Raw genomic sequence first — 57259 nt, 5'->3', positions numbered from 1 at the left:
TCGGCCGAAGGCATCGGCGCCTCGCTTCTGACCCAGCAGCACCCGTTCTACATCGAGCTTGCCGACGCGATGAAAGCCGAAGCCAAGGAAAAGAACGTCGCGCTCGAAGTTGCGATCGCCAACCAGGATCTCAACAAGCAGCTCGCCGACGTCGAAGACTTCATCGTCAAGGGTGTCGACGTCATCGTCATCTCGCCGGTCGATAGCCAGGGCGTGCGGGCCGCGATTGAAAAGGCCGAGAAGGCCGGCATCAAGGTGATCACCGTCGACGTTCCGGCAAACGGAGCGACCGTCACCTCGCATATCGGCACCGACAACTTCACCGGCGGCGTCAAGGCCGGAGAACTGATGGCAAAGGTCCTCGACAACAAGGGCAAGGTCGCCGTCATCGATTACCCGACGGTCCAGTCGGTGGTGAACCGCGTCAACGGCTTCAAGGAAGCGATCGCCAAGCATCCCGACATGGAAATCGTCGCCATCCAGACCGGCATCACCCGCGCCGAGGCGCTGGCCGCAGCACAGAACATGCTGCAGGCGAACCCCGACATCACCGGCATCTTCGGCTTTGGCGATGACGCAGCACTCGCCGCTGCCGTCGCCGTCAAGGCGGCGGGCCTGGAAACCCAGGTCAAGGTCATCGGTTTCGACGGCATGAAGGAAGCCCGCGACGCGGTTGATACCAACCCCGTCATGGTCGGCGTGATCCAGCAGTTCCCGGACCAGATGGGCAAGCAGGCGGTCGATACCGCCGTCAAGGTTGCCGCCGGCGAACAGGTTCCGGCCGAACAGCCGATCGTGCCTGGCGTCTACACCGCGAAGTAAGTCCTCCCAAGGACAGCCGCCGCCCCAAGGGCGGCGGCACCGATACGACGAACGTTTCCGGCTTGCTGCGCAAAAACATGCAGCAATTCAGAGTGTTACAGCGTGCATGTCTGCGCCGTGACGCCGGAAACGCTTCTCGGCGCGATCCAAGGAGGCCGCCATGCATGGTTCGACCACGGACACCGTTCTCAAGATCAGCAACGTCACGAAATCCTTCGGGCAGGTTGCGGCGCTGAAAAGCATGCGGCTCGATGTCCGCCGCGGCCGCGTGCACACGCTGCTCGGCGAAAACGGCGCGGGCAAATCGACACTGATGAAAATCCTTGCCGGCGTGCACAGCGCGACCTCGGGCGAGATTTTTCTCGACGACCAGCCCTATCGCCCCGCCAACCCGCAGCAGGCCTCGGCCCTCGGCCTTGCGATCGTCTTTCAGGAACTGAGCCTCTGCAACAACCTGACGGTGGCGGAAAACATTTTGGCGACGCGCGAGCCGCGCCGGTTTGGCTTCATCAACGACAAGGCGCTTGTTGCAAGAGCCAAGGCCATCGTCGCCGAGCTCGGCCTGCCTGTGGATGTGACAGAGAAGGTCGGCAATCTTTCGATTGCCCAGCGGCAACTGGTCGAGATCGCCAAGGGCCTCAGCCACGACGCAAAGGTCGTCATTCTCGACGAGCCGACCTCGTCGCTCAGCGACAGCGAAGCCGAGATCCTTTTCGAGATCATCGGCCGGCTGAAAAGCCGTGGCGTCGCCGTCATCTACATTTCCCACCGCATGGAAGAAATCATGCGGCTCAGCGACGACATCACGGTCATCCGCGATGGCGAGTATGTCTCCACCCATGATCGCAACGACGTCACCATCGAGGCGCTGATCGCGCTGATGGTCGGACGGCGAATGGAGGAGATCTATCCGCCACCGACCCATGATCGCTCGACGCAGAGTGCGCCGGTGCTGGCAGTCGAGGGCCTGAAGCGCGAGGGCGAATTCGCCGACATTTCCTTCGAAGTTGGCCCAGGCGAAATCCTCGGCTTTTTCGGCCTCGTCGGCTCCGGCCGGTCGGAAGTCATGAATGCGCTGTTCGGCATGAAGAATGCCGACGGCGCCGTGCGGCTCGATGGCAAGGACGTCCGCTTCCGTTCACCGGCCGAAGCGATCGCCCGCGGCATCGGTTTCGTCACCGAGAACCGCAAGGAAGAGGGCCTGGTGCTGGCACACAGCGTCGGGTGGAACATCTCCATGGCCGCCCTTCCCGATTTCACCGGCCCTTTCGGCTTTACCCGCGGTGGTGCCGAGCGCAAGGCGGCGGCCGCCGAAGTCGGCCGGCTTGCGATCAAGACCCACTCACTCGACACGCCGGCCGGCGCCTTGAGCGGCGGCAACCAGCAGAAGATCGTGCTCGCCAAATGGCTCCTGACCCGGCCGAAGGTGCTCATCCTCGACGAGCCGACCCGCGGCGTCGATGTCGGCGCGAAATTCGAAATCTACAAGATCATCCGCCAGTTGGCGGCCGAAGGGACGGCGATCCTGCTGATCTCCTCCGAGCTGCCGGAAGTGCTTGGAATGAGCGACCGCGTCGTCGTCATGCATGAGGGCGTGCTCGGCGCGACCCTCGCCGGCACCGACCTCAATCCCGAAACGATCATGGCGCACGCAACAGGTTTCCAATCATGACCCAGCAAACTGCAGCCCAGGCCGCCTTCGTCAGGGCGTTGAAGCAATATGGCGGCATCCTTCTCTCGCTGGTGATGCTCTGCGTCATCTTCTCCTTCCTCAATCCGCGGTTCATGTCGGTCGTCAACTTCATGAACATCCTGCAGCAGGTGGCCGTGATCGCGATCGCCGCCTTCGGCATGACCTGGGTGATCCTGCTCGGCGAGATCGACCTGTCGGTCGGCTCGATCATTGCGGTTGCCGGCATGGTCGGGGCGCAATGTTTCGCCTTCGGCCTCGGCTTCGGCACGGCGCTCGCCGTGACGATTGTGGCCGGCGCGCTGATGGGCATGCTCAACGGCGTGTTGACGGCAAAGCTGCTGCTACCGAGTTTCATCGTCACCGTCGCCACCATGGGCATCTATCGCGGCCTCGTCAGCCTGCCGACCAACGGCGCGCCGGCGATGATCGACAATTCGACATGGACTGCCATCGGCACGGAAAGCGTCCTCGGCCTGCCGATCATCATCTGGGTCGTTGCCGTTCTCTTCGTCATCAACCAGATCGTGCTCAGCAAGACCAGCTTCGGGCGCCGTGCCTATCTCACCGGCGGCAACCGCGAGGCGGCCATCTATTCGGGCATCAAGGTCGATCGCCTGAAGATCATCATCTTCATGATCTCGGGCGTGATGGCGGCGATCAGCGGCGTTCTTCTCTCCTCTCGGCTCTTCTCCGCCCAGACCAATGCCGGCATGAGCTACGAGCTCGACGCGATCGCCGCTGCCGTTCTCGGCGGAACGTCGCTTGCCGGCGGTGTCGGCACCATGGTCGGCACGCTGATCGGCGCGCTCATCATCGGCGTGATGAACAACGGCATGAACATGCTGTCCGTCCCCTATTTCTACCAGCTCATCGTCAAGGGCCTGGTGATCCTGATCGCGGTTTGGCTCGACGTTCGTGCCAAGCAGGCAAAGCGCTGACCCGATACGAGTGACACACATGCACAAGATACTGACGATCGGCGAAATCCTCGTCGAGATCATCGCCACCGAAAAGGGCGACGGCTTCCGCCAGGCAACACCGCTGGTCGGCCCCTTCCCCTCCGGCGCGCCTGCCATCTTCATCGACCAGGTCGGCAAGCTCGGCCAGGCGAGCGCGATCATCTCGCGTGTCGGCGGCGACGATTTCGGTCACGTCAACCTGGCGCGGCTCGAGGCCGACGGCGTCGATATCTCCGGCATCGCCGTCGATCCGCTTGCCACCACCGGCAGCGCCTTCGTTCGCTATCGCGAAGACGGAAGCCGGGCCTTCGTCTTCAACATCCGCGACAGCGCCTGCGGCACCATCCGCCTCGATGACACGACGACCGCGCTCGTTCAAAACTGCAGCCATCTGCATGTGATGGGGTCGTCGCTCTACGCGCCGAGCGTGGTCGCAAGCATTCTGGCGGCGATCGACATCGTCAAGGCCGCTGGCGGCACGGTGTCCTTCGACCCCAATCTGCGGGCAGAAATCCTCGAAAGCCCTGGAATGCGCGAGGCGTTGCGGACGGTGCTTGCGAAGACCGACGTCTTCCTGCCGAGCGGCGCCGAGCTCTTCCTCTTCACCGAAGCCAAAACCGAGGCGGACGCCATCGCCGAACTCCTTGGTTCAGGGATCAAGGTCGTCGTCGTCAAGCGCGGCGCCGAGGGCGCCAGCTACTTCGACGCGGACGGAACGCTCACCCTGCCCGGCTTCGCCGTCGAAGAGGTCGATCCGACCGGCGCGGGCGACTGCTTCGGCGCCACCTTCGTCACCTCCTGGCTGAACGGCGCCGCCCCCGGCGAAGCGCTCGAATTCGCCAACGCGTCCGGCGCGCGCGCCGTGATGATCTCCGGACCGATGGAAGGTGCATCGACGAGAGCGGAACTCGAAGCCTTCATCAGCGCGCGAAAGGACTGAAATCCATGAAGCCGAACTATCTGATCGACATTGCCCAATGGCGCGACCGTCCGGGCCTTCGCGGCATTCCTTCCATCTGCTCTGCCCATCCACTCGTGATTGAAGCAGCTATGCTGCGGGGGCTGAAGGAAGGCACGCATCTCCTGATCGAGGCAACCTGCAACCAGGTCAACCAGGAGGGCGGCTACACAGGCATGACGCCCGCCGACTTCACCGGCTTCGTCGGCGAGATCGCCGCAAAGACCGGGTTCCCGATCGAAAACATCATCCTCGGCGGCGACCATCTCGGTCCCAACCCGTGGAAGAACCTGCCGGCGGTTGAGGCGATGGCGAAGGCCGAAGCGATGATCCGCGCCTATGCTCAGGCCGGCTTCACCAAGCTGCATCTCGACACCAGCATGGGCTGCGCCGGCGAGCCGGTCGCCCTTCCCGATGCGACGACCGCGACGCGTGCGGCACGGCTTGCCGCTGCCGCCGAAGATGCGATCCGAGGACGCGACGGAACCGCTCCGGTCTACATCATCGGCACCGAAGTTCCGGTCCCCGGCGGCGCGCTCGAGGAACTGGATACGCTTGAAGTCACTGCACCGGAGGCAGCCGTCGAGACCGTCGACATTCATCGTAGGGCCTTCAGCGAAGCCGGCGCAGGTGAAGCCTTTTCACGCGTAGTGGGCGCCGTCGTTCAGCCGGGCGTCGAATTCGGCAACGAAAACGTCATTCCCTACGACCGCCAGAAGGCCGCCGCGTTGAGCCAGAGCCTGACGAAGCTCGATGGCCTCGTCTTCGAGGCGCATTCCACCGACTACCAGACCCAGGACGCACTTCGCGATCTGGTGTCCGATGGCTTCGCCATCCTCAAGGTCGGCCCCGGCCTCACCTTCGCGCTGCGCGAAGCGCTTTATGGCCTCGACCAGATCGCCGCGTTCCTGTTTCCCGATGCTCGCTCGAAGAGCCTTGCTGAAATCACCGAGGAGGTCATGCGCGAGGAGCCGGCCAACTGGGGCAAGTATTATCACGGCTCGCCCGAAGCGCTGCGGCTTCAGCGCCATTTCTCCTACAGCGACCGCATCCGCTACTACTGGCCGCATCCGAAAGTCGCGACGGCGGTCGAAGAGCTGCTCCGGCTGCTCGACGGCGTCACCATCCCCGAAACGCTGATCAGCCAGTATCTCTCGGGAAGTTACGAGCGGGTGCGAGACGGCCAGGTGGCGCCGCAAGCAAAGGCACTGGCGATTGCCGCCGTCGATACGGTTCTGGAGGATTACTTCGCTGCCTGCAAAGGATAGAGGCGGCCGTTCATTCCGTGAATATTTCGCAGTCGACACTGCCTATCCCTCGGAAATAAATCTATAAACGAAACCCAAAAGAAGAATGGGGGCGCTTCGACCGTGGACAGACAAATCAAGACGATGGAGGATTTTTCGGAGTTCGTCGGTTTGTCGCGCCCCACAGTCTCCAAATACTTCAACGATCCATCTTCGGTTCGCAAGAAGACCCGCGACGCCATCGAGGCCGCGATCAAGCAATCGGGCTTCCGGCCGAACATCTTCGCCGTCAATCTCAACCGGCGGCGAACCAATATTCTTGGCGTCATCGTTCCCAACTCCACCGACCCATTCTACATGGCGCTGACACGGCGGATCGAGCATATCGCCAACCAGGCGGGCTTTCTCGCTTTCGTGCTGTCTTCGGATGGCAAGCCGGAGATGGAAGAGCGCGCCATCGAGACCTTCAAGTCGATGAACGTCGCCGGCGCGATCATCGCCCCGCTCGGCGTCCAGTCTCATCACCAGAAGCTCACCTCGCTCGGCGAGAGCATCCCGCTTGTCTATGTCGACTCACCGCTCGACGGCAGTTCCTCGTTCGTCGGCACCGACAACCGGCAGAGCTTCAAGCTGATGGTCGACTATCTCTGCCGGTCCGGGGAACCGCCCTGCTACTTCGGCATGCCGCCGGTCAACAACAACGCGCTCGCCCGCCAACACGCCTATCAGGAGGCGATGCAGCAGTTGAAGATGGATGCCGCCATCGTCCCGACCGCGCCGAATGCCTCGTGGGATTTCGAAAAATTCGGCTATGACGAAACGCTACGCATTCTCGGCGAAGGCGGTTTTCCGACAAAGACGGTGCTGTGCGCCAACGACCGCGTCGCCTTCGGCGTGATCGCGGCCGCCTTCCAGTCGGGCATCAAGGTCGGCCGGGAAGCCGACAGCGACCTGCGCGTCGCCGGCCACGACGACCACCCGCTGTCGCGCTATACCTGTCCACCGCTGACGACGGTGGCGCAGAACTACAACGAGATCGGCCGGCTGGCGATCGAGCTTCTGCTCTACAAGCTCGGCGAAACGGAAAATGCCGACCAGGCCTTCCCCGCGGACGAGCGCATCTTGCTCAGTGCCGAGATCATGCTGCGCGGCTCGGCCTAGAGCCCCGTTCGATTAAACCGACTCGTCTATCGGAGTCCGTTTGTTTCGATTTGTGTTTCACTTCAGATGGAGGTGAATCATGGGTAAGTTTCATTCTTTGGATATTCGCGGGCGTGTTGTGTCGATGGTGGACAGCGGCCAGTCGCGGCGGGTAGCGGCAAGCTCTCGGCCTATCTGCCTTCAATAGAGCCGAATGCCGGAACCATTAAACGCACGACGCTCTAGCGCAAGCCAGCCTCTCGACATCGGCGACTGATCCAAAGCATCGAACTGTTTGGACTTGGAAATACAATTTGGGACGCAGCCCCCGCAGCTCAGGCAGTTATCGGGTCCGACTGTCGCCGTGTCCTCTATCACTCGCGTGACAGCTCCCCCTGAAGGGTGCCTCAAGGGGGATTGGCCATTGACCTGGGTGTCCCCAAAAACGACCGATCCCGGTTTGAGGAATTATGCAGCAGCACCGAGCGGCCGTTGCCTCGCTGAGCAGCTCCCATCCTCGGTGTCGAGCGTTAAGGCTCACGGATGCAAGCCGCTTGCACGTCCGGTGGCAAGCCGGTTAAATCGACCCGCGCCAGCAATCGCTCAGGCCCCTTCAGGCTCTCCTTGTCGCGCATGCTGAACAGGAAATGCGGATGTCGTCTTTTGAATCAACCCTCCTGAACGAACTGTCGATCACGTCCAATCTCGCCATCGCGGCCTTCCTTGGAATGGTGATCGGGCTGGAGCGTCAGTGGCGACAGCGGTACACGGGCCTCACCACTCATGCGCTGGTTTCGCTGGGTGCTGCGGCCTTCACCTCGCTTGGCATGCTGATTGACGGCGGCACGGATGTGCGCATGGGCGGGCAGGTGGTGACCGGGATCGGCTTTCTCGGGGCCGGCCTTATCATGCGTGATGGGCTGAGCGTTCGGGGCTTGAGCGGAGCGGCGACGGTCTGGTCTACCGGTGCCGTCGGCGTGCTGGCCGGCTATGGCTATTTGCTTGCGGCGTCGGAGGCCTGCGCGTTTGTTCTCCTGATCAACCTCACCATGCCCCGCATCGGCGCGCTGATCGAGCGGCACGCGCCAGAGAAGGAAGCCGTCGAGCGTTATTACATGATCGAGCTGAAATGCCTGGCTAAGGAAGAGGCCGTCGTGCGCTCAGCCCTGCTGCAGGCGATGGAGGCGCGAAAGCTGCGTCTCCGGGCACTTGAAAGTCACTCTGCGAGCGAGGGCGGCATTATCGCAGTCGAAGCCGTCGTCTACACCGCGAGGGAGCAGAACCAACTGGTCGAGCAGGTCGTCGGCGATCTCAGCCTGTCGCCGCTCGTCCTGTCCGGCAAGTGGACATCGACGACCGCGCCCGAATAGCATCTGCGGGCCGTTTACTCGCCGGAGTAAAGCTTGCCGAGGACCGGCGTGACGACCAAACCGGCTGTTGTCTAATTGGTTCTCGATGGCAGCGACAACGATCCACGTGATTGGCTGCTCACCGTGCTGATCATCGTCTGGCGCTTCGGCAACAACCTCTTTCACGGCGAGAAATGGACACACCATCTCCAGGATCAGCACGCTAATTTTACCCATGCCAACGGGGTCTTGATGCGTCTCCTCGAACGCTACGGGCAATTGGCCGCGTAGTATCAGCAAATCTCAGGACTGCAGCTTTCAACACCAGCTATGCGGCATCTATCTCTCTGAGTTGCCCGTCCGCTCGGCCGCAGAGCTGACTATCAATCCCTCGCCTTGATGGGATACGAACACAGAACCCGTTTGCAAAACGACGCCGCGAAAACAGCGAGCAACAACGGGCTCGGCGATGCGCTGTCGATATCCCGATCAGGACGTGCAATGACGCCGGTCTGTCCCAGATTTCGTGTGCTGTCTGGAGACACGACTCTCACGCAGCCTATCCGTCTTCAGGGGTCTCATCTGGCAGGTGAGACCCCCCTGAGGCCCAGCGGGCATCCCTTAGTCGATGCGCAGGAGATATCGACTTCCTAATATTCCTGTGCGCAACTCGATTTCTTCAAGCAAAGTCGATAGCCAATACGTTAGGACACACTCTTACCGAGTATTATGTTTGGGGTTGTTTACAAATGCGCAGTTATCGGAATGCTGCGCCCAAAAGTGGCGACGAATGACTAGATACGTCGACCACTGATTTAGCACGATATTATGCGAGCGAAATTGCCTTTGACGTACCGTCAGATATACTCTGACGATCTAGTGGTCGATCAACGTGAGACCCAAATCGATGTGAGCCGTGATCCCGATAGATGGATAAGCGACCGGTCCCGGCCTTACTGCATCACTGGCACGTCCGTGGACGTTGAGATCCCCTTTACCGGCAACAGGCTTGGATTTGATATCCAGCCGACGACGCGCAATTTCAACAATCCACGAGCGGCCATTGGAGATGGCATTGTTTCATTCTCCATCAAGGGAGTTGATCTTAGTCCTGAACGGGTGAGGCAAGAAATCGACCGAGTCGTGAGATCACAGACGCCGACTATGAGGCGCTTGCCAACCTGCGCTACATCCTGCGCCCCTTCTCAGATTTTTCGACGTCGGCGGCCCAATACGAAGGGCTGCTCAGTCAGCAACACCAGGCGCTTCTGGCAATCAAAGGCTATCGCGGCGACGCTGCCATGACAGTAGGGCTTCTGGCGGAGCGCTTGTTCATCGCACCGCACACCGCACCCGAACTTGTCGAGCGGCTGGTGGCAGCAGCTATGTCACACGCCAACCCGACCCTTCCGACAGGCGCCGCCAGACGCTCGCGCTCACCAGCCAAGCTGTGAATGGTGCTCAAGCGATTGAGCACCATTCACCTGACCGAGATCCGTGACATGGCGCCGCGCCTTATAGAGCTTCTCATCAACCTCCAGAAACGAAGATCCCTCCCTCGGACCTTGAGCAAGGCAACTCCCGGCGTCGCCGCGCGGACACACATGGCAGGAATGCCGAGCGCACGCAGGTCGGCCCCTGAAAAGAGAGCCCTGCCCTATGTGTCGTGAGCAGCATGCAACTGGCTGGCGCCAACCGTCGGTCGCATTGCGGAACCCAACGTCCGAAAGCGCGCTTCATCGACGTTCGTACGCCGCCAACGGTCTGCGGCCACGGCGGCCCTGCTTGGCTTCGCGGCAAGCGCCCTTCGCCGGCAGTGTCTGCAATCATCATATTTGCAAGATCGCGCTTCACGACCTCAACCATGCCCTGCGCTATTGCGAAAACACCATTGTCATTGCCAACGGCACCATGGTTGCAAGCGTCATCGCGGCCCCGATGCTGCGGGACATCTACCAGCTCAACGCCCGCATCGAGACTTGCTCGCAGGGCCGCGCTTTGGTCATCGTCGACGGTCCGATCTGACGGGATCGCACGTCTGCCCTACGATATGGATGCACATCATTCGAGCGGAATGACACACGTTCGCGGGAAGGAGCCCCTGCAAGCACCAGCGTCCAAGCTGCGGAAAACCGCTTCACACACTTCCTGGAGATTCTTCAGGACGCTGCCATCAGCCTTTCGGCATAGGCCATCATCAGCGGACCAACACCTTTGGCGTCATCGGCAACGACAGGCTCAGTGAGATAGTAACCCGGGGAACCGTCGCGATAGTTGCCCTCGAAACCGCCAAGACCGGCAACGTGGACGATGGTTGTGAAACGAGTGATGCCTTCGGCATCCGCAACGATCCGGGTATTCTGAAGGGCATCGAGCGCTTGTCTGCCCGCCGCGGCCAGGGCTTCAGTCCGATCCGGCTGGAGCAGACCATGGCGGGCAGCGCGCATGAGTGCATAGGCGAACATGGCCGAGGCTGAGCTCTCCTCGTAATTGCCCTCGAGGTCCGGCGCGTCGAGCACCTGCGGCCAGAGACCGGTGGAAGTCACCTGTCGGCTCTTGATCTCCGTTAGAAGACGGCCGGTGCGCTGGCGCAGGGAAGCGGTGGCCTCGTCGGCCGGCAGCATGACCAATGAATCGACCAGTGCCATCGCCAGCCAGCCGACCGCGCGCGCCCAGACGGCGGGAGACTGACCGGTCGCCGGGTCCGCCCAGCGCTGTTGACGGCTGTCGTCATAGCCATGGACGTAGAGGCCGCCCGAGGTGGCCGTTAATGCCAGAGCTGTCGAGAACTGCTGCAGCGCGTCGGCGATCAGGCCGGCGCGGCCCGTCGATTTGCCGTACTCGATCTGGAACGGCAGCCCCATGTAGAGCCCGTCCAGCCAGACCTGATGCGGATAACGCTTCTTGTGCCAGTAGTTGCCGGCAGCGATGCGGGGATGGCTTTGCAATTGCCCGGCCAGACGGTCCGCGGCCAAACGATAGCGCGGATCGTCAGCCTCTTTGGCGAGCGCGAACAGCGAGCGTCCGGCAAGAATGTGGTCGATGTTGTATTCATGAGGATCGTAGCCCGAAAGTGCACCGTCGGCTGCGATCTGCGGATCTGCAAGGCGGTGCAGATGCGCTTTCCAGCGCGCATCGCCTGTCGCCTCGAAGAGGTGAATGAGGCCGCGATAGACGCATCCATCCTCGTAACACCAGCTACCCCCCTTGTAGCGGGTGTAGCGCTTGGCGAATTCATCGAAATAGTCTGTCGGGTTCACGGGCGGATCTCATTCAAAGGAAAGGGAGATTGAGGCGGCACTGAGCAAGGCGGGGTCGTCGCAGTCGATCTCGGCTTGCTCGGCGACGATCGCCTCATGACGCATGGGCCTGATGCGATCGGCCATGATCGGCGGCGTCGCGATTGCATCGGGGTCATGCGAGACGATCTGCAGTCGGCAGATGCTGATGTTGCGGATCGGGGCTTCGGGTAGACCGAGAAACACGCCTGCCGCGTGAGCGAGGCCACGGATTTCGATGTCCTCGATGGTGACGCCATCGATGACCGGTGTCGCGGAACTGACGGCTGCCGGCTCACGGCTCTGCACCCAGGGATCGTGGCCGTCGGCATCGCAATGGTAGTGGGCGTTGGCCGAGAGCGCGGTTTCGACGCCATCCAGACGCACACGGCACATGGCGATATTGGTGATCGACCCGCCGCGACCGCGACGGGTCTTCAGCCGCAGGCCGCGATCCGTGCCGATCATCTCGCAATCCTCGACGTAGACGTCATGCACGCCACCGGACATCTCCGAGCCGATCACCAGCCCGCCATGGCCGCGTTCCATCAGGCAATGGCTGACGCGAACGTTGCGTGTTTCCATCAGGTGATCATCCTCGCCGTTCGGACCACGCTTGCCGGCCTTGACCGCGATGCAATCGTCGCCGACCGAGAAACGCACACCTGTAATCGTGACATCGCGGCAGCTTTCAGGGTTGAAACCATCGGTGTTCGGGCTGTCTGGTGGCGCGATTATCGTCAGTCCGGCAGCCGTCAGACGCTCGCAACCCTGCGGATGGATGGTCCAGGACGGCGCGTTGCGGATGGTGAATCCGAGCAGGGTTACGTCACGGCAGGAAATCAGATGCAGGCCGCGTGGGCGCCGTGCGCTGTCTCGCGTTCCTTTCGGCCAGCTCCACCAGTCGCCCCTGTCACCTGAGCCATCGAGGGCACCACGGCCCTCGATCACCAGATTTTCCGCCGAGGCGGCATGCACGGGCGCGGCAAAACAGGCAGCAGGCAACCCTTCCCAGCTACCGAGCATGCGGCCGCAATGATCGCGCGATGCCAGGATGGGCCAACCGGTACGCCCGGATGGCGCTCGCAAGGTCGCTCCTTCAGCGAGATGCAGGGTCATCTGCCCCTTGAGCGTGATCGGGAACGCCGTCCATAGGCCTCGCCCGAGATAAAGCGTACCGCCGCTCGGGACTGTTGCGATCGCATCCGCAAGTGCTTTGACATTGGCGAGGGCGCCATCGAGATCGTCGGGCGCGATATCGGGCACGAGACCAAAATCGGCGGCATCGACGAGACCTGCGCAGGGCGCGGTTTGGAAAACCACCGGCAGAAACCCTTCCGCCTCGAAGACGTAGCGGCGCGCAGGGTGAAGTCCATGCAGCAGGGTGACGGCGGTATCGGCCACTCCCTGCTGCAAGTCCCGGTCGTCATCCGGCGACGACAACCGCCAGGCCGCTTTTTCGCAAAGCCAATAAAGCGCACCGGGCCCCGGCAGGCATAGCGCCGCCGTTCGCGCCGAGCGCGCGATGATGGAAGGTTGGATCATATCTTGCCTCGTGTTCCGTGCCCGTCAGACGGGCGCAAGTCCCGCCGCGGTCGCCCGCGGCGGGGCAGTGTTGGCGGTCAGTCGAACTCGGCGAGAACGTCGTTCACAGTGTCGATGATCTGCTGGGCACCCTCTTCTGCAGTGATCTGGCCGTAAGCATATTCTTCGAGCGTATCGATGAAGGCGGCCCGGATTTCCGGATGCTCGTTGAAGGGCGAGACCGACGGCCCGGTCGAGGCCATGACGATGGCGTTGGCAGCACGAACCTCAGCCTCACCCTTGTCGCCAAGCCGGGCTGCGGCGGCCTTCGACGCGGGAAGCCCGCGCGATGTGCCAAGAGCGTCGATGCCTTCCGGCTCGTTCAGCAGGCAGTTGACGATCTCAGCGGCGGCCTCCGGGTTCTTCGAGTTCCTGGAGATGGAGAACACCATGGACGGTTTGCGATAGACGCCTTCGGTCACGGCGTCCGCCAGCTTCAGCATCGGCACGGGTTTCAGCACCTGGCCGTCTTTCAGCGGATCGGCGTATTTGGAATAGGTGGAATCCCATTCATAGGAACCAGCGACCTTGCCTTCAGCCCAGGCAGGCTTCTCGAACAGGTTGACGTTGCCGTCGGCTGCCTCTTCCTTTTGAGAACGGATTGCGCCGGTCTCCACCAGCTTGCCGAGGAAGGAAATGCCTTCGGCGAGCTCCTCGGGCGTCCAGGCGACGCGATTGTTCGTCTGATCGACAAGATCCTTCCCGGTCTTCTGCACGACGGCAAGGGTCACCAGCAACTGCGCGGTCTCCTTGACGGCATTGAAGGTGTAATGGTCCTTGCCGAGCTTCTCCTTGATGGTCGCGGTCGCGGCGAAGAACTCGTCCCAATTCTTGGGGATACTGACACCGGCCTTCTCGAACGTGGTTGCGTTGAAGAAGAACACACGTCCCGTCGTCGAGACCGAAAGCCCCTGCAGAACGCCGTTCATAGAGCCGGCGGCGAGATCTCCCTCCGTCCAGTTCGCCAGATCGATCGCCTTCAACTGGCGCAGATCAGCGAAACCTTCGCCGTTCTTGGAAAACAAAGGCAACCAGGGCCAGTTGACCTGGATAATGTCGGCCTCGGTCCTGCCAGCCATCTGTGTCGTCAGTTTTTCGAGATAGCCGTCGAAGCCGGTAAATTCGCCCTTGACCGTATGGCCGTATTTCTGGCCGCAGGCGGCGGTCGCCTTTTGGGTGGCCACGTGACGGCTGTCGCCGCCCCACCAGGCCATGCGCAGTTCGGCCGCTCCAGCAGCCGGTGCACAGAGCGAAAGCGCGCCGTAGGCGACGCCGGTCAATGCAGCCAAGGTTCTCGCAGTCTTCATAGTTCTCCTCCTTCTTGATACAGGGCTCAACGCCGCCTCCTCACAGCGAGACGTTGCGGCCGTCGGTCTTGTCGAAAATGTGCAATCGGTCCAGGTCGGGACGCAGGCGGATCTTCTCCGAGCGCCCCAGCGTCTCGAAATCGGCTGCGCCAACGACACTCACAACCCTGTGACCTTCCAGGTCGGCATGGAGATAGACTTCGTGGCCCATGAACTCCGCGTTGGCGAGTTTCGCCGTGAACGCAGCGGGACCGTCGGCGACGAGCGAAAGGTGTTGCGGGCGCATGCCGACCACGGCCTCTACCGGGCGGGCCGAAAGCCGGCCCTCCAGCTGCGCTCCGAGCGGCAGGCTCTGGCTGCCGATCGAGAAGGACGAACCGTCAAGCTTCGCATCGATGAGGTTCATCTCCGGACTGCCGATGAAACCGGCGACGAACAGGTTCGCCGGACGTTCATAGAGTTCCTTCGGCGTCGCAACCTGCATGATGTGTCCTGCTTGCATGACGCAGATGCGGTCGCCCATCGTCATGGCTTCGGTCTGGTCATGCGTCACGTAGATGACCGTCGACGACAGGCCATCAGCCTTCAGCTTGCGATGCAGGTCGGTGATGCGCACCCGCATCGAAGCGCGCAATTTTGCGTCGAGGTTGGACAGCGGCTCGTCGAACAGAAACACGCCCGGCTTCTTGATCAGTGCGCGCCCGAGTGCCACGCGCTGGGCCTGACCGCCCGAGAGCTGCTTGGGCAGCCGGTCGAGCAATGGCTCGATCTCGAGAATCCTGGCGACCTGTTCAATGGCGGCGTCGATCTCCGCCTTCGGTTTTCCGGCGATCTTCAGCCCGAAGGCGAGGTTGCCCCTCACCTTCATGTGCGGATAGAGCGCGTAGTTCTGGAACACCATGGCGATCGAGCGCTTGCCGGGCGGCAGATCGTTGACGCGTCGATCGCCAATGACGACCTCCCCGCCGGAAATCTCCTCCAGACCCGCCACCATGCGCAGTGTGGTCGACTTGGCGCAGCCGGACGGGCCGACAAAAACCATGAACTCGCCGTCGTCGATATCGAGGTTGATGCCATGGACCGCCTTGAAGGCGTTGCCATAGACCTTTTCGAGATTTTTCAGTTGAACCTTAGCCATGTTCAGCCCTTGATCCCCCCGGAGGAGATCCCTTCGATGAAGTAGCGTTGTGCAGCGAAGAAGACGATCAACGCGGGGGCGATCGTCAGCACCGACATCGCGAGGATGCGGTTCCATTCGAAAGCCTCCGTCGTGTCGATGGAAAGCTTGAGAGCGAGACTGACCGGATACTTGTCCACCGAGGACAAGTAGATCAGCGGCCCGAGGAAGTCGTTCATGGTCCACATGAACTGGAAAAGGCACACCGAGATCAGTGCCGGAGCGAGCATCGGCACAACGATGTAGACCAGCGTCTGGAGACTGTTGGCCCCATCGACCCGTGCTGCCTCCTCCATGTCTGTCGGCAACGAGCGCAGGAACTGCACCAGCATGAAGACGAAGAAGGCGTCGCCGGCGAGTGCCGAGGGCACCCAGAGCGGCAGGAAGCTGTCGAGCCAGCCGAGGTCGCGGAACAGGATATACTGCGGAATGCGGGTGACGACATTGGGCAACAGCAGGATCGCGATCACCGAACCGAACAGGATCTTCTTCAGGGGGAAATCGAACCGCGCGAAAGCATAGGCCGCCAGCGTGCAGGAGATGGCGGTGCCGATCACCTTCGGCAGAATGATCAGGAACGAATTCCAGAAGAAGCGGCCGAACGTGTAGGGCGTCGATGTCTGCCAGCCCTTGATGTAGCCATCGGCAGTCGGGTTCTTCGGCAGAAAGCCCGCTCCTGCGAAGATTTCCGAGTTCGTCTTGAAGCTCGCACCGACCAGCCAGATCAGCGGATAGAGCATCACGAAGCCGACCGCGAAGAGCAGGATGTAGCGGATCGCCGTCGAGATCAGGTTGAGCCTTGCGCGGCGTGCGGCCTGGCGGTCGTTGAAGGTAAGATTGGTCATATCAGATCAGCTCCGCTTGTCGCCGGCGTAGAAAACCCACTTCTTGGAAGACCAGAAGGCAACGAGGGTGAGCACGGTTATGATGATGAAGAGCACCCAGGCGATGGACGAGGCATAGCCCATGTTGAATTTCTTGAAGGCCTCGTCATAGATGTAGAGCGGCAGGAGATAGGTCGACTTCAGGGGGCCGCCCTGCGTGATGATGTAAGGACCGTTGAACTCCTGGAACGCCTGAACCATCTGCATGATCAGATTGAAGAAGATGACCGGCGTCAGCAGCGGCAGGGTGATGAAGAAGAAGGTCCGCACCTTGCCGGCGCCGTCGATGGCCGCCGCCTCGTAGAGCGACTTGTCGATCGACTGCAAGGCCGCGAGGAAGATCACCATGGCCGAACCGAACTGCCAGCAGCGCAGAAGCGTGATGGTGAAAAGCGCGTTGGTCGGATCACCAAACCAGTCGACCGGGGAAAGCCCGAGCGTCGCCAATGCCATGTTGGCAAGGCCTTCCGTGGCGAAGATGTAGCGCCAGAGAACGGCAATCGCGATCGAGCCGCCGAGGATCGAAGGCACGTAGAACGCGGTCCGGAACAGCCCGATGAACATCAGCTTGTAGTTCAGGATCGCCGCGATGAAGAGCGCGAAGGCGAGCTTCAGGGGCACCGTCAGGAAGACGTAAAGCAGCGTGACGTTCAGCGACTTGATGAAGGTTCGGTCGCGTGTGAACAGCCGCTCGTAGTTGGCAAGCCCTGTCCATCGCGGTTCGCTCATCAGGTCATAGTTGGTGAAGCTCAGATAAAGCGAGCCGATGAACGGGATCGCCGTAAAGACCAGAAGTCCGACGATGTAGGGAGTGAGATAGCCCAGCCCCAAAAGACGCTGCATCTTCATGGCCTCCCTCCCGGGCAGCACCTGAGCGCAGTGAATGTAGATGCAATTTTGTACAAATCAGGCTCCCAATTCGGTGCAGGAAACGCGAGAGGCTACGCCTCAACCTATCCCGTGAACCGATCTCCTCCCCAGAAGAAGCGGTTTATGCGGTGACATTCTCGTATTTTCAGATCAGAATGAATTCACAAAGAGAAGGAAAAAGATGGACGAAATCGAAGGTGGCATTCTTTCAGCGATCCCGCCCGCGGCGTTGACGCTCAACCTGACGCGCGCTGCGATCCGCATGGAGCATTCGCAAACCTGGAGGATCGACAAATCCAACCCGGTCGACGATCTCGTCATCTGCCTCGAGGGCCGCGGCCACTATCTGATCGACGGCGAGCCATGCGTCATGGAACCGGGCGATGCGATGCTGATCAGCGGCGGCCAACGCTTCGTCGGCTGGAACGAGGGGCGTGAAACATACATCGGCGTGGCGCAGCATTTCACCCTCGACATCTACGGTCGTCATAACCTGATCGCGCAGATGAACCTGAGACCGAAACTGCAACTGAGCCGTTGGTCGTTTCTCGAGCCGATCGCGCGCCATTATCGCCAGAGCGCGCCGCCCTCGTCCGTCTCGCTCGGCCAGCATCACCTTTTCATGGTTCTGCTCATCGCCTTCATCGAGGATGCCTTTCTCGGCTGGCGCGACCATGCCACCTACCAGCCGGAGGGAGCAGACGCGATCGATCTCGCGGTGATGAAGGCAGCATCGATGATCTCGGCCCATCCGCTCGATCCAGAGATTGCCGCAAAGGCCGTCGACACCTCACCCTACAACGCCGATTATTTCCTGCGCGAGTTCCAGAAGCGGGTGGGCCGCACGCCGCGCAAGTACCAGGAGCTCAAGCGCATGGAGCGCGCCATGCATTTTCTCGAAGGTGGGCTTTCCGTTGCGGCGGCGGCTGCGGAAGTCGGCTATGCCGACCCCTATTACTTCTCGCGCATGTTCAAGCGCACGCTTGGCCTCAGCCCCCGCGGCCATATGAACAAGGTTCACCAGAGCCGACACGGTGGTCTGCTGCAACTGGACGAGCCGGAACAGGAAACCCGCCTTGCCACGACCCGCGCAATGGAGAAGCACCGGCCGTAGACTGTTCTACGACCGGATCGACTTTACATTCTGAAGACAACAAGCGTGGCTGCGAGAATAGCAAACTGTGCCAGGGGTGTGTGGTGGGCATTCTCCGGACGCCGAAAGCGATGAACGCGGCCCTCGTCAGGTTCCCGGCATCTTGAATTCGACGAGCGCACTGCGATTGACCTCGATCCCGAGGCCTGGCCCGTCTGGAATGGCAACCACCCCGTTAACGGCTTCGAGCGGCGTCTTCAACACTGCCTGACGGAACGGGTTTTCCGTGCGGTCGAATTCCATGATCGGCTCAACCGGATTGACGCGGACCGGATCAGGCACCATCGCCGCCATGAATTGCAGCGCGGCCGCGATCTGCACGCCCGTTCCCCAGACATGCGGTACGATGCGAATGCCATAAAGCGTCGCTAGGCTCGCGATCTTCTGGGCTTCGGAAAAGCCGCCGCAGCCGCACAGGTCGGGCTGGAGAATATCGACCGCGCGGCTCTCGAGCGCGGACCACATGCCGAAGCGCGTATGCCAGGTCTCGCCGCCGGCAATCGGGATCGGCTGGGATGTGCGGACATCCCGATAGGCCGAGAGTTGCTCGGGCACGACCGGTTCCTCGAACCAGTCGATGCCATATTCCGCTGCCGCCTTGCCCAGCCGAACGGCTTCGGTGACCGTGTAGCCATGGTTGGCGTCGATCATCAGCCGCATGTCGGCGCCGATCGCCTCGCGCACTGCGCGGATGACCTCCAGATCCTCGTCAACGCCGAAACCGATCTTGATCTTGCAGGCATGGAACCCCTGCGAGCGTCGCTCCGCCATTTCACTGGCATTATCGGATACCCGGTCGACGCCGTCGCGCTTGAAGCTGCCCGTCGCATAGGCGCACACGCTTTCGCGCCAGCGCCCGCCGAGCAGCATGGAGATCGAGGCGCCGTAGTGCTTGCCCTTGATATCCCATAACGCGATATCGACGCCCGACAGCGCAGTGATCGTCAGACCGCGCTGTCCCTGATCGCGCAGTGCATTGTAGAGCACCGCCCAGATCTTCTCGGTCTGGCGCGGATCCTGACCGATCAGCCAGTTGGAATAGGCTGCGACCACCGCCGCATTGGGCCGGGCCGGGCCGAGACATTCGCCCCAGCCCGTCGTTCCGTCATCGCATTCGATCTCCACCAGTACATGGGCGCGCCGGTCAAAGCGCATCGAGGCGCTTTCGAACGGCGTGCCGAGCCGATGTTCCAGGAGATGGGTGCGAACGGCGGTGATCTTCATCGAGTTCCTCCTGCTATCGCCGTGTCAGGCCTGGCGCTTGTGCGAACCGATGAGGTTGTCGAGCATCGTGAGCTCCTCATCCGTCAGATCCACGAGCGGCGCGCGCACCGGGCCGGCGTCGAAGCCCTGCAGCCGTACACCCGCCTTGATTGCCGAGACGGCGTAGCCCTTGACCCGATTGCGGATCGCCATGAACGGATAGAAGAAATCCGTCAGGATGCGGGCGCAGGTGGAGCGATCGCCGGCGCGAAGTGCAACGTAGAACTCGTTGGCAAGACCCGGCACGAAGTTGAACACCGCTGACGAATAGGTGGTGACCCCGGCACCGAGATAGGCCTCGGCGAAGATCTCGGCCGTCGGCATGCCGCCCAGATACATCAGGCGATCGCCCATCTTGGCGGTGACCTGACGCAGAAGGCCAATGTCTCCCGTGCCGTCCTTGAAGCCGATCAGGTTCGGGCATTCGTCGCAGAGCCGGGCAAGCGTATCGGCCTGCAGCACCGAATTGTCACGGTTGTAGACCATGACGCCGATACCGACCGACTGGCAGACCTTCTTGATGTGCGCATAGAGACCTTCCTGAGGCGCATCGATCAGGTAGTGCGGCAAAAGCAGGATACCGTCAGCGCCGACCTTTTCGACCGAACGGGCGATATCCACGGCGATATCGGTTCCGTAGCCGCAACCCGACACGATAGCGGTGTCGCCTGCCGCTTCCTTGGCCGCTGCGACCACCCCAGGAATCTCGTCCGGCTTCAGCGAGAAGAATTCCCCGGTACCGCCGGCTGCGAAAAGCACCGGAGCGTCATAGCCGGCAAGCCATTCGACATGCGCCTTGTAGCTTTCCGGCGCGAAACGCCCTTGCGCGTCGAAATGCGTGACCGGGAAGGAGAGAAGGCCGGAGCCGAGGGCAGCTTTGATGTGTTCAGGGTTCATTTGTGTTTTCCTCTGTGCGTGTTTCAGATGTAAACCTAGCTATACATACGACATCTGTCAACAAGTTATCATACAAGTTATATGACAACCTCTTCGCCTGGAGGATCACCGCGCCAACCAGCCACCGTCCACGTTGAGAATGGCGCCGTGCACGTAGTCTGCCGCCGCCGAAGACAGAAAGACTGCCGCACCCGCGATGTCTTCCGGTCGGCCCCAACGATCGGCCGGAATGCGATCGAGGATCGCCCTGTTGCGGTCCGCGTCGGCGCGAAGCGCCTCGGTATTGTTGGTTTCGATGTAGCCGGGCGCAACGGCATTGACATTGATGCCCTTGGCAGCCCATTCGTTTGCAAGCAGCTTGGTGAGTCCGGCAACGCCGTGTTTTGAAGCGGTATAGGAAGGCACGCGAATCCCGCCCTGGAACGAAAGCAGCGACGCGATGTTGACCACCTTTCCGCGTCGCCCTTTGGCCAGCAATTCCTTTGCGAAGGCCTGCGTGGTGAAGAAGAGCGCCTTCAGGTTTACATCGATCACCGCATCCCAGTCGTCTTCGGTAAAATCGACCGCGTCAGCGCGACGAATGATGCCGGCGTTGTTGACCAGGATGTCGATGCCCTGATCCTGAAATATGTCTCGCGCGGCCATGGGATCGGCAAAATCGAGGGAAAGGCCACTCGCCTTGCCGCCGGCAGCGGCGATCAGACCCAGTGTCTCTTCGGGCGCACGACGGGCAGCGCAGATGACCTCCGCCCCTGCAGCGGCAAGCCCAACCGCAATCGCTTGGCCAAGGCCGGTGTTGGAGCCAGTGACCAGAGCTTTACGTCCTTGAAGCGAAAAGGAATTTATCATTTTAGATCCTTCGGCTGAATGAAGTCCATGTCGGTGTAGTCGACATTGTCCCCGGCCATGGCCCAGATAAAGGTGTAGGAGCCGATACCGGCGCCGGAATGGATGGACCAGGGCGGAGAGAGAGCACCCTCCTCATTCGCAATGAACAGGTGACGGGTCTCCTGGGGCTCGCCCATCAAATGCAGAACCCGGGACTTTTCATCCATGCCGAAGTAGAGATAGGCTTCCATGCGACGGTCATGGATATGCGAGGGGATGGTGTTCCAGACGGAGCCGTCCTCCAGGGTCGTGTAGCCAAGAACCAACTGGCAGCTCTCCATCACGAGCGGGTGGATGAACTGATTGATGGTGCGCTTGTTCGAGGTTTCCGACGCGCCCATTTTCACTTCCTTGCTTTCGGAAGCAGTGACGAGACGCGCCGGCAAGCTACGGTGCGCGGGGCAGGACGTGATGTAGAAGCGACCTTCGCCCGCAAAGGTCACTGCCCCCGTGCCGGCACCGAGATAGAGCACATCGCCGCGGTTCAACGTGTAGACCTGCCCGCCCGCGGTCACCGTTCCGGCATCGCCGATATTGACGATGCCCATTTCACGGCGATCGAGGAAGGACGGGGTCTTCGTCTCCTCCACCTTGTCGAGCGTCAGCGGCTTGCCGCCAGGCACGGCGCCCCCGATCACGAAACGGTCATAGTGGGTGTAGATCAGCCGGATCTCTCCGGCTTTGAACATCTCCTGCGCCAAGAAATGCTTGCGAAGCCCCGACGTATCGAGCGTTTTGGCGTATTCCGGATTGACGGCCTGCCTTGTTTCCACGGTCAGCATTAATTTCCTCCATCACGTTGTAGACTACATATCATATATGTTACCGTTATTGTATGATATGTTTATCGAGGTCAAGATGCCAGCCGGAGGGATGCGAAAATGACAGTGGTCCGGGGCCGGCGTTTCGCCAGGGTCAACCGCTCTTCGCCACGGCCAGCTCGAAGCACGCAGCAGCGTCGTTCCTGCCGAAGGCGTCGTCTGACATCGGCGTATGCCGGCACTGGGCAGTGCCGCGATTTGTAAAAGGAAAACGGAATTGAGACGCCTTCTGATCACCGGCGCCGCAGGCCAGCTCGGCCAGGTCATGCGCAAACGCCTTGCGCCACTCGCAAAGACCGTTCGCCTCGCAGATCTCGCACCTCTCGATCGTCCTGAGGAGAATGAGGAGTGCATGACCTGCGATCTTTCCGATGCCGCCGCAGTGCATGAGATGGTCTCGGGTTGCGACGGCATCGTCCATCTCGGCGGCATTTCTGTCGAACGGCCGTTCGATCAGATCATTGGCGGCAATATTGTCGGTCTCTACAATCTCTATGAGGCCGCCCGCGCACACGGCCGACCGCGGATCGTCTTTGCCAGCTCCAACCACACCGTCGGCTACTATTCACAGACCGAGCGCCTCGGGCCGGACGCACCCTTTCGCGCCGATGGGCTCTATGGGGTTTCGAAATGTTTCGGCGAGGCGCTGGCCCGCATGTATTTCGACAAGTTCGGGCAAGAGACTGCACTTGTGCGTATCGGCTCCTGCACGCCGGAACCCACCGACTACCGCATGCTGTCGACCTGGTTTTCCCACGACGATTTCACCTCGATGATCGAGGCCATCTTCCGCGTGCCGGTACTCGGTTGCCCGGTCATCTGGGGCAGTTCGGCCAACGATGCCGGCTGGTGGGACAATTCGCATGTCGGCTGGCTGGGCTGGAAGCCAAAGGACAATGCCGAGATCCATCGGGCGAACATTGCCACACACACGCAGAAGCCCGACCCGAGCGACCCGATGGCCCGCTTCCAGGGCGGCGGCTTCGTCAACAATCCGATCTTCAAGGAGTAGAGAAATGACATATGTGCCGCATGGCAAGCATCTGGTTGCGGGCGAATGGCTTGCAACGCAGCCTACGTTCCGCAGCGAGCCTTCCCACAGCGACGCCTTCGAATTCTCCGTCGGAACGGTCGAGTTGGTGAACAGGGCGGCGGACGCCGCCGAAGAGGCTTTCTCGTCCTATGGTTACTCCTCCCGAGAGACGCGCGCCGCGTTCCTCGACACGATCGCCGACGAGATCGAAGCCCGGGGTGCCGAAATTACCGAAATCGGCACCTCCGAGACCGGCCTGCCTGCCGCACGGCTGAACGGCGAACGCGGTCGCACGACAGGGCAATTGCGCTTGTTTGCGTCCCACATCCGCAAAGGCGAGTATCTCGACCTGCGCCGTGACGAGGCTTTGCCGAACCGCGCCCCCCTGCCCCGCCCCGATATCCGCCTCATGCAGCGGCCGATCGGCCCCGTCGCCGTCTTCGGCGCGTCCAATTTTCCGCTCGCCTTCTCGACCATGGGCGGCGACACTGCCTCGGCGCTCGCCGCCGGCTGCCCAGTCGTCGTCAAGGGGCACTCGGCCCATCCCGGCACAAGCGAGATCGTGGCAGAGGCCGCCGATGCCGCCATCCGGAAAAGCGGGCTGCACCCGGGCGTATTCTCGCTGATCCAGGGGGGCCGCCGAGATGTCGGCACTTCGCTCGTCACGCACCCGCTCATCAAAGCGGTCGGCTTTACCGGTTCTCTGGCGGGCGGCCGTGCGCTCTTCGATCTTTGCGTCTCCCGCCCCGAACCCATTCCCTTCTTCGGCGAACTCGGTTCGGTGAACCCGATGTTCATCCTGCCGGAAGCCGCGAAGGCCCGAGGCGCCGAGATCGCACGGGGTTGGGCAGGTTCGCTGACGATGGGTGCCGGCCAGTTCTGCACCAATCCAGGCATCGCAGTGATCCTTGCCGACCACGCCGACGCATTCGCAGAAGCGGCCCGCGCCGCACTTGGCGAAGTCGGTCCGCAGGTCATGCTGACTGAAGGCATGGCCAAGGCCTATCGCGAGGGAAGCGTGCGCATCGCCGCAGGTGCCGGCGTGCGCGCGCTGCTTGCCACCGCCTGCGATCTTCGCAACGCCACGCCCTACCTTTTCAGGGTTTGCGCCACGGAGTGGCTCGCAAACCAGGTGCTTGCCGAAGAAGTGTTCGGTCCGCTCGGTCTTATCGTGACCGTCGAGACGATCGAAGAGATGCTGGCGGTCGCAAAAAGCTTTGTCGGTCAACTCACTGCCACGCTGCATCTCGATGAAGCCGATACGTCACTGGGGCGCAGTCTGCTTCCAATCCTTGAACGCAAGGCGGGTCGCGTGCTGGCCAATGGCTACCCGACCGGGGTCGAAGTCTGCGACGCCATGGTGCACGGCGGCCCTTACCCCGCATCCACCAACTTCGGTGCCACATCCGTCGGAACCCTCTCTATCCGAAGGTTCCTGAGGCCGGTCTCCTACCAGAACATTCCGGAGGCACTGCAGTTCGAGGATCTCAAATCGAGCTAGCAACGGATTGCGCCATTGCCCGGCAATGGCGTATCCACAACCAACTGCGGATTACCGCCTCTCGCATCGAATGGCCAAGTGTATGACGAAAGCGACAGCCCAAGATACTGCTCCCCCGCAAGCCACGACGCTGGTGGTCAAGGTTGCAGATGCGCTTCGCGGGCGCATTTCCAAGGGGCATCACAGACCGGGCGACCGGCTTCCCTCCGAAGCCCAACTGACGCAGGAATTCGGCGTGAGCCGCACGGTCGTGCGCGAGGCGATCGCAGCACTTCGTTCCGATGGCCTGGTAGAACCGCGCCAGGGCGCTGGCGTCTTCGTTCTCGATCCAACCCTTTCCGAACGTCGTCCGTTCCAGAATGTCGACCTCGCGCGCGTTTCGTCGCTGATCGAGATGCTCGAACTTCGCACGGCCGTGGAAGGCGATGCCGCAGGGCTTGCCGCGCTGCGGCGTTCCCCGGGACAGGAAGAAAAGATCGTAGAGGCCCTCGACGCCTTCCGCACGAGTTCGGCCGAGGGCCGACCGAGCGCCGAGGCCGATTTCGCCTTTCACCTCGCAATCGCCCAGGCGACCAACAATCCCCGCTTCGGCGAATTCCTGCAGATGCTCGGCCCGACGCTTATCCCCCGACGGGCAGTGACCGAGAGCGGTGAGGAGACGGCTCTGCCTCCGGCCGACATCGAGCGGCTCGTGGAGGAGCACGAAGCGATCCTCATCGCCATTCAGAATGGCGATGAGACGGCGGCTCGCGCCGCCATGCGCGCTCACCTGAAAAACAGCCAGATGCGCTACCGCTCCATGCTGCGAACGCCTCGCTGAGCATCGCCGAAAACAGCCTGCACTTGCATTCGGACAGATAACCGATAACATGCCAGACAGGTTCAATGCAGGTGAAGCAGACATGGAAGCCGAGAACAATTACGCCAGAGGCACGTCTCTGGCTGCAAAGATCAGCACCGACCTGCGTCGCGAGCTGACCGATGGCGTCTTCAAGCCCGGTGACCGACTTCCGAGCGAAAGCGCGCTGACCCGCGAGTACTCCGTCAGCCGCACCGTGGTGCGTGAGGCGATCGCCATCCTTCGCGCCGACGGCCTGGTGGAGGCACGCAAGGGTGCGGGCATCTTCGCGCTCCAGACCTCAGAGGGAAAGAAACAGCCGTTCAAGGATCTGACCACCGAACGGATTTCTTCGGTGATCGAGCTTCTGGAACTCAGGACGGTCTTCGAGGTGGAATCGGCGGGACTTGCGGCGTCACGCCGTTCCGCCGCGCAGATTGAAGCGATCCTCGAGGCCCATCATCACGTTGGCGAATGCCTGGCGACAGGAAGCCCTACCAGAGACGCGGATTTCGAGCTGCATCTCGCCATCGCCGAGGCCACGCAAAATCGCCGCTTCCCGGAATTTCTCCAGCTGATCCGATCCGGCATCATCCCGCGCGGCGAACTGCAGGGCTCCGCCCCCGGCTCGCGCCCGAAAGACTACAACCTCCATCTTCAGGAAGAACACGGCCTGATCGTCGATGCCATCATCGAAGGCAACGCCGAGACAGCGCGCGAGCGCATGCGCGCCCATCTTCGCGGCAGTCTCGATCGCTACAAGGTCCTGCTGCGCTCACGCACCTTGTCGCCGGAAGATATAAATCTGTCTTAGCTTGTCATACAGATATAAGTACATGTATGTTGATGGTGTCATACACCATCAACGAGGTCTCCATGTCCCTTCCCGTCTTTCCCGCCACCCCGACCGACACCGGCATCACCCGGCAGGTGTTGTCTCATTCACCAGAAATCATGGTCGTGTCCTTCCGCTTCGAAAGCGGCGCCGAAGGCCGGCTGCATAGCCATGCGCACGTGCAATCGACCTATGTCGCACGCGGCCGCTTCCGCTTTTTTCGCGATGGCGTTGCCTATGAGCTCAATCCCGGCGACAGCCTCGTCATCCCGGGAAACACCGAGCACGGCTGCCAATGCCTGGAGGCGGGAGAGCTTATCGACTGCTTCACGCCCCGTCGCGACGACTTCCTCTGATCGATTGGCTTGACAGCATCGACAACCTGTGACAGGTTTCATTAAGTTGTCATACAGGATAGGAGCCTGTACCGCCGCACCGTCTGGCGAATGACAAACGGAGGAATCATGTCACACCGTCGCATACGCTTCTATGGCGCGGCCGGGCAGATCGGGACCATTGCGGTCACGCTGCTCGGCCTGCTTCTCCTGACCTTCTTCATCGGCCGGTTGATGCCGGCCGACCCCGTGCGCGCCATCGTCGGCGAAGATGCGACCCGCGAGACCTACGAGCAGGTGTACCGTTCGCTCGGCCTTGATCGTCCGCTCTGGGAACAGTTCTTCTATTATCTCGGCGATGTCTTCACCGGTAATTTCGGCACGTCCATCCGCACCGGCCAACCCGTCATCCAGGATATCCTGCATGTCATGCCGGCGACGATCGAGCTCGCGACCTTCGCCATTCTCATCGGCGCCGGCCTCGGCGTACCGCTTGGCGTCTTCGCCGCCGTCAACAAGGACCGCTGGCCGGACCATCTCGTGCGCGTTTTCAGCCTCTTCGGCCACTCGATGCCGATTTTCTGGACGGGCATGATCGCCCTCATCGTCTTCTACGCCCATTTCGGGCTGGTCGGCGGCAGCGGGCGAATGGACCAGTTCTATATCGGCCTCGTCGACGAGCGCACCGGCTTCCTCCTCATCGACAGCCTGATTGCCGGCGAAATGGATGTGTTCTGGTCGGCCGTGAACCACATCATCCTGCCTGCGACCTTGCTCGGCTACTCCTCCTCTGCCTACATCACCCGCATGACCCGCAGCTTCATGCTCGACCAGCTCGGCCAAGAGTATGTGACGACGGCCAGAGTGAAGGGGCTTTCGCGCAACCAGACGATCTGGCAGCACGCCTTCATCAACATCCGGGTCCAGCTCGTCACGATCATCGCGCTTGCCTACGGCTCATTGCTCGAAGGCGCGGTGCTGATCGAAACCGTCTTCGCCTGGCCGGGTTTTGGCCAATATCTCACCAACAACCTCATCACTGGCGACATGAACGCCGTCATGACCTGCGTGCTGATCGTGGGCGTCATCTTCATCGGGCTCAATCTTCTCTCCGATGTTCTCTACCGCATCTTCGACCCGAGGACACGCTGATGTCGACCCGCACCGAAACCGCTCGCCGCCTGCCGGCACCGCTGCTTGCACTGAAGAACATCGTGCTGTTCCTGTTGAAGAGCCCGACATCAGCCTTCGGCCTTGCCGTGCTGACGCTGCTCATCCTCGTCGCCGCCTTCGCGCCGCTGATCGCCACGCACGACCCCTACGCGCAGGATCTTGCCCTGACGCTGCAGGCGCCGGGGAACGGGCATCTCTTCGGCACCGACGAGCTTGGCCGCGATATCTTCAGCCGCCTCGTCTGGGGAGCCCGCATCACGCTGACGATCATCTTCCTCGTGTCGATTGTCGTCGGCCCAATCGGCCTCATCATCGGCACCACCGCCGGCTATCTCGGCGGCAAGGTTGATACGGTGATGATGCGTATCACCGATATATTCCTGTCGTTTCCGAGCCTCATCCTCTCGCTCGCCTTCGTCGCAGCATTGGGCCCAAGCCTCAACAACGCCATCATCGCCATTGCGCTCACCTCCTGGCCGCCGATCGCCCGGCTGGCCCGCGCCGAAGCCATGACCTTCCGCAAGGCGGACTATATCTCCGCCGCCAGATTGCAGGGCGCGTCCCCGGCGCGCATCATCGTCAAGTCGATCATGCCCATGTGCCTGCCGTCGGTCCTCATCCGCCTGACGCTCAACATGGCGACCGTCATCCTCACGGCCGCCGGCCTCGGCTTCCTGGGCCTCGGCGCTCAGCCGCCGCTGCCCGAATGGGGCGCCATGATCGCGACCGGCCGCCGCTACATGCTGGACAGCTGGTGGCTCGTCACCTTCCCGGGCATCTCGATCCTGACCGTCAGCCTTGCATTCAACCTGCTCGGCGACGGATTGCGCGATGCGCTCGATCCCAAGCAGATGAACCGGAGGTGAGCCCGATGGACAAGTCAATTCTCGAAGTCGACAATCTGCGCATCCGCTATGGCGGCGCTTCGGCAGAAGCCGTCCGTGGCGTCTCTTTCACGCTGGGCCGCGAACGGCTGGGGATCGTCGGCGAATCCGGTTCCGGAAAATCGACCGTCGGGCGTGCGCTGCTGCGCCTTCTGCCCGGCGCCACGATCACCGCGGACAAATTGCGGTTTGGAGACCTCGATCTCCTGACGCTCTCCGAAAGGGAGATGCTGAAGGTCCGCGGCCGGCGCATGTCGATGATCCTTCAGGATCCAAAATTCTCGCTCAACCCGATCCGCCGGGTCGGCGACCAGGTGGCGGAGACCTATCTGCGCCACTTCAAGTGCTCGAAGGCAGAGGCTCGCGACAAGGCGCTCACCATGCTGGAGGCGGTCAAGATCCGTGACCCGAAGCGGGTCTTCGAGCAGTATCCGCATGAAATATCCGGTGGCATGGGCCAGCGGGTGATGATCGCCATGATGCTTTTGGCCGACCCGGACCTCGTCATCGCCGACGAACCCACCTCGGCGCTCGACGTTACCGTCCGGCTTCAAGTGCTGAACATCCTCGACGGCCTCGTGCGCGACCGCGGCATTGGCCTCATCATGATCAGTCACGACCTGAACCTCGTGCGCAATTTCTGCGACCGCGTTCTCATCATGTATGCCGGTCGCGTCGTCGAAACGCTCGCCGCCCAAGACCTCGACAGGGCCGAACACCCCTACACGCGCGGCCTGCTGGCGGCCCAACCGCGGATCGGTGGAGGGCGTGCGCCCCTCGCCGTGCTCGACCGCCAACCCGAATGGCTGGAGGAGAAAGCCTGATGTCCGTATCCGTCGAAACGCGCGAAGTATCGATCACCTTCGGCGCCGGCCCTGCCGCGGTCAGGGTCCTGCCGAGTGTCAGCTTCTCGGTCAGCCCAGGCGAATGTTTCGGGCTCGTCGGTGAAAGCGGCTCGGGCAAATCCACGGTGCTGCGCTGCATCTCGATGCTGACCGACATCTGGACGGGTGACATTCTCCTCAACGGCAAGTCGGTACGCGAGATGCCGCTTATCGAGCGCTGCCGCACGCTGCAGATGGTGTTCCAGGATCCGTACGGCTCGCTGCATCCGCGCCAGTCGGTGCGCACCGTACTCAACGAGCCACTGGTGATCCACAAGCTCGGCGACCGCGAGGAACGCATGCGCAAGGCGATCACCGATGTCGGCCTGCCCATATCCTTCCTCGATCGCTTTCCCCACCAGCTCTCCGGCGGCCAGCGGCAGCGGGTGGCGATTGCCCGTGCGCTCATTCTGGAGCCTTCGCTTCTGCTTCTGGACGAACCGACGTCGGCGCTCGATGTCTCGGTGCAGGCTGAGATCCTGAACCTGCTCCAGCGCCTGCGCGAAGAGCGAGGCTTCACCTACATCATGGTCACGCACGATCTGGCCGTGGTCGACCATATGTGCGACCGCTTTGCCGTGATGCTGCACGGAGAAATCACCGAAGTGCTGCCGCGCGAAGCGATCCCCGCAAACGGCGCCACGCATCCTTACGCTCGAGAACTCATCGGAGCCTCGCTTGAATACGAAAGGGCGCATTGATCGCCCTCACCAGGTTAGGTCCGGTAATCCCAACAAGGCGCCCCTGATTCACGGAGGCGCCTTTTGACGTCAGGGCGATCCAACGGACCTGTCGCCGATGTGTGAAATGACCAGAAAATAGCGGCAACGTCCGCGACAACTTTGTCGCCAACTGCAAGGCAGGGATCGCGGCGGGTTTTCCGGATCACCCAGCCCTACCCGAACGATAAACAAAGTTTATCGCGGGCGTCTGCGTCGAAACGCCATGCGACGAGATCTTGCGAAAACGGCTGCCTTCCACGCGGCGCCGTTCGACACCGATCCCTTTGACTGGAATTCTCGACTGCACCGAGGCTGTGCAATGGTATCTGACGCGCCGTCCTGGCCAACATCCGCTCGGCATTGCGGAACGCGCTCCAAGGGCCCCACCTTGTGCGTCTGTCCTTCAGAGGTCGACTTGTAGTAAGTGCGTAGAGTAACGCCAGACGTGAATTGGGCGCGTCGTTCGTTTCCCTTGGGAACTGCGATGTGAAGCCAGAGACCAGCTTGCAACAGCACTCTTCGCAGATCTCCGCTCTCGCTCACGTAGGCAGCGATCCATGTTTTCGCGTGTGCCGACGAGGTACCGGTTCGGATGGCTGTCGCAGCTTTTGTCTGGCGAACGTGAAAAAGGCGCGTGTTGCCACGCGCCTTGTCCGAACTCGCTACGAAGACCTGAAGGATCAGCGCTCCTTGGCGACACCCTCGAAGCGGGAGAGCCAGGGGCTGACGATCATGCCCTTCACATCGCTTCGAAACGCAGCCGTATCGACCACTTCCGAGAACGGCTGGATCGACATGACGATCTCGTCCATGTAGGCCTGCACGCCTTCATAGAGTTTGGCCTGCTTGGCCGGATCGCGCTCAACCAGTGCTTCCTCGATCAGCTTGTTCAATTTTTCGTCGTAGAAGCTGGTGCGCCAGCTCTGGTAGTTGGTGAGCTTCGCATCGTCCGAATTGTCAGGATTGTAGGCGATGGAGCGCAGGTTGTTGTCCGGATGCGGCTGCTGACCGCCGCCGCCGCGACCAAGCAGCAGTTCGAAGTTTCGTTCGCGCATCGCACCGTAGATCTGATCACCCGAACCGCTGATGAGTTCCGCCTGGATCCCCGCCTGGGCGAGCGTGTTCTGGATGGCGGTCGCCGCCTTCATGAAGGGGTCTTCGGAAAGGACCCGCAGCGTGGTCTTGAAACCGTCGGGGTAGCCCGCTTCGGCCAGCAGCGCCTTGGCCTTTTCCACGTCCAGCTTGTAGCCCTCATCCGGCAGCGCGCCGATAACGCCTGTTGACAGCGGCCGCTGATGCAGCTTGCCGTAGTAGGGCATGACGGCCTTGTCGAGGCCTTCGTAGTCGATGAGGTATCGCAGCGCCTCGCGTACCTTCTTGTTGGCAAAGCGCTCGTCTTTCATCGAGACGCTGAGATAATAAAAGCCCGAACCCGGCGTTGATGCGATGGTAATCGCCTTGTCGGCCTCAAGCGACTTGAGATCCGGCGCCTGGAGGGAATAGGCAACGTCTATGTCGCCTTTCTCCAGCAGCAGACGCTGCGACTGGGATTCCGGCAGATGGCGCATCAGAACGCGCTTCATCGCCGCCTTTTCACCCCAATAGTCGTCGTTCCTCGTCAGGATGATGTATTCGTTCGATTTCCACTGGGTGAGCGTGAAAGGACCTGAACCGGCCGAATTCAGCGTCAGCCAGGCGGCACCAAGGTCGCCGTCCTTCTCGTTCTCGAGCGCCGTCTTGCTGTCGAGTATGGAGCCGGGGCCATTCTGTGCCAGGATCATCAGCAAAAGGTTCGGGTCATCGGGCTTCGCCAGATTGATCACGAAGGTATGGTCGTCTTCGGCGACAAAGGCCTTGTCGGCATTCTCAAGCGTGAAGCCACGCGTCTTGAGGAAGGACGACTGCGCCAGGTTCCGGGCGAGCAGACGCTTCAGGCTCCAGGCCACGTCGCCGGCCGTAACGGGATTGCCGGAAGCAAATTTCGCATCGGCACGCAGGTGAAAGCGGATCGATTTGCGATCCTCGGCGATCTCCCAGCGCTCGGCAAGACGCGGCTGGACGCTACGGTCCTGCGGCGAAAGGATGACCAGCGTGTCGTAGATGTTATTGAGCACCTGCACGGTCTCGCGGCCGGTGATGGCAGCGGGATCGAGCGTCAGAATGTTGCTCATGGTCGTGGCGACGACCAGTTGGTCGGCCGGTGTCTCGGCCAGCACGCCGATCGGTGCGGCCGTGGCGAGAAGCACGCCGAGCGCGGCTTTTATGAAAAAGTGTCTCATGTTTCCTCCTTTTGCGGCCATCCTTGCGGATTTCGGCCTACCAGTTTGACAACCCGCCCGCCTGCTCCTCCGCAGGCGTTGAAACGGATCAGGCTAGAATTGCGCCGACGGGAACCGCGAGTGCACGGCCGATGGCGGCGGTCGCGGCCGCTTCCAAATGCACGCCATCGATCTCGGATCCACGCGCGACTGCACCTGCATCGAAGAACGCGTGGCCGAGTTCGCCGGCGAGCTTGCGGTAGAGCGGTGAGAGCCGCTCGGATTCCGCCACGCTCCGGCCGGCTGCCGGGTGCCCGCCTGGACCGGCGGAACAAGGCGGCGGTGCGACGATCAAAAACTTCGGCTTCGGCCCGCTCGGTTTGTAAGGAAAGGTGTCCACGATCTGCGCCAGGCGGCGCATGCCGGAAACGGCCCCTTCTGCGCGCCCGCCATGCACAGGCTTGATGTCGTTCGTGCCGAGCATGACGATCACCAGATCGAGCGGCATATGGCTGGCAAGCGCCACCTCCAACGCCTTGGCGCCATTGCGGCAAGCGGGTCCGGCATGGTCGTCGTAACAGGTGGTGCGCCCGCCGAGCCCTTCCGATATGACCTTTGCTGCGCCGCCAAGTTCCCGACCGAGAACGTCCGGCCAGCGGCTCTCGGGCGGATGGCGCAGACCCGTCGCTGGATCCGCACCCCAGGTCAGACTGTCGCCGAAGGCGAGAACGGTCTTCATTGCCCAATCACCTCGCTCGTCACCGTACGCGGTTGTTCTCGATGAAGTCGAAATCGATGTCCTCGCCGAGCCCTGGCCTATTCGGCACGTGGACATACCCGTCGCGATCCATCGGATCGGAAAGCGACTTCAGATAGTCGTGGCCGTCGTCATATTCGAGGAACGGGTGCAACAGGCCGCGTTCGTACCAGCGGCAGTTCTTGGTGGCGGCCACCACATGCAGGTTCATGGCGGTGTTGCCATGCACCTCGCATTCCATGCCGAAGGCCTCGGCCAGATGCATGGTCTTCAGCGCGGGGGTAATGCCTCCGACGTCGTTGACGCCGGTGCGCAGTATGTCGCAGGCGCCCGCCTTGATCCACTCGGCGCGGTGCCAATGCTTGCCTGCAGCGCTTTCCGGACCGACCACGGGAATGTCGAGATTGTCCGCGAGCCACTTGTAGGAAGAAAGCGATTGTTCATCCATCGGCTCCTCGATCCAGTCGAAGCCGAGCTTCTCAAGGCCACGCCCGAGTTCGAGTGCATCGGTGCGGGAATACCAGTGGAAGGCGTCGATCATCAAACGGATATCCGGACCCACGGCCTCGCGGACGGCCGCACAGGCCTTGAGATCCATTTTCACGTCAGGCGCCCAGCTGACCGGCGGCATCCAGGTGTGCAGTTTGATGCCCTTGTAGCCGCGCTTGACCAGCGTCTCGGCGAACCGACCGTAATCCTCCGGCGTTGCCAGGCCATTCTCCAGCTCGTCACCGCACATGATCGAGCCATAGGCCAGCACCTTGTCGCGATAGCCGCCGATCAACTTGTATACGGGTTGATCGAGGGTTCTGCCTGCCAGGTCCCACAGTGCGCAGTCGACAACCGCAAGCGTACGGTCGGTGAGTTGCGCAGCGGAGCCGCGCTGCCAATGGGCAAGGTCCTGCCATAGACGCTCGCGATCGCGATGGTCCTGACCGACGAGGACCTTCTTCACGAATTTCTCGATCAGATGCGGGCGAACGATTTCGGGCGCTGTGAAGGAGTGCCCTTCCTGCCCATCCTCCGTGCGCACGGTGAGCATTGCCTGCTCAACCTGGTGCGGCGGGCCTGGATGCGCGTGACCAGCACTGTCGGAATGGCGGCGTGTGGTCGTGCGGAAGACCCGCACCTCGACGTCGGTGATGATCATTGTTCCTCCGGTATGCTGATATGGCCGGCTTCCCGCGCCACCCTGTATAACACATACTTAGACAGATCATCATCTACTTGTCAAATCTGTATAACAAGTTTCTTCAAATGACTGACAAGCTCCGCTCTCGGGACATGCCTTGCGAATACCGCGCCTGCGACATTTCCCGCTCTCCGTTCGGCCAAGGGATCACAGCTGGTCTCCAGATACTGCGACCATCTTCCCTTGCATCGCCAGAGCGACATCTATGCTCGAGAAGGCATCGACCTCGATCGTTTGACGCTTGCCGGATGGCTCGGGGTGATGGTGGTGCTGCTGAAGATCCTGAGTGAAGGGATCGGTGCCCGCTCGCGGCCTTCTGCCGTATAGCGGAATGACATGATCGCCGGGCGCGACGCTCGTTACTCCCTCGCCCCCTCGATGACGACACCCGCACCTTCGTGACCGAGGACACGGGAAAAATGCCCTCCGGATCCGCACCTGACAACGTGAAGGCATCGGTGTGACAGACCCCGTATGCGAGATCCGCACCAGGACTTCGCCTTTCTGAGGCGGAGCGACATCAAGCTCCACAATTTCCAGTGGTTCGCCAGGCGCAAATGCGACAGCGGCACGTGATTTCATAATGATCCTCGTTTCCTGTTTTGGTCTCACTATCGAGATTGGTGTTCCGGGATAGCCAGTGCCGACATTCCGCGATCGAAAAGCAGAGCATGACGGAGGAGTGATGTCAGAGGATCGAGAGCGCACGTTCGCTGTTGATTTGCCGGACGCGAATACGACAGACTCCGGTATCTAAACCTGGGACATCGTCCAGGACCTTGTTTGTGGGGATGCCCCCCTAGCCCAGCTTTTCGGCTTTTCTCCGGAGGAACCCATTTGCGGACTGCCCCTCAAATCGCATCTCGATCGCGTTCATCCGGCAGACCAGCCACGTTTGGCCAAGGAGATCACCGAGACAATCGTTGGCGGACTGGCGTACAGTCTGCCTATCGCGTCAGCACGCGTGGTAGTCGCTATATCTCGGTCGTTGCCTTCGGACGATGTTTCCGCAATCGCAAAGGCACGCCGGTGCTCTGCTCAGGTATAGTTGTCCTGGAAAGCGCGACTTCCACCAATGACAACCGACCACACTGAGTTGTTCGCTTCAGCCCTTCGAGCGCGGTTCAAAGTCGCCTCTCAGGAGCGCGTCGCGAACACGGCCACCGGCCTATCGCGCGAAGCGTTGGTTGCACCGTGTTCTCAAAACCGAACTGCCTTTCACCTGCTTCATCGAGCACGTAACGGCGTCGCCTCGCGACGACATTGACGCCAAGCGGCGAGCTTCATCAAAGCTGCTCCGCCTGGTAGAGAGATCTGAAGCTGCGCTCTGCTTTTTTTACTGGGTGGACGACATACAGACCCACCGTGCCATAGGCGTTAACCCCTTTTGTTTTCAGGGAAACATGCGATAGTTGAGATGCGGCAAGGCTAGGTCAGGAGGGGCCATTATGAACCTTGAAAGGATCGGTAGATCCCGCTTGAAATTGAGGCTTCCTGCGTTACGAGCGATGATTGACGCGCAGCAGACCCCCGCTTTTTGCGCCTTGTGTGAAGAGTATGCGATTGTCGGCATGGCCCGTGGCCAATTGGGCGCTACAGTCGAATACAAGCCCGCCGAACTCTCCGATCTGGAGATCGTCAGCGTCGAAATCGAGCGAGATGTCGACCGTCTGCTCCATACACCGAACGTAAAGCAACTACGGAGCTAGAACGTTAGGCGCAGACGCATGCATGTTCTGTCGATAGGCCGCCATGTTGCTGATTTCACGGTGTCAGGAGCTATCTTCCCGGTTGGCAGCCCTAGGAGCAAGGCGATGGATTTCGAAAAGATTGGGCGAGCGCGCATGATGATGCGGCTGCCACGACACCGCAAACAGATTTCAGATGCCAACTTTCTTGCCATCAACGATTTGCTGGAAGCCTATGGCCTTGCCGCAATGAAGCGCGATGAGTTGCGTGAGCAACTGATGCCAGAACCCGCATCGGTGGATGAGTATGACGAACTCTGCCAGAAGTTGGAGGACGACCTTATCCGGATGCTGGCGAGCGTCAGCCCGCGATTGGTGCGCTAGGCATTCTGCGACTAAGGGCAACAGGAAAATGTATCGAGGGCATCGCTAGGCGAGCCCGAACATCACAAAGTATTCGCGTTCATCATGGGAGAGTCTGTGGTGTCCTGTTTTGAGAGGTCATGCTCGCGATGCCGCCTCAAAACACCTTGCCTTCTTTCAGATGCGTGGTCGTGCCGTTCAGCAGGTAGTCGCCCAGCACCCGTGACTTGTGCAGCAGCGGATTGTGATTGAGCACGGTGCGGATGTTGCGCCAGTGTCGGTCGAAATTGTTGTTGCGGGACGTCGCCGATCCACCGCCCAGATCGAACATGCGCTCGGCGCTGCGCAGGCCCAGTTGACCGAGAACCAGTTGTGCGCGGGCAGTCGAAAGCGCGCTGGCTATCAGGGCATCCTCGATCTCTGTTTCGTTGCCCCGGCCGAGCGCTGCAATCGTCCGGTCGAGGGCGCTGGCCGCCGCGGCGACGACGGCGTCGATGGCAAAGGAATTGGCGGCGATTTCGCCGATCACCTGTTGCACGAAGGGGTCCTGGTTAGCAGTTTCCGCCATGCTGTGAGCGGCCGATCGCGCTTGACGGCCAACGTAGGCGAGCCCGTCGGACAGAACATTGCGCACGACGCCGGCCGCGCTGGCAGCGAGATGCAATTGCCGCAAGGTCGAGCAGTGGCGACCGACGAGATTGTCAAGCGCGCGCCGGGTAAATTCGTGCGGGAACACCTCGACATTGTCGAGGATGACGCCGCCGCTGGCGGTCAGACGCTGCCCCATTCCGTCCCAGTCGTCGAGAATGGTGATGCCCTCACGATCGACCGGCAGGAGAACGCCGACCGCCTGCCCGTCCTCGTCGAGCGCGCTGAACGAGGCAAAATCGGCAAAGGCGGTTCCTGTCGCATACCATTTGCGACCATTGAGCCTGTAGGTGCCGCCCTGCCGTGTGATCGTCGTCGTCACCTGCCCGGGCCGGGCGGTGCCCTGCTCCGTGTGGGCGCCACCGAACAGCTTGCCGGCAAGGATCAGCTCGACGGCACCGGCATCCCGCTCGCGCGGCTCGCTGAGGATGACGTTTTCGACATAGTTGAAGTGCGAGCGGAGCGCGTGCGCCACGTTGGAATCGGCAGCTCCAATCGCAGCGATCATCTCGATATAGTCGGCAACCGAACCACCCGGACCGCCAAGTGCCACCGGGATGCGCAGCGTTCCCAATTCGAGTTCACGAAAGAGCTCGAAGGCCTGGAAGGGAAGTTCGCGCGAGAGGTCACGCTCGGAAGCGCCCTTGGCGACTTCGGCCACGAAGCCCGGAACGCGGGCCAGAAGCTCCGTGCGCGTCGGGCGTGAAACACTTTGCACTCTGGTTATGGTCACGCATCAACTCCAACTGAAGAGAAACGGCGCAGCCTGGTCCCCTCCGGCTGCGCCGCGCCGTCGACGCTCTCACGTCGAGGCCATCGACGATTGCTCGCCGTGGTCACCGACAACTATTCGTCGAGATAGATATCGGCGCCGTTGCTCCAGAGATGCTCGACACCCAGCTTCAAGTTCTTAACCCGCTTGTCGTAGACGGTGATGACCGCCGGAGTGACGATATCGAGCGTCGGCAGGTCCGCGACCACCTGTTTCTGGAACGCGTTGAAGAGCTCCAGCCGCTTCTTCGGATCGATTTCGACGGCCGCGGTTTCAAGCAGGCGGTCGACTTCCGGATTGGAGTACTTTGAGCCGTTGGTGAACGGCACGCCTGGCTTGAAGTTCTTCGACCAATAGAGGCGCTGCACGCCGACCGTCGGATCGTAGAGATTGCTCATGCCCTCGATGGCGATATCGAAGTCGCGGTCGGTGAAGACCCGCTTCACGAAGGTGGCAAAATCCTGGGTGCGCAGTTCGACCTTGATGCCGACCTTGGCAAGCGCCTGGGCGATGTACTCCGCCGTCTGCTTCGGCGGGCCGGAGGGCTGCGTCGGGTCGATGAACAGCTTGAACCGGAAACCGTCGGCGCCGCGGGCATAGCCGGCCTCGTCGAGGAGTTTCTCGGCCTTGGCCGGGTCGAACTCGTACTTCGGCAGATCCGGCGTGTAGAACTTCACGAGATCGGGGCTGACGGGGCCGTCGAGACGCGTCGCGTAGCCCAAATAGACAGTGTTGACGATGAAGTCCTTGTCGACCGCATGGGCGATGGCGTGGCGCACCTTGATGTCGGCGAGATACTTGTTCTCAAGGTTGAATTCCGCGCGCGCGATGCTCGGCGAATAGGGCGCAGGATCCGTATCGACGACGAGATTGGGGTTTGCCTTCAACCGATCGATATCGGTGAGCGGCAGATTGGCAGTCGAGACCTGCACTTCGCCGGTCTCGATCGCGGCAACGGCCGCCGCCGGATCGATGATGAAGCGGAAGATGATCTGGTCGAGATAGGGCTTCGGCGAACCCCAGTAGTCTTCGTTGCGAACAAACAGCGCATGGCTGCCGCGCACCCATTCGACGAACTTGTAGGGTCCGGTGCCGACAGGCGCGACGTTGTGCGGGTTCTCGGCGATCTTGGTGCCTTCATAGAGATGCTTCGGCACGATCGGGGCTTCAAAGCTTGCAAAGGCGGTCAGCAGATAGGGAGCAGGCTTGGAGAGGATCAGCTCTACCTCATGCGAGTTGAGCACGTTTGCCTGCTGCACATGCGCAAATGTCGCCCGCCCGCGCGGATGGTTTTCCTTCAATGCGAGGATGGAGAAGGCAACATCCTCGGCGGTGAAATCCTTGCCGTCGTGCCAGCGAACACCCTGGCGCAGCTTGAACCAATAGCGCAGGCCGTCTTCGCTAACCGTCCATTCGGTCGCCAGCAGCGGCTGCGGGTTGAAGTCGCGGTCATAGGTCAGCAGGCTCTCGGTGGCTTTGCCGCTGATATAGTAGGCTGCACCTGCGCTATGAGCGATCAAAACCAGGACCGGCGGTTCGGTGCCGATATTGATCGAGACGCTGCCGCCGCGCGTCGGCTCTTCGGCGGCGAGAACAATCTCGGGGATGACCCCGACGGCGAGAACGGTTGCCAGCGCAACGCTCGAAAGCAGGAAAGCGCGGCGGGTCGGTTTCGGTGTCCCGGTTTGTCTCGATGTCATGTTGAAGTCCCCAAGCAGGCGCAGCATCAGGAGGCAAGCGCTGGTTCGATTTCGCGCACCCATCATCGGGTGATCCACGCCAGAATAGATACTCCACTAAATTTATGGTGATAATAGATTTCTAAAGTCAGCGTCGCTTGTGAAAAATGCTGCATGGCCGCCGTGCCGGGGCCGAAATATCTCTCGCCACAACCATGTTCTCTCAAATTTCCAGCATTTCGCCGAATTCGATGATCGGCAGCGGCCGCCACCAAATGGCACGGCCACCTCAATTCCTGGCATCGGGCGCCTTGTTCCGGCGCAAGCAGAAGGAAAGCGAACGAAAAATCCCGACATCGGCGAACCCTTGAAAAGCCATCCCAAGATAAGCGCGCAAAACGCAATCGACATTATCTACCTATTAAATAGACTAATGCGAGGCGCTGAGCGCGACGTTTCAAGGAGTTTCCCATGCCATCCGAATTCATCGGTCACACCTCCAACAGGGAGGGATCCGATATCGTGCCCACCACCGGCCCTGTGATCGACAAGGCCTATATCCGCAACCACGTGCAGGCGGCGGAAGCTGCCGGCATCGACCGGCTGCTGATCGGCCAGTTCGCACAGTGGCCCGACAACAACCAGATCGCAGCCTTCGTCTTTTCCCAGACAGAGCACATCGGTGCGCTGCTTGCCCATCGGCCGGGCCTGATGGCACCCACGCTCGGCGCCCGCCAACTCGCAACGCTCGACCAGTTCTCGGAGGGGCGCCTGTGGGTGCACATCATCACCGGCGGTTCCGACACCGACCAGGCCCGCGACGGCGATTTCGAGGATCACGACACCCGCTATGCCCGCACCGACGAATATCTGACCGTGTTGAAGAAAGTCTGGGAAAGCGACCAGCCGTTTGATCACGAAGGGCGCTTCTACAGGTTCAAGGGCGCCTTCAGCCAGGTCAAGCCATACCAGAAGACGCGAATCCCGATCTCCTTTGGCGGTTCGTCGGACGCAGCGATCGCGGTTGCCGGTAAACATGCCGATATCTATGCGCTCTGGGGCGAACCACTCGACGGCGCGAAGGAGACGATTGCCAAGGTGCGGGCCGCCGCCGTCGCCAACGGCCGTGCGGCGGGCGATATCCGCTACACCCTCGCCTTCCGCACCGTGGTCGCTGAAACCGAGGACGCCGCCTGGTCCAAGGCCGCCGATATCCTCGAAAAGGTAAAATCGCAGGTCGCCCGTTCGGCCGGCGGCAATGGCGAGAAGCTGCCGTCGAATGTCGGCTCCGTGCGCCTGCGCGAGGCCGCCAGCCGCGGCAAGGTGCTCGACAAGCGGCTTTGGACCGAGGTCGCCGAGGCAAGCGGTGCGGGCGGCAATTCGACCGCGTTGGTGGGAACGCCGGAGCAGGTGGCAGACGCCATCCTCGACTACTACGACGCCGGCGTTTCCAACTTCCTCGTGCGGGGTTTCTACCCGACCGAAGACACCGTGACCTACGGACGGGACGTGGTGCCGCTCGTCAAGGCCGGCATTGCCGAACGCGAAGCCAGAAAGGTAGCCGCCGAATGACCGCGCCCCTCGATATCGTCGACATCCATGTGCATCTCTGGCCGCCGGCCTGGAGGCCTGACGGCAAACACGCCAGGCCCGCCGGCGGCTTCACGCCGGAGATTTATCGCAAGATCACCACTCCGCAGGCGCTGGTCGAGGAGTTCGAGACCGCCGGCGTGTCGCTGGCGATCGTGACTGCAACCATCGAAAGCCTGTTCGGCCTCGAAGGGCCAGTGCCGCTTTCTGCCTTGCGGGAAGCCAACGACTGGCTGGCGACGCTTTCGCGCGACCACTCGACACTCGCCGGCTTTGGCGTCGTCAACGCCTTCTCAGGCGAGGAAGGCGCTCGCGAGGCCGAGCGTGCCATCGTCGAACTCGGGCTTTCCGGTCTCGTCATCGATTCCGCACGTGACGGCAAATTCCTCGCCGATCCCGCGGTCCGCCCAACGCTCGAGGTTGCCGCGCGCCACGAGGTGCCGGTCTTCGTCCACCCGGTCGCCCACCCGCATTCGCACGCTCTGATCGGGGGCGCCGGCACGCTCGGCAATTCGCTCGGCCGCGGGCTGATGAACGGCACCGCCTTCCTGTCGGTCATCCAATCGCCAGTACTCGAAGAACTTCCGGACCTGCACCTGATCTTTGCGACACTCGGCCTTGGCGCGATCGTCCAGGCGGCACGCGGCGGCATCTACAGCCGCGCCGAGCGTGCGGCCGGCAAGCGTCCAAACATTTATTTCGACACGATGGGGCACGATCCTGCAATCATTCGCACCCTCACCGGATTTTTCGGCCCGGAGCGGGTGCTGGCCGGAACGGACTGGCCGATCCTTGCAGCAATTGACCGCAGGAGCCTGACCGACAGCCTGGCGGAGGCCGGCCTCAGCGAGGAAGACGCACGCCTTGTCGCCGGCGGCAACGCCAGACGCCTGCTCTCCCTGCGAGAGGCAAGAGCCGAAGCGGCAGAGTAAACGCCGACATCAAGAAGCCCGGGATCGATGATCCCGGGCTTCGTTTCTCGATCACAATCGGCTCGGCAGACTGCCGGCCGAAACCGCTTCAGGCGACGCGCTGGGCCCGCGCGAGCGGAATGATCTCTGCCTCAGCTGCACCAGAGCGCGGGAAACGACCCTCCAGCGGATGGCCCGGATCGGTGAAGCCCGGTGTCGAAGGGTGGCCGGCGGCAACCAGGCGGTCGACCAGGGCCTCGTCCTCGGCATCGATCTTCACGTCCAGCGCACGGATATAGCCGTCCCACTGTTCCTCGGTGCGCGGCCCGCCGATGGTCGAGGTCACCAGCCGGTTGTTCAGGACCCAGGCGAGCGCGAAGTCTGCGGCAGCGATGCCCTTGGCCTGGGTGTGGGCTGCGATCTGCTTGGCAATCGCGATCGATTCGTCGCGGAACTCGACATCATGCATGCGCTTGTCGCCGCGGCCGGCTCGAGTGTCGGCGCCAGGTGCCTCGCCCACATTGTATTTGCCGGTCAGAACGCCGCGCGCCAGCGGGCTGTAAGTGACGACGCCGAGCCCGTAGGCGGCAGCGGCCGGCAGTTGCTCTGCTTCCGCCGTGCGGTTGACGATGTTGTAGAGCGGCTGGCTTGCCACCGGCCTGTCGATGCCGAGTTCGTCGGCCAGCTGTGCGATCTCGGCGATGCGCCAGCCGCGGAAGTTCGAGACGCCGAAGTAGCGCAGCTTGCCCGCCTTGATCAGGTCGGCGATTGCCCGTACGGGCTCCTCCAGCGGCGCGTCGAAGACGGAACGGTGGAAATAGAGGATGTCGATATAGTCGGTGCCGAGATTGCGCAGCGAGTTCTCGACCGTCTGATAGACCCATTTGCGCGAGTAGCCGCCGAGGTTCGGGCCCTTCTTGTGCGAATTGACGAACTTGGTCGCCAGCACCCAGTGATCCCGATGGGCCCTGATGCCACGTCCGACGACCTCTTCCGACTTGCCGTCGTGATAGACGTCGGCCGTGTCGATGAAGTTGATGCCCTGTTCGCGCGCCTTGTCGATGATGCGGAAGGCGACATCATCAGGCGTCTGGTTGCCGAACATCATGGACCCGAGCGTCAGCGGCGACACTTTCAGGGCACTGCGCCCGAGATAGCGATAATCAACCATTCAAAATCTCCATTTCAGTTGATCCTGTCCGCAAAATGGCAGGCCACCTCGTGGCCGGGTGCAATCGAGCGGAATTCCGGTTCTTCGGCGCGGCAGCGGTCTGTCGCGAGCGGGCAGCGGGTGTGAAACCGACAGCCCGAAGGAATGTTGCTGGGGCTCGGCAGATCGCCGCCAAGCGGGGCTGCATGGCGCGGCCGCGACGGATCGGGCACCGCCTCCATCAGCGCGCGCGTGTAGGGATGGCGCGGATCGGACCAGAGCGTCTCGTTGTCGGCACTCTCGACGATCCGGCCGAGATACATGACCATCACCCGGTCGCAGAAATAGCGAACCACGGAGAGGTCGTGGCTGATGAAGATGTAGGAAAGGCCGAATTCCTTTTTCATCTCGACCAAGAGATTGAGGATCTGCGCCTGGATCGACAGGTCGAGCGCCGAAACGGGCTCGTCGCAGACGATCAGCTCAGGATTGAGCAAGAGCGCGCGGGCGATGCCGATCCGTTGCCGTTGCCCGCCTGAAAATTCGTGCGGATAACGATTGATGGAATCGGCCGGCAAGCCGACCTTCGACACGATGCCGGCGACGATCCTCCGGCGCTCGGCGCTGTCGCCTGCCTTGTGAACCACCAGCGGTGCTTCGAGAATTTCGCCGATCGTGTGGCGCGGGTTGAGCGATGCGAAGGGATCCTGGAAAATCATCTGGATCGACTTGCGCACGCTCCTCAGCCGCCGCTGGTCGACGCGCGTGATGTCCTCGCCCTTGAATTCAATCCGGCCTGCGGTCGGATCGACGAGGCGAAGCAGGGTCTTGCCGAGGGTCGACTTGCCGCAACCGCTTTCGCCGACGAGCCCAACCGTCTCGCCACGCTCAACGAAGAGATCGACGCCATCGAGAGAGCGCAGCAGCCCGTCGCGACTCTGGTAGTGGGTCTTGAGGTCAGTAACGGAGAGCAACGGCATCGGGCACGGCCTTGATCGACGAGGTGAAGGGGCAGGCGACGAGGCGATCGGGCGCCGGCACGGCCAGAGGCGGAATGTGATGGCCGCAGCTCGCGCGCGCCTGGGTGCAGCGCGGCCTGAAGGGACAGCCCGCTTCGCCGACGGCCGAAACGATCGATCCCGGAATTTCGGTGAGCGCGCCGTCGCGATAGTGAAAATCGTTCTTCAGCCGCGGCGACGCTGCAAGCAGGCCGCGCGTGTAGGGATGCAGCGGGTCCTTGAAGAGGTCGTCAGGCAGCGCCTGTTCTACCTTGCGCCCCGCATACATCACCACCACCCGGTCTGCCCATTGTGCCACCACGCCGAGGTCATGGGTGATGAGCACGACCGCCATCTGCAGCTCGCGCCTGAGCGAGTCGAGCAAATCGAGCACCTGCGCCTGGATCGTGACGTCGAGGGCCGTCGTCGGCTCGTCGGCGATCAGCAGTTTCGGCCGGCAGGCCACAGCCATCGCGATCATCACCCGCTGGCGCATACCGCCGGACAGCTGGTGCGGATAATCATCCACTCGCTTGTCGGCACCGGGGATGCGCACCAGCTGCAACAGCTCGATTGCGCGTGCGCGGGCCGCGCGCCCCGAGAGTTTCTCGTGGACCTTCAATACTTCGGAGATTTGCCTGCCGATCGTCATCACCGGGTTGAGGCTGGTCATCGGCTCCTGGAAGATCATTCCGATCTCGCGCCCGCGCAGGCGCCGCATCTGGCTGGCATCGAGTGTCAGCAGATCCTGTTCGTCAAAGGTGATACGGCCACTGCTCACTCTTGCCGCCCGCGGCAAGAGCTGCATCAGGGCCAGAGCCGTCAGCGATTTTCCCGAGCCCGATTCCCCGACGATCGCCAGCGTCTCGCCTTCAGCCACTTCAAAGGAGAGGTTGCGGACCGGCTCGGCGCGCGGAAAGCCGATGGTGAGGTTTTCGACCTGAAGCAAAGGAGCCATCGTCAGCGATCCCCAGAGAAGCGGGGGTTGAGCGCGTCGTTCAACCCGTCGCCGATGAGGTTGAGCGCCAGCACCGTGAAGACAATCGCAAGCCCGGGCAGCGCCGTCAGATACCAGGCGGTCCTGACGAGCTCGCGGCCGGTCCCGATCATCGACCCCCAACTGACCACATTGGGATCGCCGAGCCCCATGAAGGACAGCGCCGATTCCATCAGGATCGCTGTTGCCACCATCACCGATGACGTGACGATGATCGGCGGCAGGGCATTGGGCAGGATTTCGCGGAAAATGATGCGGCCGTGGCCGTAGCCGAGGCTGCGGGCGGCCATGACGAAATCCTTCTCGCGGATCGCACGGAACTCGGCGCGGGTCAGCCGCGCCACGGTCGGCCAGGAGATAACGGCGATCGCAAGCGTCACCGTCGTCGCCGAGGGCTGGGCGATGGCCACCAGAACGACCAGAAGCACGAAGCTCGGCAGCGTCTGGAAGATCTCGACGAGCCGCATCAGGATATCGTCGACCCAGCCGCCGAAATAGCCCGCGACAGCGCCGACCAGCACGCCGAACGTCAATCCCAATGCCGTTGCCGTCAGGCCCACGAACAGGGAGATACGCGAACCGTGCAGGATGCCGGCGAGGACATCGCGCCCGAGGGAATCCGTGCCGAGTGGAAAGGCCGGATCCTGCCCCGGCCACAAGAAGGGACGCCCGACCATCGAAAGCGGGTCATCCGGAAAAAACACCGGCGCCAGAAGGGCGACAGCGATGACGAGACAGAGGAAGCCTGTGCCGAACAGCGCGTTCGGATTGGCGAAGAAGACCTTCAGCGCCCGGCGCCCGTTGGTAATCGCGATCGTCGCGCTCTGCTGGGAGCGAGCGTCCGGCGCCTTGACGTTGGACCAGGCAGGCCCCTCCGTCGCGACAACCGCGGTAGGCTGCTCACTTTCAGTGGCAGGTGCATAGGCGCTTGAAATGTTGCGGAGTGCTCCGACACCGGTGGTGGACATCAGCGTGCTCCAATTCGGGGATCGAGCCAGGCGTGAACGAGGTCCACTGCGGCATTGGCAAGGATGACGAGAAGCGAGGACAACAGGAGGATGCCGAGCAGCACCGTGAAATCGCGGCCCATCACTGCTTCGAAGGCGAGCCGGCCAAGGCCGGGCCAGCTATAGACCGTCTCGACCACGACGGCGCCGCCGAGCATGCCGCCGATATGCATGCCGGCCATGGTGGTGATCGGGATCAGGGCGTTGCGCAGCACATGGCGGGCGGTCACGCCGAACGGCGTCAACCCCTTGGCATAGGCGGTGCGAACGAAGTCCTGGTTCTTGACCTCGAGCATCGAGGCTCGCGTCAGTCGCGCATAAATCGCCACATAGAAAAGCGCGAGCGACGTTGCCGGCAGCACCATGTAGCGCGCCGCGTCTAACAGAGCGGCCCAGCCCGTCAGCCGCGAACCGATCGTGCCCGAGCCGCCGCTTGGCAGCCAGCCGAGCTTGACCGAAAAGAAAACGATCAGCATCAGCCCGATCCAAAAGCTCGGGATCGAATAGAACAGCAGCGAGAAGACTGAGAGCAGCCGGTCGGGTATGCGGCCCGCAAACGTCGCCATCAGTGATCCGAGGATGACGCCGAGGAAGATCGCGATGATGAGTGCCACCGCCATCAGCGTCAGCGTTCCCGGCAGGCGCTGGGCGATCAGGTCGGCGACCGGCATGCCGTAGCGCGGCGAAAATCCGAGGCTGAAATGCGCGAGGTTGTTGAGGTAGGTCGCCAGTTGCTCCAGCACCGGACTGTCCAGCCCGAAGCGGGCCCTCAGCGCCGCCACGCTTTCCTCGGTCGCCGACCCCGCCTCGCCGGCCAGCACGTCGGCAGCGTCGCCCGGCGCCAGCTGCAGCAGGAAGAAATTGAGGATGATGATCCCGAGCAGGGTCGGAATTGCCTGCAACAGCGTGCGTCGCAGTGTTCTGACAATTCTGACCAAAGCCGGCATGCCTGTCGTCTCTCAGTTGGAAACTCGCACAAAGCGAAACGTGTCATCGACCCGGTTTCCCGAAGTCGATGATTTTATTGTTGACTAACTCTATAGGCTTTGTCAAACCTGTTTTGGTAATTTCAACTCGATAACCCCGGCATATAGGAACCAGTTTCCCACACAAGGGCAATAAGGCGCCGAATGAAGGAGATATTTCTCCAAATTCGAAGCGCGCAGCAACAGCGCACTACAAAGTCCCTTCGGAGTGAAAAAGGCTTCCTGATACCAACGTGAAGGACGGCAGAGGATCCATGACGCGCAAGAACGCCATCTCACAAATCTGGTATACCCGCTGCCCGGTGCCGACCCCGGTCGGCCTTGCGACCCAGCTGGGCCTGCTCGACGAAGCCTTCGCCAGCGAGGGTATCACCCTCAATTCCATCATCGACAGCAAGGACCGGACGATCCGGTCCAGCCACTTCAACCATCATCTGGACTACTCGTTTCGCCACGGCGGCAACGTCCCGCCGATCCGGGCCCGTTCGGAAGGCAATCCGACACGACTCGTCGGCATTACCTGGACCGACGAGTTCCAGGCGATCATCACCTTGCCAGGTACGGGAATCAGGACGACGCGGGACCTGGTCGGCCGTCGCTTCGGCATTGCCCGACGCCCGCCGGGCATTGTCGACTTCATGGCGGCGACCGCACTGAAGGGATTGGTCTCCGCTTTGTCGCTCGAGGGCCTGACGCACACCGACGTCGAGATCGTCGATATCCCGCTTGAAGACACGGTGCTCGACAATCGCGACGGGCCGCAACTTTACGGCCTGCGCAACCGGCAGGCCTATGGCCCGGAGGTCGCAGCGCTGCTTCGCGGCGAAGTCGATGCCATCTACGTCAAGGGCACGCCCGGCATCAGCGTCGCCAACCTCTTCGCCACCCACACTGTGGCCGAATTCGGCTTCCACCCGGATCCGAAAATCCGCATCAATTCGGGCTCGCCGCGCATCCTCACCGTCGACGAGCGGCTGGCGGAGGATCGACCCGACCTGGTGGTGAAGCTGATCGAGACCCTGAAGCGCGCGAGTGCCTGGGCCGAGGCGCACCCGGATGAGGTGCGCCGCTTCGTTGCCCGCGAAGTCGGGGCATCGGAAGAGGTCGTCGCAGCCGCCAACGGCCCGGACCTGCATCGCCACCTCGGAATTGGGCTCGAGCCCGAACTCGTCGATGCGATCGGACACTACAAGGACTTCCTGCATGAATGGGGCTTCCTTGCCCAGAACTTCGACATCGAAGCCTGGGTCGACCGTCGCCCCTGGGCCGATCTCGAAACACGCGCCGTTGCCTGACCGGAGAAACCGATGACTGCCGAAACTGACATCGCCTTGGCGATCGAAAAGGCTGAGGAACTGGGAAAGCGTTTTGCGCTGACCGCCCGGCACTATGACGAAACCGGCGAGTTTCCCTTCGCCAATTTCGATGCGCTTCACGAGGCCGGGCTGCTCGGCCTTGTGACCGCGAGGGAACACGGCGGCCTCGGCGGCGGGTTGACCGAAGCGCTTGTCGTCGTCTCCGCCATTGCCCGCGGCGAGCCGTCCACCGCACTCGTTCTCTCCATGCACTACAACCAGCACTATTCGCTGCGCACGTCGGCGAAGTGGCCGGCACATCTCATCGAGCGCGTGACCAGGGCCAACCGCGAGGGCGTGGCGCTGATCAATGCCGCACAGGTCGAGCCGCGCGTCGGCTCTCCGTCGCATGGTTCGCTTCCCGAGACGATCGCACGTCGTGTCGGCGACCACTGGCGGATCACAGGCCATAAGACCTATGCGACCGGCATTCCGCTCCTGCGCTGGGTTTCCGTGCTCGCCGTAACCGACGAGCCGGTGCCGCGGCTCGGGTCGTTTCTCGTGCCGACATCGGCGGACGGTATCCGGGTCGAAAAGACCTGGAATGCCACGGGCATGCGCGCCACCAACAGCGACGATCTGATCCTCGACGACGTCGCCGTGCCGCTGGAAGACGTGCTCGATATCGCACCGGCAAGCGAAGGCCTGAAGCGCGACGAGCGCATGGGCGCATGGTATTTCAGCCTCGTGCCGTCAATCTACGACGGTGCCGCACGCGGCGCCCGTGACTGGCTGATCGAGTTCACCACCACGCGGGCACCGGCAAGCCTCGGCGCACCGCTTTCGACCGTGCCGCGCATTCAGGACGGGCTTGGCCAGATCGAGGTGCTGCTGACCGTCAATCGCCGGTTGCTGCGCTCAATTGCCGAGGATTTCGACGCCGGCCGATCGTTCGGTCCGGATGCGGCCGCGGTCAAGCACACCGTCATCGAGAATGCGATTGCCGTGACCACGCTGGCGCTGGAACTCGGCGGCAATCCAGGCATCAGCCGCGACAATCCGCTGGAGCGCCATCATCGCGACGCCCTGTCCGGCAAAGCGCATGCCCCGCAGAACAACCTGATCCGAACGATGCTCGCCAAGGCGGCGCTCAGCCGGCATGCAGCCGCCCCTGCCGAACCGCTGGAGCCGGTGCCCGTGCGCACCCATCAACAACCCCGCCTCGCCGTTGTCGGCCGCAGCTAGGAGCTTCGCGATGTCATCCCTCTCCTCCGTCTGGTACACCCGCTGCCCGGCCCCGACACCCCTGTCGATCGCTCATCAACTCGGTTGGATCGACCGGCAGTTCGAAGCCGCCGGTGTTGCCGTTCACTCGATCCGCGACAGCAAGGACAAGAACGTCCGCGAAAGCCATTTCACCCATGCGCTGGACCATTCCTTCCGGCAGGGCGGCAACATCCCGCCGATCTGGGCACGCTCGGGTGGGCGCCAGACCCGGGTGGTTGGAATCACCACCACGGACGAATTTCAGGCGATCATCGCGCTTCCCGGCTCAGGCATCGCCAAGGGCGCCGACCTGAAAGGCCGGCGCATCGGCGTGCCGCGCAAACCGAATGAAGCCATCGTCGATTTCCAGCGGGCCACTGCGCTTAAGGGCATCGTTTCGGCGCTGTCGCTTGCGGAGCTTGATCATGGCGAAGTCGAGCTGGTCTATCTCGACAGCAACGAGGCGAACCTGATCGAGCGGGGCAACGCGGCCTTCCTCGGCCTGAAGCGTCGCTACCCCTATGGGGACGAGCTTCTGGCGCTGGCCGCCGGCAAGATCGATGCCTTCTTCGTCAAGGGGGCCGAGGGGCTGGTGCTCGCCAACCAGATCGGCGCCGTCGTCGTCTCGGAATTCGGCTTCCACCCCGACGCCAAGATCCGCATCAACAACGGCACGCCGCGGCCGCTGACCGTCGATCTCAAATTTCTCGACGAACATTTCGACCTCGTCACCGGCCTTGTCGCAACGGTCGCGCGCGTCGCCGACTGGGCGGATGCGAACCCGGAAGACGCCGTGCGCTTCATCGCCAACGAAATCGGCGTCGGCGAAGATGCAATCTGGGCTGCGAACGGCCCAGATGTCCATCGCCACCTCACGCTGACCCTGGACGATGACCAGGTGGCAGCATTCGACCACTTCAAGCAGTTTCTGCTCGAATGGGGGTTCATTCCGGCCGACTTCGACGTCCATGACTGGATCGACCGCCGCCCGCTGGATGCTGCATCACGGAAGGCGGCCGCATGAGCACGACACCAATTCTTGTCGCCGGTGCGCCAATCGTTGTCACCGGTGCGACCGGCAAACTGGGCCAATTGATCGTCCAACGACTGTTGGCACTGAAGCAACCGGTTCGCGTCTTCACGCGCCGGCCCGATGTCGCACGGAAGCTCTTTGGCGAAAGCGTGCACGTCGCCGCCGGCGACTTCGGTGATCGCAGGTCACTCGACGCTGCCCTGCACGGCGCCAACAGGCTGCTGCTTTTGTCGCCGATAAGCGCCAGGCTCGTTACGGACCAGATCGGCGTCGCTGACGCCGCCGTCGCGGCGGGCGTCCAGCGCATCGTCAAGATCTCGGGCTCCGACTGGACCATCGATCCACCCGGCAATTCCATCTCGGGCGACGCGCACGCCGCCGTCGAACGACACCTCGCCAGCCTTCCCGCGGTCGCAGTTTCGCTTCGGCCGAATGCCTGGATGCAGGTTTCGCTCGCCAATACCATCCGTCACGCAATCGCCAACAATACGGTAGCGGCGGCCAAGATCGAGGCAGGCGTGGGCTACATCGATGCACGGGATATCGCCGACGTCGCGGTCCATCAGCTTCTGGCCGAACGCGTCAGTGGGCGAACGCTCAATCTCACCGGTCCTGATATCGTGACGGCGCGCCAGGTGGCCGAGCTGCTTTCAACGGTCTTGAAGCGACCGGTTTCTGCTGTCGACAAGGCTCCTTTACCGGCATCCCAGGATGCCGATTTCGAGCACCGCGCGATCGCGCAGTTCGTCCGATTGATCGCCGCCGGCCGTGCCGCCACGACCACCGATGTCGTAAGATCGCTGCTCGGCCGACCGCCGCGCAGCGTCGCTGCCTTCATCTCCGAACACGTCGCCGCAGAGGCGGCGCTCGCCGAGTCATAGCCATGAGCATCCCCTTCGTTGATATCGCCATCATCGGCGGCGGCCCGGGTGGCCTCGCGCTCGCCCAGGGTCTGAAGAAGAACGGCATCGACGCCGCCGTGTTCGAACGCGACCCGGTCCGCGCCGACTATGTGCAGGGCTTTCGCATGCGCATCCGCCAACGCGGTATCGACGCACTTCAGGCCAACCTGCCGCCTCACCTATTTCAGGCGTTCCTGGACACGCTCGGACTTGCTCCGACCGAAAACCTGATCCTCGACGAAAGCTTCGAGCGGCTGGAGGATACCGGGCAGGCCAGTCGCGAGCCCGAGGACACCCATATTGAAAAATCGGTGAGCCGGATCACGCTGCGGCAGATCCTTCTTTCCGGGCTCGAGAATATTCTCCACACGGGCAAGCACTTCGAGCGCTACGAAGCGCTGCCGGATAGCACGGTTGTCGCCCATTTCACGGACGGATCGGCAGTGCGGGCCAATCTCCTGGTTGGTGCCGACGGTGCGGGTTCTGCGGTCCGCAGGCAGCTGCTGCCCGATCTGAAGAGCATTGACACCGGTGTGCGGCGCCTGGCCGGCAAAATCAGCCTTGACGTGGCCGCACGCCATGACATCTCGCCGCTTCTGACCGAGTTCAACACCAATATCCGCCCGCGCGACGGTCGCGGTCTGATGATCACCAGCCACCGGGTCGATCCATCAGCCCATGCCCGGCACGACTTTATTGGCGCAGAAGACCCTGGTCATCGCGACATCCCCGGCTTTCATTTCAACAACTCCACCAGCTACACTTGGTGGAACACGGCCTACGACACCGACGAGCTTGGCCCGGACGATGTGCTTGAACAGCTCGACGGTACGGGCCTGCTGCAAACGCTGCTTCAACGTATCGGCCATTGGGACGAACGCATCCTGAAGCTCATCCGTCACAGCGATCCGTCGACCGTGGCATTTCTCAAGGTCAAGAGCTCGACCCCCGGCGCGCAATGGCAGACGGGTCCTGTCACGCTGCTCGGCGATGCGATCCACGCGATGACCTATTTCCGCGCGCTCGGCGGTAACACCGCGCTCTACGACACCGGCCTTCTGGTTCGCGAGCTCGTTGCCGCGCGGCATCAGGGCAAGCCGCTGCTTGCGGCCGTCAACGACTATGAAAACGCCATGCGCGAACACGGCTATGAGGCCGTCCGGTCCTCGCTCTCCGCCATGCAACGTAACGTCGGGGCCAACCGTCCGCTGAAGTCGGTGCCCGCACTCTAAAAACCTCAGGAAAGATCTGATCATGTCCATCGTCGTCTTTGGCGCCTCCGGAAACATCGGCAGCAACATCCGCAAGGAGGCGCTTTCCCGCGGCCGCCGCGTGACGGCCGTCACCCGGTCGACCGACATCGAGCCCGAAGAGGGTCTCACCGTGCGCAAGGCCGACATCGCCGATGTCGGCGAAGTCGCAAAAATCGTCGCCGGACACGACGCCGTCATCAGCGCATATAGCCCAGGTCTGCGCCGTCATTCCGCGGAGGACGCCGCAGAACTGATCCGAGACGCGCATGCATCCCTGCTGGCAGGCGTCAAGCAGGCGGGCGTTCGCCGCATCATCATCGTCGGCGGCGTCGGCAGCCTGGAGGCGAGCCCTGGCGTCGATGTGGTCGACAGCGATTTCTATCCGGCCGAGCACAAGGCTCACACGCTGCGCAACCGCGAGATCCTGCGCAGCCTGAAGCGTGGCGAGCACGATCTCGACTGGACCTATGTCTCGCCGCCGCTGTCGATCAAGGCCGGCGATAGGACCGGAACTTTCAGGCTCGGCGAAGACAGGCTGTTGCGTGACGACATGGGCGAAAGCCGCATTTCGGAGGCCGACTTCGCCATCGCCATTCTCGATGAACTCGAGAAGGGACAGTTCATCGGCCGCCGCTTCACTGCGGCCTACTGAAGGACCGTGATCGGCATGCCCCGCAAGACGCGCAAGCTCAACCTCAATGTCGGCATCAACACCACGGGCTATCTGATGGCCGCCTGGAAGTACCGCACCGGCGACCGCCACGACATCTATGATCCCGGCTACTATCGCCGCCTGACGGAACTGGCGCACAGGGGCCTGTTCGACGCGGTGTTCTTTTCTGATCACCCGGCGATGATGACCGACCCGAACAGCCGGCCGTTCCATACGATCGACCCGCTGATCCTTTGTACCGCCTTGGCCGCGCAGGTGCCCGACATCGGCTTCGTCGCGACGATGTCATCCACCTACAATTCGCCCTACAATCTCGCGCGCCGCACCCAGTCGACGGACATCATTTCCGGCGGCCGGCTGATCATCAACATCGTCTCGTCCTTCAACCCCAATGTTGCCGCCAACTTCGGCTCGGCACCGCTGCCGCCCCGCAGCGAGCGCTACGCCAAGGCGTCCGAATTCCTCGATGTCACCAAGAAACTCTGGGCGAGCTGGGATCCGGCCCGGGAAGGCAGTATCCCGGACGACCGGTTCTGGGATGCGGCAAGCGCCCGGGCGATCGACCATGACGGCGATCATTTCTCCGTCAGGGGACCGCTCAACGTGCCGCGCGGGCCCCAAGGCCATCCAGTGATCGCGCAGGCTGGCGCTTCCGAGGGCGGCATCGATCTCGCGGCGCGTCACGGAGAGATCATCTACTGCAACATTCTCTCCCGCCCCGCCGGTCAGGCCTTCGGTGCAAAGGTCAAAGGCCGCGCCGCGGCCCTTGGCCGAGATCCGACCGGCATCCGCATCGTGCCCGGCCTCGTGGTCATCCTCGGCGAGACCCGTGAAGAGGCGTTGCGCAAGCACGAGCTGTTCAGCGGCGCCGGCTCCGAGGACGGGCTGATCGCCAGATTCATCAAGGATAATGGCATCGATCCGGATGGCTTCGATCCGGATGCGGTTCTCAATCCCGAGCGCTTCGTGCCCGATCCCAACCGGCTTCAGGCGGTCGGCATGGGGCTCGGGCTCCTTGATCTGCTGACACACGAAAAGCTGACGGCGCGACAGGCGGTGCGCCGCTCGGAGGGCCATCACCGCCTGCTGCTCGGCACGCCGGAGGAAGTGGCGGACGCCCTCATCGATCTCTGGTCTGACGGCACCGTCGACGGCTACACACTTCAGCCGCCACGGGCACCCGATGACATCGAGGAATTCGTCGAGAAAGTCGTCCCTATCCTCCAGGACCGCGGTGTCTATCGCAGCCGATATGAGGAGCGAACAGTCAGGGAGCGCTACGGTTTGCCTTTTCCAGTTTGATTGATACAGGACAGCTGCAAGGGCAGACGACGAGGCGGCGAGCAAGAGCGCGACAGGTTATAAGACAACCCGCTCGGCCCGAATGCGATCAGTTTTGATCCTTGGACACGTTGACTGCCGGCGCGAACAAAGATCGTCTCAATACCTGTACAATGCGCATTGGACTGCGCACCCTGCCGGCAAGACAGACACTCATCGGACGCAATTTATCACGCCCGGGCTTCGCTTTCGCCCGATATCGTTGGCAAGATCCCGCACGTGTTGCCGATGAACTTAAATCGCGTTCAATTCCGACCATCCTATCGGGCGACACCAATATCCCCATTGAGCCTGGCGCAAGTATGCCGACTGGAGCTCACGCCGAGGCACTCATCAATTTAACGGGCGGGGCCGGGTTGGAATGGGCGCTCTTCTTTAGGGATAGATTGTGCACAACGCGACATAGGTGCGCCTTCGCCGTTGTGCTCCGATGGCTTATTTCCATCACCTGAGCGTGAGGTGAACTTTCCGCGGCGTCCAATTGCTGCAATCTTCAACTTCACCTACATTGACCAAGTGGTAAAAAGACGCGTTCCAAAACGCGCAATCAATCAGAGGGGAATTTCATGCATAGCAATTCCTTCAATCTCGCCATTTCCAGAAGAAACCTGATCAAAATTGCCGGCGCTTCCGCCGCAGTGGCCGCGGCGGGTCTACCAGGCCGTCTGCTGGCTGCGGACCCGATCAAGGTGGCGGCCGTTTACACCGTACCGGTCGAGCAACAGTGGGTCAGCCGCATTCACAAGGCGGCCAACGCCGCCAAGGAACGCGGCGACATCGAATACGTCTACTCCGAAAACACCGCGAACAACGACTACGAGCGCGTCATGCGCGAATATTGCGAGGCCGGCCACAAGCTGATCCTGGGCGAGGTCTTCGGCGTTGAGGATGCCGCCCGCGCCGTCGCCAAGGACTACCCTGACGTCGCCTTCCTGATGGGCTCGAGCTTCAAGCCCGATGCCGCCGTGCCCAACTTCTCGGTGTTCGACAACTACATTCAGGACGCATCCTATCTGTCCGGCCTCATCGCCGGCGCAATGACCAAGTCCAAGAACATCGGCATGGTGGGAGGCTATCCGATCCCGGAGGTCAACCGGCTGATGAACGCATTCATGGTCGGCGTTAAGGAAGTGGCACCGGATACCAAGTTCCAGGTTGCCTTCATCGGCTCATGGTTCGATCCGCCCAAGGCGAAGGAGACCGCATTCGCCCAGATCGATGGCGGTGCAGACCTCCTGTATGCCGAACGTTTCGGTGTGTCCGATGCCGCCAAGGAAAAGAAGATCCTGGCCATCGGCAATGTCATCGATACCCAGGCGGACTATCCGGACACGGTTGTCGCCTCCGCGTTGTGGCACTTCGAACCGACGCTTGACAAGGCGATCGCCGAAGTGAAGGCCGGCACATTCAAGGCGGACGACTACGGCGTCTATTCCTTCATGAAGAACGGCGGCTGTTCGCTCGCACCTCTCGGCACCTTCGACGGCAAGGTTCCCGACGACGTCAAGGCCAAGGTCGCGGAGAAGGAAAAGGCGATCAAGGGCGGCTCTTTCACCGTCGAGGTCAACGACGCCGAGCCGAAGTCGAGCTAGCCTGTCCTCCCGTTCATGGGACGGTGATGGCCGTGGCGGGCGAGGAACTCCCCTCCGTCGATAGCGACCATGACCTCCCTGGACGGGAAAGGAGCCTTCCCGCAACGCCACTTCCGGTCACCGCCGTGTCAAGCACCCCTGCCCTTCGTCTGTCCGGCATCAGCAAGCGTTTCGGCCCGCTCAGGGCCAACGATGCCATTTCCTTCGAGTTGAAGCGGGGCGAAGTCATAGCGCTTCTCGGCGAGAATGGCGCCGGCAAGACGACGCTGATGAACATTCTCTTCGGTCACTACGTCGCCGACGAAGGGACCGTGGAGGCCTTTGGCAAACCTCTTCCGCCCGGAGATCCGCGCGCTGCCCTTGATGCCGGCATCGGCATGGTCCACCAGCATTTTACCCTTGCCGACAACATG

At 61.9% G+C, this 57259-nt stretch carries 51 protein-coding genes and 4 pseudogenes (2 of these 55 cut by a window edge); 34 read left to right on the top strand and 21 right to left on the bottom strand.

Going from position 1 to position 57259, the window contains the following annotated elements; all coding sequences use genetic code 11:
- From AC1Q80_RS17250 to AC1Q80_RS17205, 10 genes and pseudogenes are all read left to right on the top strand, one after another.
- On the top strand, positions 1-822 hold the 3' portion of the coding sequence (locus AC1Q80_RS17250) for a substrate-binding domain-containing protein (RefSeq protein ID WP_173421675.1). The gene continues 69 nt to the left of window position 1, outside the view; the window shows 822 of its 891 coding nt (coding positions 70-891); its start codon lies off the left edge, out of view; it ends in the stop codon at positions 820-822.
- A gap of 160 nt (positions 823-982) precedes the next feature.
- Positions 983-2494 carry a sugar ABC transporter ATP-binding protein gene (locus AC1Q80_RS17245; protein ID WP_492361245.1) on the top strand — a complete coding sequence of 504 codons (1512 nt, stop codon included), beginning with the start codon at positions 983-985 and terminating at the stop codon, positions 2492-2494.
- Positions 2491-3453, top strand: a complete 963-nt coding sequence (locus tag AC1Q80_RS17240; RefSeq protein WP_492361244.1) for an ABC transporter permease — start codon at positions 2491-2493, stop codon at positions 3451-3453. Before AC1Q80_RS17245 ends, AC1Q80_RS17240 begins: the two co-directional genes overlap by 4 nt.
- A 19-nt stretch (positions 3454-3472) precedes the next feature.
- Positions 3473-4414 (top strand): tagatose kinase, encoded by a 942-nt coding sequence (locus AC1Q80_RS17235; protein WP_492361243.1) that lies wholly within the window; start codon positions 3473-3475, stop codon positions 4412-4414.
- A 5-nt stretch (positions 4415-4419) separates the two neighbouring features.
- The gene (locus AC1Q80_RS17230) at positions 4420-5700 is read left to right on the top strand and encodes a D-tagatose-bisphosphate aldolase, class II, non-catalytic subunit (RefSeq protein ID WP_492361242.1); all 1281 of its coding nucleotides are present in this window, start codon (positions 4420-4422) and stop codon (positions 5698-5700) included.
- Between the two features lie 123 nt (positions 5701-5823).
- Positions 5824-6840 carry a LacI family DNA-binding transcriptional regulator gene (locus AC1Q80_RS17225; protein WP_492361331.1) on the top strand — a complete coding sequence of 339 codons (1017 nt, stop codon included), beginning with the start codon at positions 5824-5826 and terminating at the stop codon, positions 6838-6840.
- Positions 6841-7472: 632 nt separating this feature from the next.
- Entirely contained in the window at positions 7473-8189 is a 717-nt protein-coding gene (locus tag AC1Q80_RS17220) for an MgtC/SapB family protein (protein WP_492361241.1), read from the top strand.
- A 75-nt stretch (positions 8190-8264) separates the two neighbouring features.
- Entirely contained in the window at positions 8265-8459 is a 195-nt protein-coding gene (locus tag AC1Q80_RS17215) for a hypothetical protein (protein WP_492361240.1), read from the top strand.
- An 857-nt stretch (positions 8460-9316) separates the two neighbouring features.
- Positions 9317-9838, top strand: a pseudogene (locus AC1Q80_RS17210) (MarR family winged helix-turn-helix transcriptional regulator).
- Between the two features lie 163 nt (positions 9839-10001).
- A pseudogene (locus AC1Q80_RS17205) lies at positions 10002-10193 on the top strand (ABC transporter ATP-binding protein); the annotation flags it as partial.
- A 134-nt stretch (positions 10194-10327) separates the two neighbouring features.
- Here the strand turns inward: AC1Q80_RS17205 and AC1Q80_RS17200 are convergent.
- The 6 genes from AC1Q80_RS17200 to AC1Q80_RS17175 form a co-directional block, all read right to left on the bottom strand.
- Positions 10328-11428, bottom strand: coding sequence for a glycoside hydrolase family 88/105 protein (locus AC1Q80_RS17200; protein WP_492361239.1), 1101 nt, complete (start codon positions 11426-11428; stop codon positions 10328-10330).
- 9 nt (positions 11429-11437) lie between these two features.
- On the bottom strand, positions 11438-12991 hold the full coding sequence (gene pglA, locus AC1Q80_RS17195) for a polygalacturonase PglA (protein WP_492361238.1): 1554 nt from the start codon (positions 12989-12991) through the stop codon (positions 11438-11440).
- A 77-nt stretch (positions 12992-13068) separates the two neighbouring features.
- Entirely contained in the window at positions 13069-14337 is a 1269-nt protein-coding gene (locus tag AC1Q80_RS17190; RefSeq protein WP_209792041.1) for an ABC transporter substrate-binding protein, read from the bottom strand.
- 40 nt (positions 14338-14377) lie between these two features.
- Positions 14378-15475 (bottom strand): ABC transporter ATP-binding protein, encoded by a 1098-nt coding sequence (locus AC1Q80_RS17185; protein ID WP_492361237.1) that lies wholly within the window; start codon positions 15473-15475, stop codon positions 14378-14380.
- A gap of 2 nt (positions 15476-15477) precedes the next feature.
- Positions 15478-16359, bottom strand: coding sequence for a carbohydrate ABC transporter permease (locus AC1Q80_RS17180; protein WP_492361236.1), 882 nt, complete (start codon positions 16357-16359; stop codon positions 15478-15480).
- 6 nt (positions 16360-16365) lie between these two features.
- Positions 16366-17247, bottom strand: coding sequence for a carbohydrate ABC transporter permease (locus tag AC1Q80_RS17175; protein ID WP_492361235.1), 882 nt, complete (start codon positions 17245-17247; stop codon positions 16366-16368).
- A gap of 202 nt (positions 17248-17449) precedes the next feature.
- On the opposite strand from AC1Q80_RS17175, the gene AC1Q80_RS17170 reads away from it, so the two are divergent.
- Entirely contained in the window at positions 17450-18382 is a 933-nt protein-coding gene (locus AC1Q80_RS17170; protein WP_492361234.1) for a helix-turn-helix transcriptional regulator, read from the top strand.
- Between the two features lie 126 nt (positions 18383-18508).
- Here AC1Q80_RS17170 and AC1Q80_RS17165 read toward each other — a convergent pair whose 3' ends face one another.
- The 4 genes from AC1Q80_RS17165 to kduI all read right to left on the bottom strand — a co-directional run bounded on the left by AC1Q80_RS17165 (position 18509) and on the right by kduI (position 22251).
- A complete protein-coding gene (locus AC1Q80_RS17165) occupies positions 18509-19645 on the bottom strand; it encodes a mandelate racemase/muconate lactonizing enzyme family protein (protein ID WP_492361233.1) in 1137 nt (378 codons plus the stop codon).
- Positions 19646-19669: 24 nt separating this feature from the next.
- Positions 19670-20581, bottom strand: coding sequence for a 5-dehydro-4-deoxyglucarate dehydratase (gene kdgD, locus AC1Q80_RS17160; protein ID WP_492361232.1), 912 nt, complete (start codon positions 20579-20581; stop codon positions 19670-19672).
- A gap of 105 nt (positions 20582-20686) precedes the next feature.
- Positions 20687-21430, bottom strand: a complete 744-nt coding sequence (kduD, locus tag AC1Q80_RS17155) for a 2-dehydro-3-deoxy-D-gluconate 5-dehydrogenase KduD (protein WP_492361231.1) — start codon at positions 21428-21430, stop codon at positions 20687-20689.
- The gene (gene kduI / locus AC1Q80_RS17150) at positions 21427-22251 is read right to left on the bottom strand and encodes a 5-dehydro-4-deoxy-D-glucuronate isomerase (RefSeq protein WP_492361230.1); all 825 of its coding nucleotides are present in this window, start codon (positions 22249-22251) and stop codon (positions 21427-21429) included. Before kduI ends, kduD begins: the two co-directional genes overlap by 4 nt.
- A gap of 256 nt (positions 22252-22507) precedes the next feature.
- Between kduI and AC1Q80_RS17145 the strand changes: the two genes are divergently transcribed.
- From AC1Q80_RS17145 to AC1Q80_RS17105, 9 genes are all read left to right on the top strand, one after another.
- Positions 22508-23302 (top strand): NAD-dependent epimerase/dehydratase family protein, encoded by a 795-nt coding sequence (locus AC1Q80_RS17145; protein WP_492361229.1) that lies wholly within the window; start codon positions 22508-22510, stop codon positions 23300-23302.
- A 4-nt stretch (positions 23303-23306) separates the two neighbouring features.
- Positions 23307-24824 (top strand): aldehyde dehydrogenase (NADP(+)), encoded by a 1518-nt coding sequence (locus tag AC1Q80_RS17140; protein ID WP_492361228.1) that lies wholly within the window; start codon positions 23307-23309, stop codon positions 24822-24824.
- Between the two features lie 82 nt (positions 24825-24906).
- Positions 24907-25644 (top strand): FadR/GntR family transcriptional regulator, encoded by a 738-nt coding sequence (locus tag AC1Q80_RS17135; protein ID WP_173421655.1) that lies wholly within the window; start codon positions 24907-24909, stop codon positions 25642-25644.
- Between the two features lie 82 nt (positions 25645-25726).
- A complete protein-coding gene (locus AC1Q80_RS17130; RefSeq protein ID WP_173421654.1) occupies positions 25727-26476 on the top strand; it encodes a FadR/GntR family transcriptional regulator in 750 nt (249 codons plus the stop codon).
- A gap of 62 nt (positions 26477-26538) precedes the next feature.
- Positions 26539-26853, top strand: a complete 315-nt coding sequence (locus AC1Q80_RS17125; protein ID WP_173421653.1) for a cupin domain-containing protein — start codon at positions 26539-26541, stop codon at positions 26851-26853.
- Between the two features lie 108 nt (positions 26854-26961).
- On the top strand, positions 26962-27984 hold the full coding sequence (locus AC1Q80_RS17120) for an ABC transporter permease (protein ID WP_492361227.1): 1023 nt from the start codon (positions 26962-26964) through the stop codon (positions 27982-27984).
- Positions 27984-28871, top strand: coding sequence for an ABC transporter permease (locus tag AC1Q80_RS17115; protein ID WP_209792061.1), 888 nt, complete (start codon positions 27984-27986; stop codon positions 28869-28871). Before AC1Q80_RS17120 ends, AC1Q80_RS17115 begins: the two co-directional genes overlap by 1 nt.
- Before the next feature lie 5 nt (positions 28872-28876).
- Entirely contained in the window at positions 28877-29713 is an 837-nt protein-coding gene (locus AC1Q80_RS17110) for an ABC transporter ATP-binding protein (protein ID WP_492361226.1), read from the top strand.
- The gene (locus AC1Q80_RS17105) at positions 29713-30474 is read left to right on the top strand and encodes an ABC transporter ATP-binding protein (protein ID WP_492361225.1); all 762 of its coding nucleotides are present in this window, start codon (positions 29713-29715) and stop codon (positions 30472-30474) included. Before AC1Q80_RS17110 ends, AC1Q80_RS17105 begins: the two co-directional genes overlap by 1 nt.
- Positions 30475-31175: 701 nt before the next feature.
- On the opposite strand, the gene AC1Q80_RS17100 is transcribed toward AC1Q80_RS17105, so the two are convergent.
- From AC1Q80_RS17100 to AC1Q80_RS17090, 3 genes are all read right to left on the bottom strand, one after another.
- Positions 31176-32774, bottom strand: coding sequence for an ABC transporter substrate-binding protein (locus tag AC1Q80_RS17100; protein ID WP_492361224.1), 1599 nt, complete (start codon positions 32772-32774; stop codon positions 31176-31178).
- Between the two features lie 88 nt (positions 32775-32862).
- Positions 32863-33492 carry an SGNH/GDSL hydrolase family protein gene (locus AC1Q80_RS17095; protein ID WP_209792070.1) on the bottom strand — a complete coding sequence of 210 codons (630 nt, stop codon included), beginning with the start codon at positions 33490-33492 and terminating at the stop codon, positions 32863-32865.
- 19 nt (positions 33493-33511) lie between these two features.
- Complete coding sequence (locus AC1Q80_RS17090; protein WP_492361223.1) at positions 33512-34660, bottom strand: mandelate racemase family protein; 1149 nt, start codon at positions 34658-34660, stop codon at positions 33512-33514.
- A 195-nt stretch (positions 34661-34855) separates the two neighbouring features.
- On the opposite strand from AC1Q80_RS17090, the pseudogene AC1Q80_RS17085 reads away from it, so the two are divergent.
- Positions 34856-35014: pseudogene (locus tag AC1Q80_RS17085) on the top strand (IS66 family transposase); the annotation flags it as partial.
- 9 nt (positions 35015-35023) lie between these two features.
- Here the strand turns inward: AC1Q80_RS17085 and AC1Q80_RS17080 are convergent.
- A pseudogene (locus tag AC1Q80_RS17080) lies at positions 35024-35284 on the bottom strand (alcohol dehydrogenase catalytic domain-containing protein); the annotation flags it as partial.
- A gap of 866 nt (positions 35285-36150) precedes the next feature.
- Here AC1Q80_RS17080 and AC1Q80_RS17075 point away from each other — a divergent pair.
- Positions 36151-36411 (top strand): hypothetical protein, encoded by a 261-nt coding sequence (locus tag AC1Q80_RS17075; protein ID WP_173421645.1) that lies wholly within the window; start codon positions 36151-36153, stop codon positions 36409-36411.
- A 105-nt stretch (positions 36412-36516) separates the two neighbouring features.
- Entirely contained in the window at positions 36517-36774 is a 258-nt protein-coding gene (locus tag AC1Q80_RS17070; RefSeq protein WP_209792072.1) for a hypothetical protein, read from the top strand.
- Between the two features lie 136 nt (positions 36775-36910).
- Here the strand turns inward: AC1Q80_RS17070 and AC1Q80_RS17065 are convergent, their stop codons facing one another.
- Positions 36911-38134, bottom strand: a complete 1224-nt coding sequence (locus AC1Q80_RS17065; protein ID WP_492361222.1) for an acyl-CoA dehydrogenase family protein — start codon at positions 38132-38134, stop codon at positions 36911-36913.
- A 113-nt stretch (positions 38135-38247) separates the two neighbouring features.
- Entirely contained in the window at positions 38248-39873 is a 1626-nt protein-coding gene (locus tag AC1Q80_RS17060) for an ABC transporter substrate-binding protein (RefSeq protein ID WP_173421642.1), read from the bottom strand.
- 450 nt (positions 39874-40323) lie between these two features.
- Here AC1Q80_RS17060 and AC1Q80_RS17055 point away from each other — a divergent pair, with 450 nt between their 5' ends.
- A complete protein-coding gene (locus tag AC1Q80_RS17055; RefSeq protein WP_492361221.1) occupies positions 40324-41424 on the top strand; it encodes an LLM class flavin-dependent oxidoreductase in 1101 nt (366 codons plus the stop codon).
- Positions 41421-42374 carry an amidohydrolase family protein gene (locus tag AC1Q80_RS17050; protein WP_492361220.1) on the top strand — a complete coding sequence of 318 codons (954 nt, stop codon included), beginning with the start codon at positions 41421-41423 and terminating at the stop codon, positions 42372-42374. The genes AC1Q80_RS17055 and AC1Q80_RS17050 overlap by 4 nt, the downstream gene beginning before the upstream one ends.
- 88 nt (positions 42375-42462) lie before the next feature.
- On the opposite strand, the gene AC1Q80_RS17045 is transcribed toward AC1Q80_RS17050, so the two are convergent.
- The 5 genes from AC1Q80_RS17045 to AC1Q80_RS17025 are packed head-to-tail and all read right to left on the bottom strand — an operon-like array spanning position 42463 to position 47452.
- Positions 42463-43524, bottom strand: a complete 1062-nt coding sequence (locus AC1Q80_RS17045) for an aldo/keto reductase (protein WP_492361219.1) — start codon at positions 43522-43524, stop codon at positions 42463-42465.
- 14 nt (positions 43525-43538) lie between these two features.
- Positions 43539-44483: an ABC transporter ATP-binding protein gene (locus AC1Q80_RS17040; protein ID WP_492361218.1), complete on the bottom strand. Its 945-nt coding sequence runs from the start codon at positions 44481-44483 to the stop codon at positions 43539-43541.
- Entirely contained in the window at positions 44461-45459 is a 999-nt protein-coding gene (locus AC1Q80_RS17035) for an ABC transporter ATP-binding protein (RefSeq protein ID WP_492361217.1), read from the bottom strand. Before AC1Q80_RS17035 ends, AC1Q80_RS17040 begins: the two co-directional genes overlap by 23 nt.
- 2 nt (positions 45460-45461) lie before the next feature.
- On the bottom strand, positions 45462-46466 hold the full coding sequence (locus AC1Q80_RS17030) for an ABC transporter permease (protein ID WP_492361216.1): 1005 nt from the start codon (positions 46464-46466) through the stop codon (positions 45462-45464).
- A complete protein-coding gene (locus tag AC1Q80_RS17025; RefSeq protein ID WP_173421635.1) occupies positions 46466-47452 on the bottom strand; it encodes an ABC transporter permease in 987 nt (328 codons plus the stop codon). Before AC1Q80_RS17025 ends, AC1Q80_RS17030 begins: the two co-directional genes overlap by 1 nt.
- Before the next feature lie 293 nt (positions 47453-47745).
- On the opposite strand from AC1Q80_RS17025, the gene AC1Q80_RS17020 reads away from it, so the two are divergent.
- From AC1Q80_RS17020 to AC1Q80_RS16980, 9 genes are all read left to right on the top strand, one after another.
- Entirely contained in the window at positions 47746-48786 is a 1041-nt protein-coding gene (locus tag AC1Q80_RS17020) for an ABC transporter substrate-binding protein (protein ID WP_173421634.1), read from the top strand.
- Positions 48787-48798: 12 nt separating this feature from the next.
- Complete coding sequence (locus tag AC1Q80_RS17015; RefSeq protein ID WP_492361215.1) at positions 48799-50031, top strand: acyl-CoA dehydrogenase family protein; 1233 nt, start codon at positions 48799-48801, stop codon at positions 50029-50031.
- 10 nt (positions 50032-50041) lie between these two features.
- Positions 50042-51076 carry an ABC transporter substrate-binding protein gene (locus AC1Q80_RS17010; protein ID WP_492361214.1) on the top strand — a complete coding sequence of 345 codons (1035 nt, stop codon included), beginning with the start codon at positions 50042-50044 and terminating at the stop codon, positions 51074-51076.
- Entirely contained in the window at positions 51073-51966 is an 894-nt protein-coding gene (locus AC1Q80_RS17005) for an NmrA family NAD(P)-binding protein (RefSeq protein WP_492361213.1), read from the top strand. Before AC1Q80_RS17010 ends, AC1Q80_RS17005 begins: the two co-directional genes overlap by 4 nt.
- Before the next feature lie 2 nt (positions 51967-51968).
- Positions 51969-53219 carry an FAD-dependent oxidoreductase gene (locus AC1Q80_RS17000; protein ID WP_492361212.1) on the top strand — a complete coding sequence of 417 codons (1251 nt, stop codon included), beginning with the start codon at positions 51969-51971 and terminating at the stop codon, positions 53217-53219.
- A 22-nt stretch (positions 53220-53241) separates the two neighbouring features.
- Positions 53242-53892 (top strand): NAD(P)-dependent oxidoreductase, encoded by a 651-nt coding sequence (locus AC1Q80_RS16995; protein ID WP_492361211.1) that lies wholly within the window; start codon positions 53242-53244, stop codon positions 53890-53892.
- A gap of 15 nt (positions 53893-53907) precedes the next feature.
- Positions 53908-55215 (top strand): NtaA/DmoA family FMN-dependent monooxygenase, encoded by a 1308-nt coding sequence (locus tag AC1Q80_RS16990; protein ID WP_492361210.1) that lies wholly within the window; start codon positions 53908-53910, stop codon positions 55213-55215.
- 605 nt (positions 55216-55820) lie between these two features.
- Positions 55821-56846, top strand: a complete 1026-nt coding sequence (locus AC1Q80_RS16985; RefSeq protein WP_173421627.1) for a BMP family protein — start codon at positions 55821-55823, stop codon at positions 56844-56846.
- A 125-nt stretch (positions 56847-56971) separates the two neighbouring features.
- Positions 56972-57259: the beginning of an ABC transporter ATP-binding protein gene (locus AC1Q80_RS16980; protein WP_492361209.1), read on the top strand. The gene runs 1242 nt beyond the window's last position; 288 of the gene's 1530 nt are visible here — the first part of the coding sequence; it begins with the start codon at positions 56972-56974; the stop codon falls past the right edge of the window.

The organism is Ensifer sp. GW823-FHT05D09 (assembly GCF_058795755.1).
This window is presented reverse-complemented; position numbering and strand designations above follow the sequence as displayed.

Bases quoted from the DNA above. Each gene is read 5' to 3' on its own strand.
- AC1Q80_RS17245 (WP_492361245.1), top strand. From the start codon at position 983: ATGCATGGTTCGACCACGGACACCGTTCTCAAGATCAGCAACGTCACG.
- AC1Q80_RS17240 (WP_492361244.1), top strand. From the start codon at position 2,491: ATGACCCAGCAAACTGCAGCCCAGGCCGCCTTCGTCAGGGCGTTGAAG.
- AC1Q80_RS17235 (WP_492361243.1), top strand. From the start codon at position 3,473: ATGCACAAGATACTGACGATCGGCGAAATCCTCGTCGAGATCATCGCC.
- AC1Q80_RS17230 (WP_492361242.1), top strand. From the start codon at position 4,420: ATGAAGCCGAACTATCTGATCGACATTGCCCAATGGCGCGACCGTCCG.
- AC1Q80_RS17225 (WP_492361331.1), top strand. From the start codon at position 5,824: ATGGAGGATTTTTCGGAGTTCGTCGGTTTGTCGCGCCCCACAGTCTCC.
- AC1Q80_RS17220 (WP_492361241.1), top strand. From the start codon at position 7,473: ATGTCGTCTTTTGAATCAACCCTCCTGAACGAACTGTCGATCACGTCC.
- pglA (WP_492361238.1), bottom strand. From the start codon at position 12,991: ATGATCCAACCTTCCATCATCGCGCGCTCGGCGCGAACGGCGGCGCTA.
- AC1Q80_RS17190 (WP_209792041.1), bottom strand. From the start codon at position 14,337: ATGAAGACTGCGAGAACCTTGGCTGCATTGACCGGCGTCGCCTACGGC.
- AC1Q80_RS17185 (WP_492361237.1), bottom strand. From the start codon at position 15,475: ATGGCTAAGGTTCAACTGAAAAATCTCGAAAAGGTCTATGGCAACGCC.
- AC1Q80_RS17180 (WP_492361236.1), bottom strand. From the start codon at position 16,359: ATGACCAATCTTACCTTCAACGACCGCCAGGCCGCACGCCGCGCAAGG.
- AC1Q80_RS17175 (WP_492361235.1), bottom strand. From the start codon at position 17,247: ATGAAGATGCAGCGTCTTTTGGGGCTGGGCTATCTCACTCCCTACATC.
- AC1Q80_RS17170 (WP_492361234.1), top strand. From the start codon at position 17,450: ATGGACGAAATCGAAGGTGGCATTCTTTCAGCGATCCCGCCCGCGGCG.
- AC1Q80_RS17165 (WP_492361233.1), bottom strand. From the start codon at position 19,645: ATGAAGATCACCGCCGTTCGCACCCATCTCCTGGAACATCGGCTCGGC.
- kdgD (WP_492361232.1), bottom strand. From the start codon at position 20,581: ATGAACCCTGAACACATCAAAGCTGCCCTCGGCTCCGGCCTTCTCTCC.
- kduD (WP_492361231.1), bottom strand. From the start codon at position 21,430: ATGATAAATTCCTTTTCGCTTCAAGGACGTAAAGCTCTGGTCACTGGC.
- kduI (WP_492361230.1), bottom strand. From the start codon at position 22,251: ATGCTGACCGTGGAAACAAGGCAGGCCGTCAATCCGGAATACGCCAAA.
- AC1Q80_RS17140 (WP_492361228.1), top strand. From the start codon at position 23,307: ATGACATATGTGCCGCATGGCAAGCATCTGGTTGCGGGCGAATGGCTT.
- AC1Q80_RS17135 (WP_173421655.1), top strand. From the start codon at position 24,907: ATGACGAAAGCGACAGCCCAAGATACTGCTCCCCCGCAAGCCACGACG.
- AC1Q80_RS17130 (WP_173421654.1), top strand. From the start codon at position 25,727: ATGGAAGCCGAGAACAATTACGCCAGAGGCACGTCTCTGGCTGCAAAG.
- AC1Q80_RS17125 (WP_173421653.1), top strand. From the start codon at position 26,539: ATGTCCCTTCCCGTCTTTCCCGCCACCCCGACCGACACCGGCATCACC.
- AC1Q80_RS17120 (WP_492361227.1), top strand. From the start codon at position 26,962: ATGTCACACCGTCGCATACGCTTCTATGGCGCGGCCGGGCAGATCGGG.
- AC1Q80_RS17115 (WP_209792061.1), top strand. From the start codon at position 27,984: ATGTCGACCCGCACCGAAACCGCTCGCCGCCTGCCGGCACCGCTGCTT.
- AC1Q80_RS17110 (WP_492361226.1), top strand. From the start codon at position 28,877: ATGGACAAGTCAATTCTCGAAGTCGACAATCTGCGCATCCGCTATGGC.
- AC1Q80_RS17105 (WP_492361225.1), top strand. From the start codon at position 29,713: ATGTCCGTATCCGTCGAAACGCGCGAAGTATCGATCACCTTCGGCGCC.
- AC1Q80_RS17100 (WP_492361224.1), bottom strand. From the start codon at position 32,774: ATGAGACACTTTTTCATAAAAGCCGCGCTCGGCGTGCTTCTCGCCACG.
- AC1Q80_RS17095 (WP_209792070.1), bottom strand. From the start codon at position 33,492: ATGAAGACCGTTCTCGCCTTCGGCGACAGTCTGACCTGGGGTGCGGAT.
- AC1Q80_RS17090 (WP_492361223.1), bottom strand. From the start codon at position 34,660: ATGATCATCACCGACGTCGAGGTGCGGGTCTTCCGCACGACCACACGC.
- AC1Q80_RS17075 (WP_173421645.1), top strand. From the start codon at position 36,151: ATGAACCTTGAAAGGATCGGTAGATCCCGCTTGAAATTGAGGCTTCCT.
- AC1Q80_RS17070 (WP_209792072.1), top strand. From the start codon at position 36,517: ATGGATTTCGAAAAGATTGGGCGAGCGCGCATGATGATGCGGCTGCCA.
- AC1Q80_RS17060 (WP_173421642.1), bottom strand. From the start codon at position 39,873: ATGACATCGAGACAAACCGGGACACCGAAACCGACCCGCCGCGCTTTC.
- AC1Q80_RS17055 (WP_492361221.1), top strand. From the start codon at position 40,324: ATGCCATCCGAATTCATCGGTCACACCTCCAACAGGGAGGGATCCGAT.
- AC1Q80_RS17050 (WP_492361220.1), top strand. From the start codon at position 41,421: ATGACCGCGCCCCTCGATATCGTCGACATCCATGTGCATCTCTGGCCG.
- AC1Q80_RS17045 (WP_492361219.1), bottom strand. From the start codon at position 43,524: ATGGTTGATTATCGCTATCTCGGGCGCAGTGCCCTGAAAGTGTCGCCG.
- AC1Q80_RS17040 (WP_492361218.1), bottom strand. From the start codon at position 44,483: ATGCCGTTGCTCTCCGTTACTGACCTCAAGACCCACTACCAGAGTCGC.
- AC1Q80_RS17035 (WP_492361217.1), bottom strand. From the start codon at position 45,459: ATGGCTCCTTTGCTTCAGGTCGAAAACCTCACCATCGGCTTTCCGCGC.
- AC1Q80_RS17030 (WP_492361216.1), bottom strand. From the start codon at position 46,466: ATGTCCACCACCGGTGTCGGAGCACTCCGCAACATTTCAAGCGCCTAT.
- AC1Q80_RS17025 (WP_173421635.1), bottom strand. From the start codon at position 47,452: ATGCCGGCTTTGGTCAGAATTGTCAGAACACTGCGACGCACGCTGTTG.
- AC1Q80_RS17020 (WP_173421634.1), top strand. From the start codon at position 47,746: ATGACGCGCAAGAACGCCATCTCACAAATCTGGTATACCCGCTGCCCG.
- AC1Q80_RS17015 (WP_492361215.1), top strand. From the start codon at position 48,799: ATGACTGCCGAAACTGACATCGCCTTGGCGATCGAAAAGGCTGAGGAA.
- AC1Q80_RS17010 (WP_492361214.1), top strand. From the start codon at position 50,042: ATGTCATCCCTCTCCTCCGTCTGGTACACCCGCTGCCCGGCCCCGACA.
- AC1Q80_RS17005 (WP_492361213.1), top strand. From the start codon at position 51,073: ATGAGCACGACACCAATTCTTGTCGCCGGTGCGCCAATCGTTGTCACC.
- AC1Q80_RS17000 (WP_492361212.1), top strand. From the start codon at position 51,969: ATGAGCATCCCCTTCGTTGATATCGCCATCATCGGCGGCGGCCCGGGT.
- AC1Q80_RS16995 (WP_492361211.1), top strand. From the start codon at position 53,242: ATGTCCATCGTCGTCTTTGGCGCCTCCGGAAACATCGGCAGCAACATC.
- AC1Q80_RS16990 (WP_492361210.1), top strand. From the start codon at position 53,908: ATGCCCCGCAAGACGCGCAAGCTCAACCTCAATGTCGGCATCAACACC.
- AC1Q80_RS16985 (WP_173421627.1), top strand. From the start codon at position 55,821: ATGCATAGCAATTCCTTCAATCTCGCCATTTCCAGAAGAAACCTGATC.